General features: G+C 65.2%; 55 protein-coding genes and 1 pseudogene (2 of these 56 only partly in view). 18 read left to right on the top strand and 38 right to left on the bottom strand.

Annotated elements, in window-relative coordinates; translation table 11 throughout:
* The 3 genes from TL10_RS08600 to TL10_RS08590 form a co-directional block, all read right to left on the bottom strand.
* Positions 1 to 546, bottom strand: partial view of a CocE/NonD family hydrolase gene (locus tag TL10_RS08600; protein ID WP_043985309.1) — the beginning only. The gene continues 1,068 nt to the left of window position 1, outside the view; the window shows 546 of its 1,614 coding nt (coding positions 1-546); its start codon is at positions 544 to 546; the stop codon falls past the left edge of the window.
* A gap of 112 nt (positions 547 to 658) precedes the next feature.
* Positions 659 to 2,488, bottom strand: a complete 1,830-nt coding sequence (locus TL10_RS08595) for an acyl-CoA dehydrogenase (RefSeq protein WP_043400200.1) — start codon at positions 2,486 to 2,488, stop codon at positions 659 to 661.
* A gap of 124 nt (positions 2,489 to 2,612) precedes the next feature.
* Complete coding sequence (locus TL10_RS08590; protein ID WP_043985308.1) at positions 2,613 to 4,067, bottom strand: aldehyde dehydrogenase family protein; 1,455 nt, start codon at positions 4,065 to 4,067, stop codon at positions 2,613 to 2,615.
* A 134-nt stretch (positions 4,068 to 4,201) separates the two neighbouring features.
* On the opposite strand from TL10_RS08590, the gene TL10_RS08585 reads away from it, so the two are divergent.
* Entirely contained in the window at positions 4,202 to 4,861 is a 660-nt protein-coding gene (locus TL10_RS08585; protein WP_071286830.1) for a cysteine hydrolase family protein, read from the top strand.
* Positions 4,862 to 4,923: 62 nt separating this feature from the next.
* A complete protein-coding gene (locus tag TL10_RS08580; protein WP_082067894.1) occupies positions 4,924 to 5,658 on the top strand; it encodes a sulfite exporter TauE/SafE family protein in 735 nt (244 codons plus the stop codon).
* A 4-nt stretch (positions 5,659 to 5,662) separates the two neighbouring features.
* Here TL10_RS08580 and TL10_RS08575 read toward each other — a convergent pair whose 3' ends face one another.
* A complete protein-coding gene (locus TL10_RS08575) occupies positions 5,663 to 6,013 on the bottom strand; it encodes a DoxX family protein (RefSeq protein WP_110789009.1) in 351 nt (116 codons plus the stop codon).
* Positions 6,014 to 6,018: 5 nt separating this feature from the next.
* Complete coding sequence (locus TL10_RS08570) at positions 6,019 to 6,636, bottom strand: TetR/AcrR family transcriptional regulator (RefSeq protein WP_043985350.1); 618 nt, start codon at positions 6,634 to 6,636, stop codon at positions 6,019 to 6,021.
* Positions 6,637 to 6,868: 232 nt separating this feature from the next.
* Here TL10_RS08570 and TL10_RS08565 point away from each other — a divergent pair, with 232 nt between their 5' ends.
* A complete protein-coding gene (locus TL10_RS08565; protein ID WP_234711403.1) occupies positions 6,869 to 7,678 on the top strand; it encodes a cutinase family protein in 810 nt (269 codons plus the stop codon).
* A gap of 3 nt (positions 7,679 to 7,681) precedes the next feature.
* Here TL10_RS08565 and TL10_RS08560 read toward each other — a convergent pair whose 3' ends face one another.
* Entirely contained in the window at positions 7,682 to 8,431 is a 750-nt protein-coding gene (locus TL10_RS08560) for a hypothetical protein (RefSeq protein ID WP_052506348.1), read from the bottom strand.
* Positions 8,432 to 8,547: 116 nt separating this feature from the next.
* On the opposite strand from TL10_RS08560, the gene TL10_RS08555 reads away from it, so the two are divergent.
* The 3 genes from TL10_RS08555 (at position 8,548) to TL10_RS08545 (ending at position 12,670) form a co-directional block, all read left to right on the top strand.
* Positions 8,548 to 9,771: a PucR family transcriptional regulator gene (locus TL10_RS08555; RefSeq protein WP_043985304.1), complete on the top strand. Its 1,224-nt coding sequence runs from the start codon at positions 8,548 to 8,550 to the stop codon at positions 9,769 to 9,771.
* A 194-nt stretch (positions 9,772 to 9,965) separates the two neighbouring features.
* The gene (locus TL10_RS08550) at positions 9,966 to 11,792 is read left to right on the top strand and encodes an amino acid permease (RefSeq protein WP_043400270.1); all 1,827 of its coding nucleotides are present in this window, start codon (positions 9,966 to 9,968) and stop codon (positions 11,790 to 11,792) included.
* Positions 11,789 to 12,670: a universal stress protein gene (locus tag TL10_RS08545; protein ID WP_043985303.1), complete on the top strand. Its 882-nt coding sequence runs from the start codon at positions 11,789 to 11,791 to the stop codon at positions 12,668 to 12,670. Before TL10_RS08550 ends, TL10_RS08545 begins: the two co-directional genes overlap by 4 nt.
* Before the next feature lie 98 nt (positions 12,671 to 12,768).
* On the opposite strand, the gene TL10_RS08540 is transcribed toward TL10_RS08545, so the two are convergent.
* Both TL10_RS08540 and TL10_RS08535 read right to left on the bottom strand, forming a co-directional pair.
* Positions 12,769 to 12,999 carry a hypothetical protein gene (locus TL10_RS08540; protein ID WP_043400216.1) on the bottom strand — a complete coding sequence of 77 codons (231 nt, stop codon included), beginning with the start codon at positions 12,997 to 12,999 and terminating at the stop codon, positions 12,769 to 12,771.
* 271 nt (positions 13,000 to 13,270) lie between these two features.
* A complete protein-coding gene (locus TL10_RS08535; RefSeq protein WP_043985302.1) occupies positions 13,271 to 14,470 on the bottom strand; it encodes an ROK family transcriptional regulator in 1,200 nt (399 codons plus the stop codon).
* A 153-nt stretch (positions 14,471 to 14,623) separates the two neighbouring features.
* Here TL10_RS08535 and gap point away from each other — a divergent pair, with 153 nt between their 5' ends.
* On the top strand, positions 14,624 to 15,643 hold the full coding sequence (gene gap / locus TL10_RS08530) for a type I glyceraldehyde-3-phosphate dehydrogenase (protein WP_043985301.1): 1,020 nt from the start codon (positions 14,624 to 14,626) through the stop codon (positions 15,641 to 15,643).
* A 6-nt stretch (positions 15,644 to 15,649) separates the two neighbouring features.
* Here the strand turns inward: gap and TL10_RS08525 are convergent, their stop codons facing one another.
* The 5 genes from TL10_RS08525 to TL10_RS08505 form a co-directional block, all read right to left on the bottom strand.
* Positions 15,650 to 16,678, bottom strand: a complete 1,029-nt coding sequence (locus TL10_RS08525) for a hypothetical protein (protein ID WP_234711402.1) — start codon at positions 16,676 to 16,678, stop codon at positions 15,650 to 15,652.
* 65 nt (positions 16,679 to 16,743) lie between these two features.
* Positions 16,744 to 17,586 (bottom strand): ABC transporter permease, encoded by an 843-nt coding sequence (locus TL10_RS08520; RefSeq protein WP_234711401.1) that lies wholly within the window; start codon positions 17,584 to 17,586, stop codon positions 16,744 to 16,746.
* Positions 17,576 to 18,313, bottom strand: a complete 738-nt coding sequence (locus TL10_RS08515; protein WP_043985349.1) for an ABC transporter ATP-binding protein — start codon at positions 18,311 to 18,313, stop codon at positions 17,576 to 17,578. Before TL10_RS08515 ends, TL10_RS08520 begins: the two co-directional genes overlap by 11 nt.
* Before the next feature lie 68 nt (positions 18,314 to 18,381).
* Complete coding sequence (locus TL10_RS08510) at positions 18,382 to 19,410, bottom strand: ABC transporter substrate-binding protein (protein WP_043392610.1); 1,029 nt, start codon at positions 19,408 to 19,410, stop codon at positions 18,382 to 18,384.
* 40 nt (positions 19,411 to 19,450) lie between these two features.
* A complete protein-coding gene (locus TL10_RS08505; protein WP_043985298.1) occupies positions 19,451 to 21,787 on the bottom strand; it encodes a CehA/McbA family metallohydrolase domain-containing protein in 2,337 nt (778 codons plus the stop codon).
* A gap of 77 nt (positions 21,788 to 21,864) precedes the next feature.
* On the opposite strand from TL10_RS08505, the gene TL10_RS08500 reads away from it, so the two are divergent.
* A complete protein-coding gene (locus TL10_RS08500) occupies positions 21,865 to 22,761 on the top strand; it encodes a LysR family transcriptional regulator (protein WP_043985348.1) in 897 nt (298 codons plus the stop codon).
* On the opposite strand, the gene TL10_RS08495 is transcribed toward TL10_RS08500, so the two are convergent.
* Positions 22,758 to 22,952, bottom strand: a complete 195-nt coding sequence (locus TL10_RS08495) for a hypothetical protein (RefSeq protein ID WP_043985297.1) — start codon at positions 22,950 to 22,952, stop codon at positions 22,758 to 22,760. The two genes, TL10_RS08500 and TL10_RS08495, sit on opposite strands and share 4 nt — an antisense overlap.
* Positions 22,953 to 23,399: 447 nt before the next feature.
* On the opposite strand from TL10_RS08495, the gene TL10_RS08490 reads away from it, so the two are divergent.
* On the top strand, positions 23,400 to 24,560 hold the full coding sequence (locus TL10_RS08490; RefSeq protein ID WP_043985296.1) for a BTAD domain-containing putative transcriptional regulator: 1,161 nt from the start codon (positions 23,400 to 23,402) through the stop codon (positions 24,558 to 24,560).
* A gap of 2 nt (positions 24,561 to 24,562) precedes the next feature.
* Here TL10_RS08490 and TL10_RS08485 read toward each other — a convergent pair whose 3' ends face one another.
* The 12 genes and pseudogenes from TL10_RS08485 to TL10_RS08430 form a co-directional block, all read right to left on the bottom strand.
* A complete protein-coding gene (locus tag TL10_RS08485; RefSeq protein WP_043985295.1) occupies positions 24,563 to 25,369 on the bottom strand; it encodes a hypothetical protein in 807 nt (268 codons plus the stop codon).
* Positions 25,359 to 25,949, bottom strand: coding sequence for an Rv1363c family protein (locus tag TL10_RS08480; protein ID WP_043985294.1), 591 nt, complete (start codon positions 25,947 to 25,949; stop codon positions 25,359 to 25,361). The genes TL10_RS08485 and TL10_RS08480 overlap by 11 nt, the downstream gene beginning before the upstream one ends.
* Positions 25,946 to 26,590: an Rv1363c family protein gene (locus TL10_RS08475; protein WP_043985293.1), complete on the bottom strand. Its 645-nt coding sequence runs from the start codon at positions 26,588 to 26,590 to the stop codon at positions 25,946 to 25,948. Before TL10_RS08475 ends, TL10_RS08480 begins: the two co-directional genes overlap by 4 nt.
* A 25-nt stretch (positions 26,591 to 26,615) precedes the next feature.
* Positions 26,616 to 27,824 carry an MlaD family protein gene (locus tag TL10_RS08470; RefSeq protein ID WP_234711399.1) on the bottom strand — a complete coding sequence of 403 codons (1,209 nt, stop codon included), beginning with the start codon at positions 27,822 to 27,824 and terminating at the stop codon, positions 26,616 to 26,618.
* Positions 27,825 to 27,874: 50 nt separating this feature from the next.
* On the bottom strand, positions 27,875 to 28,990 hold the full coding sequence (locus TL10_RS08465; RefSeq protein WP_043985292.1) for an MlaD family protein: 1,116 nt from the start codon (positions 28,988 to 28,990) through the stop codon (positions 27,875 to 27,877).
* Positions 28,987 to 30,177, bottom strand: coding sequence for an MCE family protein (locus TL10_RS08460; RefSeq protein WP_043985291.1), 1,191 nt, complete (start codon positions 30,175 to 30,177; stop codon positions 28,987 to 28,989). The genes TL10_RS08465 and TL10_RS08460 overlap by 4 nt, the downstream gene beginning before the upstream one ends.
* Positions 30,174 to 31,136, bottom strand: coding sequence for an MCE family protein (locus tag TL10_RS08455; protein WP_267884334.1), 963 nt, complete (start codon positions 31,134 to 31,136; stop codon positions 30,174 to 30,176). Before TL10_RS08455 ends, TL10_RS08460 begins: the two co-directional genes overlap by 4 nt.
* A gap of 98 nt (positions 31,137 to 31,234) precedes the next feature.
* On the bottom strand, positions 31,235 to 32,284 hold the full coding sequence (locus TL10_RS08450; RefSeq protein ID WP_043392567.1) for an MlaD family protein: 1,050 nt from the start codon (positions 32,282 to 32,284) through the stop codon (positions 31,235 to 31,237).
* A pseudogene (locus TL10_RS08445) lies at positions 32,281 to 33,721 on the bottom strand (MlaD family protein). The gene TL10_RS08450 and the pseudogene TL10_RS08445 overlap by 4 nt, the downstream one beginning before the upstream one ends.
* Positions 33,722 to 33,798: 77 nt before the next feature.
* Complete coding sequence (locus TL10_RS08440) at positions 33,799 to 34,656, bottom strand: MlaE family ABC transporter permease (protein ID WP_043985290.1); 858 nt, start codon at positions 34,654 to 34,656, stop codon at positions 33,799 to 33,801.
* A 1-nt stretch (position 34,657) separates the two neighbouring features.
* Entirely contained in the window at positions 34,658 to 35,494 is an 837-nt protein-coding gene (locus TL10_RS08435; RefSeq protein ID WP_043985344.1) for an MlaE family ABC transporter permease, read from the bottom strand.
* A 23-nt stretch (positions 35,495 to 35,517) separates the two neighbouring features.
* A complete protein-coding gene (locus TL10_RS08430) occupies positions 35,518 to 36,165 on the bottom strand; it encodes a TetR/AcrR family transcriptional regulator (RefSeq protein WP_043985343.1) in 648 nt (215 codons plus the stop codon).
* 258 nt (positions 36,166 to 36,423) lie between these two features.
* On the opposite strand from TL10_RS08430, the gene TL10_RS08425 reads away from it, so the two are divergent.
* Positions 36,424 to 37,224, top strand: a complete 801-nt coding sequence (locus TL10_RS08425) for a crotonase/enoyl-CoA hydratase family protein (RefSeq protein ID WP_043392561.1) — start codon at positions 36,424 to 36,426, stop codon at positions 37,222 to 37,224.
* Here the strand turns inward: TL10_RS08425 and TL10_RS29510 are convergent.
* The 5 genes from TL10_RS29510 to TL10_RS08400 are packed head-to-tail and all read right to left on the bottom strand — an operon-like array spanning position 37,158 to position 41,885.
* Positions 37,158 to 38,303, bottom strand: a complete 1,146-nt coding sequence (locus tag TL10_RS29510; protein ID WP_052506347.1) for a hypothetical protein — start codon at positions 38,301 to 38,303, stop codon at positions 37,158 to 37,160. The two genes, TL10_RS08425 and TL10_RS29510, sit on opposite strands and share 67 nt — an antisense overlap.
* A gap of 54 nt (positions 38,304 to 38,357) precedes the next feature.
* The gene (locus TL10_RS08415) at positions 38,358 to 38,822 is read right to left on the bottom strand and encodes an RrF2 family transcriptional regulator (protein WP_043392559.1); all 465 of its coding nucleotides are present in this window, start codon (positions 38,820 to 38,822) and stop codon (positions 38,358 to 38,360) included.
* A 57-nt stretch (positions 38,823 to 38,879) separates the two neighbouring features.
* The gene (locus TL10_RS08410; RefSeq protein ID WP_043985289.1) at positions 38,880 to 40,100 is read right to left on the bottom strand and encodes an acyl-CoA dehydrogenase family protein; all 1,221 of its coding nucleotides are present in this window, start codon (positions 40,098 to 40,100) and stop codon (positions 38,880 to 38,882) included.
* A 1-nt stretch (position 40,101) separates the two neighbouring features.
* Positions 40,102 to 41,130 (bottom strand): phosphotransferase family protein, encoded by a 1,029-nt coding sequence (locus TL10_RS08405; RefSeq protein WP_043985288.1) that lies wholly within the window; start codon positions 41,128 to 41,130, stop codon positions 40,102 to 40,104.
* A complete protein-coding gene (locus tag TL10_RS08400) occupies positions 41,130 to 41,885 on the bottom strand; it encodes an SDR family oxidoreductase (protein ID WP_043985341.1) in 756 nt (251 codons plus the stop codon). The genes TL10_RS08405 and TL10_RS08400 overlap by 1 nt, the downstream gene beginning before the upstream one ends.
* A 104-nt stretch (positions 41,886 to 41,989) precedes the next feature.
* Between TL10_RS08400 and TL10_RS08395 the strand changes: the two genes are divergently transcribed.
* Entirely contained in the window at positions 41,990 to 42,607 is a 618-nt protein-coding gene (locus tag TL10_RS08395; protein ID WP_043985287.1) for a QsdR family transcriptional regulator, read from the top strand.
* A gap of 5 nt (positions 42,608 to 42,612) precedes the next feature.
* Here the strand turns inward: TL10_RS08395 and TL10_RS08390 are convergent, their stop codons facing one another.
* A complete protein-coding gene (locus tag TL10_RS08390) occupies positions 42,613 to 43,752 on the bottom strand; it encodes a 3-ketosteroid-9-alpha-monooxygenase, oxygenase component (protein ID WP_192830202.1) in 1,140 nt (379 codons plus the stop codon).
* 26 nt (positions 43,753 to 43,778) lie between these two features.
* A complete protein-coding gene (locus tag TL10_RS08385; RefSeq protein WP_043985285.1) occupies positions 43,779 to 44,423 on the bottom strand; it encodes a TetR/AcrR family transcriptional regulator in 645 nt (214 codons plus the stop codon).
* Positions 44,424 to 44,542: 119 nt separating this feature from the next.
* Here TL10_RS08385 and TL10_RS08380 point away from each other — a divergent pair, with 119 nt between their 5' ends.
* Genes TL10_RS08380 through ygiD form a run of 3 tightly spaced genes read left to right on the top strand, consistent with a single transcriptional unit; the run spans position 44,543 to position 47,314 of the window.
* Entirely contained in the window at positions 44,543 to 45,043 is a 501-nt protein-coding gene (locus tag TL10_RS08380) for a VOC family protein (protein ID WP_043985284.1), read from the top strand.
* The gene (locus TL10_RS08375) at positions 45,043 to 46,497 is read left to right on the top strand and encodes an FAD-binding protein (RefSeq protein ID WP_043985283.1); all 1,455 of its coding nucleotides are present in this window, start codon (positions 45,043 to 45,045) and stop codon (positions 46,495 to 46,497) included. The genes TL10_RS08380 and TL10_RS08375 overlap by 1 nt, the downstream gene beginning before the upstream one ends.
* A 52-nt stretch (positions 46,498 to 46,549) precedes the next feature.
* Positions 46,550 to 47,314, top strand: coding sequence for a 4,5-DOPA-extradiol-dioxygenase (gene ygiD / locus TL10_RS08370; RefSeq protein WP_043985339.1), 765 nt, complete (start codon positions 46,550 to 46,552; stop codon positions 47,312 to 47,314).
* A 326-nt stretch (positions 47,315 to 47,640) separates the two neighbouring features.
* Here the strand turns inward: ygiD and TL10_RS08365 are convergent, their stop codons facing one another.
* Positions 47,641 to 49,197: a flavin-containing monooxygenase gene (locus TL10_RS08365; RefSeq protein ID WP_043985282.1), complete on the bottom strand. Its 1,557-nt coding sequence runs from the start codon at positions 49,195 to 49,197 to the stop codon at positions 47,641 to 47,643.
* Between the two features lie 92 nt (positions 49,198 to 49,289).
* Here TL10_RS08365 and TL10_RS08360 point away from each other — a divergent pair, with 92 nt between their 5' ends.
* Entirely contained in the window at positions 49,290 to 49,916 is a 627-nt protein-coding gene (locus tag TL10_RS08360) for a TetR/AcrR family transcriptional regulator (protein WP_043392541.1), read from the top strand.
* On the opposite strand, the gene TL10_RS08355 is transcribed toward TL10_RS08360, so the two are convergent.
* A complete protein-coding gene (locus TL10_RS08355; RefSeq protein WP_081936577.1) occupies positions 49,913 to 50,848 on the bottom strand; it encodes a cutinase family protein in 936 nt (311 codons plus the stop codon). The genes TL10_RS08360 and TL10_RS08355 overlap by 4 nt on opposite strands.
* A gap of 353 nt (positions 50,849 to 51,201) precedes the next feature.
* Between TL10_RS08355 and TL10_RS08350 the strand changes: the two genes are divergently transcribed.
* From TL10_RS08350 to TL10_RS29505, 3 genes are read left to right on the top strand one after another with little or no spacing between them, the layout of a single operon-like run.
* Complete coding sequence (locus TL10_RS08350) at positions 51,202 to 52,536, top strand: MFS transporter (protein ID WP_043985280.1); 1,335 nt, start codon at positions 51,202 to 51,204, stop codon at positions 52,534 to 52,536.
* A complete protein-coding gene (locus TL10_RS08345; RefSeq protein WP_043985279.1) occupies positions 52,533 to 53,846 on the top strand; it encodes an ABC transporter substrate-binding protein in 1,314 nt (437 codons plus the stop codon). The genes TL10_RS08350 and TL10_RS08345 overlap by 4 nt, the downstream gene beginning before the upstream one ends.
* 13 nt (positions 53,847 to 53,859) lie before the next feature.
* A complete protein-coding gene (locus tag TL10_RS29505) occupies positions 53,860 to 55,023 on the top strand; it encodes an FAD-dependent oxidoreductase (RefSeq protein ID WP_052506345.1) in 1,164 nt (387 codons plus the stop codon).
* A 15-nt stretch (positions 55,024 to 55,038) separates the two neighbouring features.
* On the opposite strand, the gene TL10_RS08335 is transcribed toward TL10_RS29505, so the two are convergent.
* The 3 genes from TL10_RS08335 to TL10_RS08325 form a co-directional block, all read right to left on the bottom strand.
* Positions 55,039 to 55,755: a TetR/AcrR family transcriptional regulator gene (locus TL10_RS08335; RefSeq protein ID WP_234711397.1), complete on the bottom strand. Its 717-nt coding sequence runs from the start codon at positions 55,753 to 55,755 to the stop codon at positions 55,039 to 55,041.
* Positions 55,703 to 57,502: a fatty acid--CoA ligase FadD11 gene (gene fadD11, locus TL10_RS08330; RefSeq protein ID WP_043985278.1), complete on the bottom strand. Its 1,800-nt coding sequence runs from the start codon at positions 57,500 to 57,502 to the stop codon at positions 55,703 to 55,705. Before fadD11 ends, TL10_RS08335 begins: the two co-directional genes overlap by 53 nt.
* A 73-nt stretch (positions 57,503 to 57,575) precedes the next feature.
* Positions 57,576 to 57,671, bottom strand: the 3' end of a protein-coding gene (locus TL10_RS08325) for an alpha/beta hydrolase (RefSeq protein ID WP_157850362.1). Its footprint extends 735 nt past the window's final position; the window shows 96 of its 831 coding nt (coding positions 736-831); its start codon lies beyond the right edge, outside the window — the gene reads right to left on this strand; its stop codon occupies positions 57,576 to 57,578.

The following is a 57,671-nucleotide window of genomic DNA, read 5'->3' as shown; positions in this document are numbered from 1 at the left end:
ATAGCTCCAACCCAGGAAGTCGCCGAGGGCGAATGATCCTGTGCTCCAAACTGAATGACCGAAATCGTGCGGCGCCATGGTGATCACCGAGGTGGTCAGGTCAGCAGGTTGGTCGACGAGCAGCGCCAGTTGGGTGAAGCCGAGGTAGGACGCACCGACGGTGGCGAATTCTCCTGCATACCAAGGTTGTTCACGCAGCCACTGGACTGTGTCGGCACCGTCGTCGACCTCGTGTCGACCGGGCTCGAACGCACCGTCGGACCCGAAGGTCCCGCGCGTGCTCTGCAGCACGACATGGAAGCCCTGCCCCGCGTACAACCCCGCGAACACCCGGTTGGGCAGCCCGTCACGACCGTACGGACCCCGCATCAGCAACGTGCCGGCCGGCTTGCGGACCCGCGGCGCGTAGTGATCGGCCAACAGGACGGCGCCGTCGCGCATGGGTACCGGAAGCGAGCGCTCCACCCGGAAGCTCTTGGCGCGCGGCAAACCCAAGCGGCGGGTCAGTGCGCGGGCACCGAGCCACGCCAGGGTGTCGCGTCGCACGTCGCACTCTCCTCGTCCTGTCGTGGGTCTGCGACCATTTTCCACGGAAGCGGCCTATCCACAGCAATTCAGGGCCGGAACTGTGATCTGATCGACGGGACAGGAAGCCCGGCTAGAAGGCGGCGTTCTCCACTTCCATGACGTCGGTGTCCAGCGTCTCGATCACCTCACGCACCGAGGACAGCAGCGGCAGCATGTTCTTGGCGAAGAACTTCGCCACCGCCACCTTGCCGGTGTAGAACGCGTGGTCGCGTTCGGTGGCGCCGGCGAGCGCCGCCTGGGCGATCTGCGCGGCGAGGATCAACCGCCAACCGATCATCAGGTCGCCGACCGCGAGCAGGAAACGCACCGAGCCAAGGCCCACCTTGTACAGCTGCTCAGGGTCGCCTTGGGCGGCCATGAGGTAACCGGTCAACGCGGCGGCCATCGCCTGCACATCCGCCAGAGCCGTTGCCAGCCTGTCGGTTTCAGCCTTGAGGTCCGGCCCGGCAGCGTCGATGGTGGCGGTGATCTGGCTCGACACGTGAGCCAGGGCCGAGCCTTGATCCCGGATGATCTTGCGGAAGAAGAAGTCCAGCGACTGGATGGCCGTGGTGCCCTCGTACAGCGCGTCGATGCGTGCGTCGCGGATGTACTGCTCGATCGGATAGTCCTGCAAGAAGCCGGACCCACCGAGGGTCTGCAGTGATTCGGAGAGCATCTCGTAGGCGCGTTCGGAGCCGACGCCTTTCACGATGGGCAGCAGCAGGTCGTTCACCCGGTGCGCCAGATCGGCGTCGGCCCCCGAAACGAGTTGCGCGACATCAGAATTCTGATAGGCGGCGGTGTACAGGTAGACCGAGCGCAGCCCTTCGGCGTACGCCTTCTGTGTCATCAGGCTGCGCCGAACGTCGGGGTGTTCGATGATCGCGACGCGCGGCGCGGTCTTGTCGGCCATGTGGGTGAGGTCGGCGCCCTGAATGCGTTCCTTGGCGTAGGCCAGCGCGTTGAGGTAGCCGGTGGACAACGTGCCGGCAGCCTTGACCCCGACCGTCATTCGCGCGTTCTCGATGACCTTGAACATCTGCGCGATGCCGTTGTGCACCCCGCCCACCAGATACCCGATTGCGGGCTTCCCATGGGCGCCGAACGTCAGCTCACAGGTGGGTGAGGACTTGATGCCCATCTTGTGTTCCAGGCCGGTGACGTACACGCCGTTGCGCTCGCCGAGTTCAAGCGTCTCGGGGTCGAACAGGAAGTTGGGCACGAAGAACAGGCTCAGTCCCTTGGTTCCCGGGCCTGCCCCTTCGGGGCGGGCCAGCACCAGGTGGAAGACGTTCTCGGCGGTGTCACCGACGTCGCCGCCGGAGATGAAGCGCTTGACGCCCTCGATGTGCCAGGTGCCGTCCTCCTGAGCGATCGCCTTCGCCCGTCCCGCGCCGACGTCGGATCCGGCATCCGGCTCGGTCAGCACCATGGTGCCCGCCCAGCCCTTGTCCATCGCCAACTGCGCCCAGTGCTGCTGCTCTTCGGTACCGACCTCGGCCAGCGTGTGGGCCATCGCCGGCCCGAGTCCGTACAGAAAGGTCGCCGACGGGTTGGCCGAGATGAGCATCTCCTGGATCGCCCACACCAGCGCCGCCGGCGCAGCCGTACCGCCGGCTCGCTCGTCGAGGCCGAGGCGCCACCACTCCGCCTCCTTGACCACCCGGACGGTCTTGGCAAGCTCGTCTGACACCGTGATCCGGTGCTCGTCGGGCAGGAACACCGGCGGGTTGCGGTCGGCGTCGACAAACGACTCTGCGACAACGCCTTCCGCGAGTCGCGAGACCTCGTCGAGCATCGAACGGGCGGTGTCCGCATCGAGGTCGCCGTAGCCGCCCGCGTCCAGGGCCGCACCGAGCGGCAGCACTTCGAACAGATTGAATTCGATATCGCGCAGGTTGGCGATGTAGTGGCTCACATACAAAGGATTGGCGGCGACGGAAAGGTACGCAACCGTAGGTTCTGTGAACCTACGGTTGCGTAGCCGAAGGGTGCGAGGTCACACCGAGACGTGACCTCCGTCACATGATGCCCGCGGGTGATTAGAGCTGGACGATGATGCTCTTGTTCTTCAGGTAGGCATCGAGCCCTTCGCGACCGAACTCCTGGCCCCAGCCGGACTGCTTGTATCCACCGAAGGGCAGGTCGTGGTCAAAGACCAACTGGCAGTTGACCTGAACGCTGCCGGCCTGCAGCCGCTTGACGATGCGGTGCGCCCGGCTGACGTTGGTGGTCCACGCGGTGGCCGCGAGGCCGTAGCTGGTGTCGTTGGCCATCGCGACGGCCTCGTCTTCGGTGTCGAACGGCAGGATGCTCACCACCGGCCCGAAGATCTCCTGCTGGTACAGGCGCATTCCGGGATCGACGTTGGTCAGCACCGTCGGGTGCACGAAGTAGCCCTTGCGATCCAGTCGGTAGCCACCGGCGACGATCTCGACACCGTCGCTGCGGCCTTCGTCGATGAAGCTCAAGACCCGGCCCAATTGCTTGGCACTGATCAGCGGGCCGCTCATCACACCCTCTTCCTCCGGCCCGCCGTACTTCATGAAGTTGGCGACACCCGCGATGCCCTCGACCACCTGCTCGTAGACGCCGCGCTGCACGAAAATCCTTGAGCCGCAGACACATCCCTGCCCGGAGTGAATGAAAATTCCCATGGCCGCACCGAAGATGGCCTTGTCCAGGTCGGCGTCGTCGAAGATCAGCACCGGCGACTTGCCGCCGAGTTCCAGCATGACCTTCTTCAGGTTGCCCGCCGACGCCTTGACGATCTCCTTGCCGACTTCGGTCGACCCCGTGAAGGCGACCTTCTCGACGTCGGGATGCGCGGTGATGGCGGCGCCCGCGGTGTGGCCGTACCCGGTGATCAGGTTGATGACGCCCTCGGGAACGCCGGCTTCGTGGATCAGCCGGTCCAGCAGCAGGGCCGAAAGAGGCGTCTCCTCAGCGGGTTTCACCAGGCTGCTGCAGCCTGCGGCCAGGGCAGGGGCGATCTTGGCGCAGGCGTTGAAGATCGGGCCGTTCCACGGGAAGATCAGGCCGACGACGCCGTAGGGCTCGCGCAGCGTGTAGCCGTGCTGGTCGACATAGGCGTCGGAGGCGATGCCGCTGGTGCGGATGTCATAGGCGGTGCCGTTGATCTTGGAACACCAGCCGGCGTAATAGCGGAAGAACTCGGCGCAGGTCGGGACCACCAGCTCGGACTGCCTCTTCATCATGCCTGTGTTGGCCGAGTCGATCGCCGCGAAGTCGGCGGCGTGCTCGTCGATCAGGTCGGCGATGCGCCACAGGATCTTGGCCCGCTCGCGGCCGGGCATGCCGGACCAGACGCCGGCCTCGAAGGACGACTTGGCGCGGGCGACCGCCTCGTCGACGAACTCAGGGCCGCAATCGGTGAATTCGCCGATCTGCTCTTCGCTCACCGGATCGATGATCGGGATGAGATCACCCGTGCCTGGGCGCTTCTGGATGTCCTCCAAGACCGACTGCAGCGTCATCGCGTGCCTCTCATCGTCAGCGACGCGCGCCCCGGGGTGAGCGCGCAACAAATGCTGTGCAGTTGCTTAGCATTGCCGTCGGCGGGTCGTCAAGAGTGGCTCACGACGGCGGTTTGTCTGGAAAGATCGGGAACGTGTCTGCCGGCCACGACTACACCTCCCCTGACCTGGCACGCAGCGCCCTGGTGCTGATCGACGTGCAGAACGATTTCGTCTCGGGGCCGTCGCAGGTCGACGGCACCGCCGAACACCTGCCCGCGATGGCGCGACTGCTCGAGGCGTTCCGCGCGGCGCGCCGACCGATCGTGCACATCGTGCGGCTGTACGTCCCCGGCGGCAGCGACGCCGACCCGCCGCGTCGGGCAATGATCGAGTCCGGCCGGCAGATCGCCGCACCGCACACCGACGGCGCTGCCGTGCCCACCGAACTGCTGGCCCACCCGTTGGACTACGACTCGCTGCTGGCCGGCGGTATCCAATACGTCGCGGCGGGCGAGGTCGTCATGTTCAAACCGCGGTGGTCGGCCTTCTACCGCACCTCACTCGATGAGCATCTCCGCGACCTCGGGGTGAACACCATCGTGGTGGCGGGCTGCAATCTGCCGAACTGTCCGCGCGCCACCCTGTTCGACGCCTCCGAGCGCGACTACCGCGCGGCGCTGGTCACCGACGCCACCTCCCAGGTGACGCCCGAGCGACTGGCCGACCTGGCGCTGATCGGCGTCGCGAGGCTGAGCACCGCCGATATCGAGCAGTTCTTCCAGGCCGGTGCGACGGCCGCGCCGGCCCAGTGAAGAATTCAGTGCGTGAGACCGCACAGTAAGACGCACCCCTGACCGCCCTCGCGATCACCGCGGTGCTGCTGGCCGGCGTCGCCGCGGGAGTGATCAACGCGGTCGTCGGATCCGGCAGCCTCATCACCTTCCCCGTGCTGATGGCCGTCGGCTACCCGCCGCTGGTGGCCAACATGTCCAACTCCGTCGGGCTGGTACCCGGCAACTTCACCGGCGCCTACGGCTACCGGCATGAGCTCGGCGGCCAGGGCGCCCGCATCGTCCGGCTCGGTGCGGTATCGCTGGTCGGAGCGATTGTCGGCGCGGTGCTGCTGCTCAAACTTCCACCGGGCGCGTTCACCGCGGTGGTGCCGTGGCTGATCCTGTTGGCCGGCGTGCTCGTGCTGGTGCAGCCCCTGTTGCGCCGCGCGCTCGACGCGCGACGCGGCACCGAACGGACTACCGACCATGCTGTGCCGCTGTACCTGGGCATCTTCGGGTGCGCGGTGTACGGCGGCTATTTCGGTGCGGCGCAAGGCATCATCATGATGGCCCTGTTCGGACTGTTCGTGTCGGAAGACCTGCAGCGGCTCAACGGCGTCAAGAACATCTCTGTGGGACTGGTCAATTCGGTCGCGGCCATCATCTTCATCGTCGTCGGCCAGGTGGCCTGGCTACCGGCGCTGCTGCTGGCCGTCGGCTCCACGATCGGTGGCTACATCGGGGCAAAGATCGGACGGCGCCTGCCGCCCAATGCCTTACGCGCCTGCATCGTGGTGGTCAGCGTCGTGGCGTTCACGGTCATGATGCTGAGGTAGCGAGTCACACCACGTACGACAGGACGAAGACACCGACCGACAGCCCCAGCATGCCAAGGCAATTGAGCCAGAATTCCTGCTTGAGGAAATCGGCACGGTAGTGCGCGTAGGCCGCGCACACGAAGTAGACGATCACCCCGACGTTGGCCGCCACCCCGATGCCGGGATACTTCAGCCCGGCCACCAGGCCAGCTACGGCCAGCAGCTTGACGACGATCAACACCCACCACCAGTCCTGCGGAAGTTTCACTCCCTCAAGACATCCGCGGATGAACTGCGGCGGACGGATCGACATCAACGCGTCACCGAAGAGCACCGCCGCCAACAATGCGGTGGGCCACCAATAGTGCGGAATACCAGTCACTGCTCATCTCCTTGTGTTGAATCGTGAATGACGCAACGGACGACGTCGCGTAGTTGGTCAGGTACCGACGCACCGCCGGACACTTGATTCCCGCCGGTCATGACGATGCCGAGATAGGCGAAGTAGACGACCCGGGCGGCGCGCGGCGCGGCGGCCTTTGAGAGCCCGGCGCGCGCCAGGACCGACTCCAGTTCGGTGACCAAGGCGACGGCGAGGTCGCGGAAGATCGCCGATTCATGGCTGCCGCGAACGATGATCGAGGAGTACTGCCGGGACAACGCGGGGTCCTCGGCGAAGTACCGCAGAAACGGTGCGAGCAGCCCGATTACGGCATCGACCGTCGCGTCCGGGGTCAACGGGTCTGGCGATTCATCGCCGGCCTGACGGTCGCGGTGGACGGCGGCGATCCACTCGTCGAAGACCTCGATGAGCAAACCGTCCTTGTCTCCGACGCCCATCACGGTGCCTGTGCTGACACCCGCGTCGGTCGCGATCTGGCGAACCGTCGTCGCAGCGAAACCCTGTCCACGGAACAGCCGTTCGGCGGACGCCAACACCTTCGCCCGGGTCTCGTCTCTCGCCGCAGCACGCGACTGAACGTGTTCAGTGAACATGTTCAACAGCATGGCGTACCGGTGCCGCATCGTCAAGCCGCGGCCCGGCAATCCAGCCCTACCAGCAAATAATCAATCCCGACACGGCCCGCGTAGGCGCGCAGAAGACCCGCCGACGTGTCAGCATGGACCCGTGAGGCCAAGCAAAAGCAGAAGCCGAATCAGAAGCCTGACGACCGCTGCGACAGCCGCAATCCTGGTGGTACCGCCAGGATTGCTGTCCGCCGCACCATTGCCGACAGCACACGCGGCAGACTGTCCAGACGCCCAGGTCATCTTCGCCCGAGGAACCGATGAAGCGCCCGGACCGGGCGGGGTCGGGACGGCATTCATCAATGGGCTTCGCACCGCAATCAGCCCGAAAACCCTTGACGTGTATGCGGTCGACTATCCCGCTACCACCGACTTCCCCACCGCCGTCGACGGAATTCGCGACGCCCGCAGGCAGCTGGTGACCACCGCTGCGGCCTGCCCGCGGACCAAGATGGTCCTCGGCGGGTTCTCGCAGGGCGCCGCCGTTGCGGGCTTCGTCACCGCGGGCACCATCCCCGAGGGGATCGCCGCCACCGATGTGCCGGCCCCCATGCCGCCGGACGTCGCGGATCACGTTGCGGCCGTTGCCCTGTTCGGTAAGCCGTCCCCACGTTTCATGCGAGCCATCGGCTCCCCCACGGTCACGGTCGGCCCGGTGTATCAGCCCAAGACCACCGATCTGTGTGTTTCCAACGACCTGGTGTGTGACGCGCACGGGTCGAGCTTCGATGCCCACAACAGTTACATCGACAGCGGATTGGTCACACAGGGCGTCAACTTCGCGATGAGCCAGCTGCAGGCCGGGTGGGCGGCCGACGCGCTGGCCGGACCCGCGCCGTGGTCATCAACGACGGTGCAGGCCGCCGACCAGGCGGGTCGCGGTCAGCCCGCACCGGCCTCGACTCCGCAGACCGCCGCGGCGCCGGCCCACATGCCGGCGAGCGCGCCATGGCTCCCGGGGCCGGAGCAGGCCGCACCGTCGCCGGCACCGGACGCTCCACCCCAGTAGCCGCTACCGGAACTGCACACCCCGGCGCCGCACCCACCAATCGGCAAACAGCGTTCCGGCCATCCAGACCATGATCGCAACACCAAGGTGCACAGCACTTTTGGTGTCACGGCCGAGCACGGGACCGACGATGTGGGCGACGGCGGTCGGCAGCGCCCGCCACAGCTCGCGGTGCTCGACCCCGCCGATCGGGTCGGCGACGAAGTACAGCGCGTAGGGCAACGCCAACGAGGACAGCCACAGCACGATGCGCCGCCGGTCATGGCGCTGACCCCACCGCTGCGCCAGCGGGACTTCGGCCACCGGCAGCAACACCGAGACCACATTGCCGATCCCCAGCCAGGACAGGATCGGCACCGCGACGTTCGGAATCGTCACGCCGAGCCGTGCCGGCGTCTCCAACCAGAGGGTCAGCACCGCGGCCACCGCAAGCACCGGCAGGCCGACGAGTACCAGCAAGGCCAGGTTCTTGTGCAGCAGCATTCGCCACGGCGGTATCGACTCCGCCAGGGCCCGCTGGACCCGATCATGGTCAGCGCCAAGCACATTGGTCGTCGTGGTGTCGGCCAGCACGAACGATGAGAAGTATGTGCCGACCAGGATCACCCAGTCCTGGTGATGACGTCCACCGGAGGCCAACGGCTGCACAGAGAGCCACACCAGGGCGAGCACGACGTTGGCCACCACGCCCAGCAGCCAGCTGCGCGGCGGGGTGAACGCCCACCGCACTTCCGACCACACCGCGGGCCACATGATCAATCTCCCCGGTCAACGCCCCGCCCGGCCGCGGAGTGCGTGCGACGATACCCGGCAACAACCTTGCGGTACCTGTGAGCGCGGTGCCGCCGACACAGATCTGAAGGGAGCGCATGGCGGAACCGCACAGCACCGATCCCAGTGCCCACCTTCAGCTGATCGTCGACCTGCTCGCCCGGTCCCTGAATCGCGCGGTGCTGCTGGACGACACTGCGATGACGCCCATGACCTTCAGCCGTCAGCACGGCACCGTCGACGACGTGCGGATGCACAGCCTCATCGAGCGCGCCACGAAACCCGAAGTCATGGCAGGGCTCCAGGCCTTCGGACTCGACGACGCCGACCCCGGTGTCGCGATCCCGCCACTGCCGCAGCACGGCATGGTGGCACGGTACTGCGTGCCGGTGCGCTCGGCCGATGACCGCTTCGGCTACTTGTGGGTGATCGACCCGCAGCAGTCACTGAGCGCGGCCGAACGCACCTTGGCTCACCAAGCGGGGGCGGACCTGGTGGCGATCCTGGACCGGCGCCGGACCACAGAGCGCGCCGTGGAGTCCGCGCATCAAGCCCTGCTGACCCGGCTGGTGTCGGACGAGCCCCTCGAACCGGTGCTGCGTGAACTCACCACCCACGACATGGCCCGGCCGGACAGCCTGCTCAGCGTCTTCGCGTTCGCGCCATCCGGGGATTCCTCCGAAACCGAGCAGCGTCGCATCGCATTGCGATTGCGGCTGTCCACCGTCGAGCGGACGCACAACTGGTTCGTCCTGCCGGGCAATCCCGTCGGCGTCTTCGCCTTCTGCCCCGCACACGTGCGGGTCCCGCCACAGCGGTTGGTGGACACCGTGACCTCATCGATCCAGGCCATCTTCGATGACGATCCGGCCATCGGCTGGTCGGGCACCCGGCTGCCGTTGGCGCAAGCCGCGCGGGCATTTCGAGATGCGCGGCTCGCGTGTGCCATCGCCGCGATCGGCGCAGGTCCGGCCGGGTCCCCGACGGACTGGACCGGGGCCGGCTCGTGGCGGGCGGTGGCCCTGCTCGCCGACAGCTTCGCAGACTCCCCCGACGAACTCGACGGGCTGATCCACCCGGGCGTCGCCGCCTTGTTGGCCGACGGACGCGACGACCTGATCCAGACCCTCGAGGCCTATCTGTCCTCCGGCGGCGACGCGAGGCGCGCGGCCGACACCATGCACCTGCATCGCTCGACGCTGTACTACCGCCTGGAGAAGATCACCCAGGCGCTCGGTGATGACGTCAACGACCTCACCGATGGAGAGGCGCGCTTCGATCTGATGCTGAGCATCCGGCTGGCCCGGCTGCGTCGTCGCTGACCGCGCGTGGTCTTCCGACTGCTGTCGGAAAAACTGCTGGATGTTCCGACCAGCTGCGCCTCGTTAGTCCCCCGCACGCAGCATCGATCGGCTTAGTATTCGCACACGCCAAAATGTGGTGCAGCTCACATCGTCGCTGGGCGTGGGCTGAAGACGCTCCGACAATGCCGTCGGGGCAGCGCGAAGGAGACGACGTGAGTGGGACATCGACCCTGCAAAAGGGCCTGAGCCAGCGCCAACTATCGATGATCGCGATCGGCGGGGTGATCGGCGCCGGGCTGTTCGTCGGCTCAGGGGTCGTCATCAAAAACACCGGGCCTGGAACGTTCATCACCTATGCACTCGCCGGGGCGCTGATCATCATGATCATGCGGATGCTCGCCGAGATGGCGGTGGCCAACCCGTCGACCGGCTCGTTCGCCGACTACGCCCGCAACGCACTGGGCAACTGGGCCGGCTTCTCGATCGGCTGGCTGTATTGGTACTTCTGGGTGATCGTGGTCGGTTTCGAGGCCATCGCCGGAGCCAAGATCGTCAAGTACTGGCTGCCTTCGGCGCCGATATGGCTCACGGCCCTGCTGCTGTTGATCGCGATGACGGCGACGAACCTGTTCTCGGTGTCGTCGTTCGGTGAGTTCGAGTTCTGGTTCGCAAGCATCAAGGTCGCGGCGATCATCGTGTTCCTGGGTGCGGGCTCGTGCTACGTGCTCGGCCTGTGGCCGAACAAGTCCATGGACTTCTCCAATCTGACGGCCCACGGCGGATTCTTCCCCCTGGGCTCGGCCGCGGTCACCGTCGGTGTGGTGACTGTCATCTTCTCGATGGTGGGCGCCGAGATCGCGACCATCGCCGCCGCTGAATCGACCGACCCTGAGCGTGCCGTCGCCAAGGCCGCCAACTCGGTCATCATGCGCATCGCGGTCTTCTTCGTCGGCTCGGCGTTCCTGCTGGTGACCATCCTGCCGTGGAACGGCAATCAACTCGCCGCGTCGCCGTTTGTCTCGGCCTTCACCGCGATGGGCGTTCCATACGCCGACCACATCATGAACGCGGTCGTGCTGACAGCTGTCCTGAGCTGCCTGAACTCCGGCATGTACACCGCTTCACGCATGCTGTTCGTGCTCGCCGCCCGTCGCGAGGCACCTGCCCAGCTCGTCTCCGTGACCCGCCGCGGAGTTCCGGCCGCCGCGATTCTCACGTCGTCGGTCATCGGGTTCCTGGGTGTCATCGCCTCGGCATTCTCGCCGGAATTCATCTTCAAGTTCCTGCTCGATTCCAGCGGTGCGGTGATCCTCTTCGTCTATCTGCTGATCGCGATATCCCAGATCGTGCTGCGGTACCGCAACGGCGACGGCCATCTCAAAGTCAAGATGTGGCTGTTCCCTGTGCTGTCGATCGTCTCAGCGATAGCGATGGCCGCGATCCTGGCGCAGATGTTCATCCAAGGTGGAGACAACAGACGAGCCTTGTTGCTGAGCCTCCTGTCCTGGGCTGTGGTGATCGGATTGTTCTTCGCCAACCGCTGGTTCGTCTCGCGCCGGCCCGTTCCGGAGGTCATCGCCCCGACCGAGCGACCGCACCGAGTCCTGGTGCTGGCCAACGAAACCGTCGGCTCCGAAGAGCTGCTCGACGAACTACGCGCCATCGGCGCCGACAACGCCACCACCTATCACGTCGTCGTGCCCGTCAGCCCGATCGAGACCGGCGCCGCCGCCTCCCACGGTCCTCTCGATGTCTGGGAAGCCACCAAAATCCTTGCGCAGCAACGCCTCGATCAGACACTCGCCGCGCTGCACTCGGCGAATCTGGAAGCCGACGGCAAACTCGGCGACTACCGCCCGCTGCGCGCTTTGGCAGCCGCCGTCGCCGAGTTCGAGCCCGACCAGATCGTCATCGCGACGGAGCCGCCGGAACAGTCGATCTGGCACCGCTTCGATGTCGTCGACCGCGCCCGGGCCGACTACCACGTGCCGGTGACCAACGTGATCGCGATGGCGCCCGCCGAGGAGCCCGTCGCGTGACGATCATCGCCGGGTTCAGCGCATCCCGGCACGGCAGCGCCCCGATCAACCTCGCCGTGCAGATCGCGAAGACCACCGGCGAAAAGGTGATCGCGGCGGCGGTACTGGAGCGCTCGTGGCCACCGCGCAACGACCCGGTCGAAGACGAGTACCTGCGCCACGTGAAGGCGCAGACGGCCCAGTCCTTGCAGGCCGTCGTCGACGGCCTGCCCGGGCGACCGGACGTCCCGACACTGGTGCACGAATCCGGTTCCATCCCAACAGGTTTGCTCGAGTTGGCGCAGGAGTTTCAGGCCAGGGCCGTGGTGCTCGGCTCGTCGTCGTCGGGGCTATTGGGACGCGTGGCGCTCGGCAGCGTCACCGAACGTCTGGTGCACACCGCGCAGGTGCCGGTGGCGATCGCGCCGCGCGGATATGGCTTCAGCCACGAGCCGATCCGCCGACTCACCGCGGCCTACGGCGGTGAGGCCGACACCAACGGGTTGATCCGGGCGGCCGCGGAGCTGTCGAAGGACTGGAATGCCCGGCTGCGCATCGTGGCGTTCACCGTGCGGCCCGTGTGGGCGTTCGGTGGGCCCTCACTCGAGGCGGGTGCTGAGGACATGGTGGTCGCGCAATGGTCGAAGCGCACCGCCGACGATGTCACCAAGCAGCTCAACAAAGTTCGTGAGCAACTGGCCGTGCCCGACGTGGACATGATCGTCAGCAGCGGGCGCGATTGGCAGCAGGCCGTGGAGAACACGGGATGGGCATCAGGTGATGTGCTGCTGCTCGGATCTGGCGCAGCCGGGCAATCGGCGCGGGTCTTCCTCGGGTCGGCGGCGGCAAAGATTCTGCGTCATTCTCCGGTGCCGGTGATGATCATGCCGCGCGCCTGATTCCTGCCGCCGAGCGCCTGGGGGCACCTCCCGCTTGCGGGGGATTACGGCACGCAACTCACGAAAAAGCCTGCCATAACTGGCCTTTCGGTGTCGGTCTAGCCCTTGCCGGAGAACGTCGCCTTGACCACGGGGCTGGCCGAAGGGGTCAGGGGTGCGGTCGGCGGGGCCGTGGACGTCGTGGTGGCGCCGCCATCGATACGCGGCGCCAACGGCGCTGGTTGGGCGACCGCCACGGTGGCGGCTCCCATGGCCACCAGGGCACTGGCTCCGATTGCGGCCGCGATGCGACGGACGTTGGCGGCGTTGGTCAGACGTGAACGGGACATCAAATTCCTTGTATTCATTGCGAGATGGATTGGTGCCGTTGGCCAGTGGCCACTCACACCGCCGACCGCTCACGTCCCGCAGATATGCACTGCGCCAACCAATGAGCAGTCGGTGCAGCGAAATCTGCCTCAGCGCCTGACCTGCGTCAATAGCCAGCGCAGATGTTGAACAGACTGCGCAATTGTGACGTGGAACACTGTGATCCACGCATCATTTTGCTCGGTTACTCGTAGGTTGGCATCCGCGTCGACCTTCGCCACCGGAACCGCGTCAGGCACCCGACAGCTGAAGCCGCGCGTCCAACGACGCATCAATCATGTTGGGGCTCAAGATGTGATCGAGCACCGTGGTTGCGCAGCCGACGATGCCGACGCGCTCCTGCAACACCGACGGGACGACCTGCAGCGTCCGGGTGGCCAGGGTGCTGGCGTTGCCGTACAACGTTTCTCGTAGACCAGCGACGAATACGTCGTAGGCACCGACCATGTCACCGGCGACGACCAGCACCGCCGGGTTGATCAGGTTCACCGCGGCGGCGAGCACTTCGCCGATGTGGCGCCCGCTGTCACGAATCATGCTGCGAGCCTTCGCATCCCCACTAAGAGCGAGAGCCACCACGTCACGCAGGTGGTTGACGGCGTACCCGTCGGCTTGCAGGTCCCGCACGATCGCCCAGCCGCCGGCGACCGCCTCCACACAACCCGTGTCGCCGCAGCGACACGGAACACCTGCGGCCGCCGAGATCTTGCTGTGCCCGAAATCCCCGGCAGCCGCCGCGGCCCCGCGCCGGAGCTGACCGGCCATCACGATGCCGGCACCCAGTCCGGTGGACGCCTTCACAACCAGCATGTCTTGCACGTCAGCGAATCCGAACCGCCGTTCCGCCAGGGCGATGACGTTGGCATCGTTGTCCATGACCAACGGAGCGTCGGTGAGATGCTGGAAGTACGGGGCCAACGGCACACCATCCCAGCCGCTCATGTTCGGGGAGTCCAGACTGGCTCCCCGCTGTTGATCGACAGTGCCGGGCAGGCTGAGCCCGATCCCGAAGACGCGGTCGCCGCGGCGTCCGGAGTCGTCCAACAGCGCCTCGATGCGCCTGACCAGGCCGGGCATCAGATCGTCTGGACGCATACCGGGCTCTTGATCGATGTCGGCGGTGGCGAGGATGTCGCCGGCGAGATTGCACAATGCCAACTGGGTGCGGCTGCGCCCGATCGCCGCGGCGAAGACGATGCCGGCATCGATGTTGAACATGAGTTGGGTCGCCGGACGGCCGCCCGTCGACGCTGCGTACTCGGGCTCGATCACCAGATTGTCGGCCTCCAGAGCCGAGAGCCGAGCCGTCACGGCGGTGCGGGACAGGCCCGTGATCCGGCCGATCTCACTGCGGGTGATGGCTCCGCGCCCCCGGATCAAGGCGAACACATCGCCGGGTGTGGGTGCCACCAACGTGCCACTGAGCGCCATGCGCCCCATTGAAGCAAGGTGACACACACCCATGCAAGCGTAAGAACCCGATAGTTAGGTATTTGAAGTACTAAAGATGTGTTGCGGAAAATCCTAATCGGTGTAGGGTTCGTCCTGAACCGATCAAGCTCTAGGTATCCAAGGAGATCAGCAGTGACTATTCGGATCGGCGTCAATGGCTTCGGACGCATCGGGCGTAACTTCTTCCGCGCTCTGGACGCGCAAAAAGCGGCGGGCATCAACACCGATCTGGAGATCGTGGCGGTCAATGACCTGACCTCGACCGACGCGCTGGCTCATCTGTTGAAGTTCGATTCGATCCTGGGCCGCCTGCCCTACGAGGTCCGCGCGGATGGCGACACCCTGGTGATCGGTGACACCAAGATCAAGGCCCTGGCGGTCAAGGAGGGTCCGGCGGCGTTGCCGTGGGGCGAGTTGGGTGTGGACATTGTGGTGGAGTCGACCGGGATTTTCACCGACGCCGCCAAAGCCAAGGGGCATTTGGAGGCCGGGGCCAAGAAGGTGATCATCTCCGCGCCGGCGACCGGTGAGGACATCACCATCGTGATGGGTGTCAACGATGACAAGTACGACGGCAGCCAGAACATCATCTCCAACGCCTCGTGCACCACGAACTGTCTGGGCCCGATCGCCAAGGTGCTCAATGACGAGTTCGGCATCGTCAAAGGCTTGATGACCACCATCCACGCCTACACCCAGGACCAGAATCTGCAGGACGGCCCGCACAAGGACCTGCGCCGGGCCCGGGCCGCGGCGATCAACATCGTGCCCACCTCCACCGGGGCGGCCAAGGCCATCGGTCTGGTGCTCCCGGAGCTCAAGGGCAAGTTGGATGGGTATGCGTTGCGGGTGCCGGTGCCCACCGGTTCGGTCACCGACCTGACCGTCGAACTCGGCACCGCAGCCGCTGCCGCGGAGATCAACGCGGCGATGCAGGCCGCTGCCGAGGGCCCGTTGAAGGGGATCCTCAAGTACTACGACGCGCCGATCGTGTCGTCCGATATCGTCACCGACCCGCACAGTTCACTGTTCGACTCCGGACTGACCAAGGTCATCGACAACCAAGCCAAGGTCGTCTCGTGGTACGACAACGAATGGGGCTACTCCAACCGCATCGCCGACCTGACCGCACTGGTCGGCAAATCGCTGTAGCTGTCGCTACACCGAAGCGGGCGTCCAGCGAAACGGCGTCCTGAGCCCAATGGTCTTCTCTGCCTTGTCGTACCAGCCCTGCGGCGCGTACTGATCAGAGTGCAGATAGCACTGCACGCGCACTGCTGAACTGCCGGGAGTGAATGTCAGCAGTCTGCTCAGCGGCAGCGTCGTGATCGGCATGTGATGCCGACTCAGTGACGCGACGTTGAGAAACCATGTCCCCCAACGCTGTTCGATATGACTCTTGCCGCCGAAATTGTCGTCGGGGTGGGTATGGGTGTGACCGGCGATCCACAGTTGCACCCGGCCCGGATGCTCGGCCAAGAACTGTTCGAACGCACCGGAATCAGGCTGACTGTCCACCCAGTACAGATACGACGCCGCTTGCGGCGTGCCCTGCGGGAACGGCCGGTGGTAATGCTCCGCCAGTTGGCCGTCAGCATCGCGACGGACGCCCTCCCACTCTCCCGATGCCACCGTGGTGTCCTTGAGCACGTAGTGGTGCACCGTCACGATGATCGCGTCAGGATTGGTCAGCACCATGTGCTTCCACCAGCGGAACGTTTCGCCGCTGACCACACCCCCTGGATTGCCACCCAATGTGCCACGACCGACGGCCTGCGTCGGCTCGTTACGGTCGCTCAGCATGAGGAACAACAGATTCCCCACCCGAAACGAGTAGTGCTGCCAGGTCCCGGCTACCGGATAGCGTCGAAGTGCGGCATCGACACCGGAAAACTCCGTGTGCTGCCCCAGCGGGTCGATCCACTTCTGCCACCACCATGCCTCGGGTTCGTCCAAGCCACTGCGGTCGTGGTTCCCGCACACGCTGTAGACGTCCTCGCGGCGGTGGCGACGCAAACTCCCGAACTGCCGTCGGAGCTCACGCCCTTCCTCGTCGTCCGGTAGATGGTGGTGGGCACCGGACATGTCGCCGACGTCGACGGCGATGTCCCAGTCAAACGCCGCGCCACCGTCAGGCCCACCGAACTCGGACTGCGAAATCGCCTCGGCCAGACTGTCTCTGCCCAATCTACGATCAGTACCCACATGAGCGTCGCCAAAGGCCCAGAGGCGGAACGGGTGTACTCCACTGGTCATTCGCGGTCACCGTCGACCAGGCCCCAATAGCGCCGGATCTGGCTGTCCGCCACGCCGAAGATCGAGTCGACGACGATGCCGATCAACAGAACGACAATCATGACCGAGATCGCCAGCGGCATGTCACTCATGTTCTGTGCGTTCTCCAGCAGAACCCCGATCGATGCGGTTCCAGCGACCATCACTACGAGCTCACCCGCCATGAGGCTGCGCCACGCGAACGCCCAACCCTGTCGCAATCCACTGATGAATGTCGGCAGCGACGCCGGCAGGATGACGTGGCGGTGCAGCGCGAAGTTCCTCAGTCCCATGGTTTTTGCCGCACGCAACTGGAGCGGCGGAATGAGATCGGCGCCCGAGATCACGCCGAGCGCCACCGACGGAGCGGCGCCGATGACGATCACGAACAGGATTGCCGACGTGTTCAGACCGAAGAAGATGATCGCGAAGGGAAACCATGCGATGGCCGGCATGGTCTGCAGACCGGTGATGAGCGGACCGAAGGTATTGCGCAGCAGTTTGTTTCGGGACAGGATGCCGCCGATGACAGCGCCGAGGAGCAGGGACAGCCCAAAGCCGACGAGCGCCCGCCCCATCGTCGTCGAAACTGCCTCCCACAGCGCAGCGTCGTGCAGCTGCCGCCACAGCGTGACACCGACTGTCGCGGGGCTGGGCAAGACCACCGAAGACTTCCAACCGCTCAGATAGACGAGCTGCCACGCACCCAACACGACCAGCAGCGCCAACGCTTTCGCCCACACCGATGCCACCAACGGCCGCAACCGAACCGAGTTGCGGCGTGATGACCGAGGCGTCGTGGTCACTGTGCTACTGACCACGACGACCGTTTCCTTCCTCATGCAGCCGGGCGGTGATGTGCGCGGCCAACTCCGCGACGTCCGCGGTATTGATCTGACGAGGGCGGGGTACCGGGACGGGGAATTCTTCGACGATGCGACCTGGACGGGAACCCAGCAGAATCACCCGGTCCGCCAGGCGAACGGCCTCCCGCACGTTGTGAGTCACGAAAACGACGGTCAATCCGCGTGATTCGACGATCCGCTCAAGTTCCTCGTGCAGCAGGTCACGGGTCAGCGCATCCAGCGCACCGAAGGGCTCGTCCATCAGCAGCACGTCGGCGTCCTGAGCGAGCGCGCGGGCCAGGGCAACCCGCTGCCGCATCCCGCCGGACAACTGATGTGGACGCTTGTCCGCGAAATCACTCAATCCGACTGTGGCCAGCAGTCGTGCCACGCGTTCACGACGCACACCCCGCGGTACCGCGCGTGCCTTCAGGGCCAGATCGACGTTGGCTGCGGCAGTCAGCCACGGGAACAACGCCGGCTCCTGGAACATCAACGCGACCCGGCGGCCATAGTTCTCGACCGCTCCGCTCGAGGGTGCATCCAGACCGGCGATGATCGACAGCAGCGTGCTCTTGCCGCAACCGGAACTACCCACCAGACAGACGAATTCGCCCTCGGCGACGGTCAGACTGATGGTGTCCAAGGCCGCTACCGCCGTGCGGCCCTTTCCGTAGCGCTTGGTCACCTCGGCAAGTTCCAACGCCACCCGCGGTGCCGGAGGCGGCGGAGGAACTGTCACGAGGAACTCACCGGGCTGCGCGCAGCGGGTCACGCCGCTACCGCCGGCTTGCCCGCCGCGGAGAGCACCGCGTTGAGCGGAGCCGGATCGAACAGGCCGTTGATGTCGAGCGGCTGCAACAGACCGATTGCGACGGCCTTGCTCACCTGGTCACGCAACGACGCGATCCCGGGATCGTTGGAGAACGTCGTCTCCTTGAACGACTCCGTCAAGACGCCCGGATCCAGGCCCTTGCCAAGGACTTTCGCAAGCGCGGCGTTGGCGGACTGGGCCGCTGATGCGGAATCCGCGGCAATCTTGTCGTTGGCCTGGACCTGGCCGCGCAACAGCCCCGCCACGGCGTCTGGATGTGCCGCGAGAAAGTCCTGGCGCACGACGAGCACGGTGATGGTGTTCGGGTCCGACCACAGCCGCACGCCGCCGGCCTTGATCATCTGAATATCGAACGGCGCGGAATCCAGCGCGCCGGCGATCTGCTTGCTGACGAACTGCTGGACGATGGCCGATTCGGGGTTGGTCGGCTTGACCGATACATCACCCCCGCCTTGCGTGTTGGTCTGCAATCCGTTCTTCGCAAGCCAGTCTCGGAGACTGACGTCCTGGGTGCCGCCGAGCGCCGGGTCGGCGACCGTCTTGCCCCTGAGATCCTGGGCTGAGGTGATGCCCGGTTGTACGACCATCGAGGTACCTCCACTCGCGGCTCCCGAAATGAGCTTGATGGCTTGGCCCTTCGATTTCTGCCAGGCGTTGAAGGCGGGATTGGGCCCCACATAGGCCGCGTCGAGATGGCCGGACAACAGCGCCGTGATCTCCTCGGTCCCGGCGCTGAACGGTTGCGCGGTGAAGGTGATTCCGGGCCCGAGTTCCCGGGCGAACAATCCGTCATTGATGCCGACGAGCGCCGGCGCGTGCGTGATGCGAGTCAGGTAGCCCAGTCGCAGGGGCACGGGCGCAGACGACGCCGACTGGGTCGATGGCGAGCATCCGGTCACCGCCGCGATGGCGCCTACCGCAGCACCCAGCGCAATCAGCTTGGTGAGATATCGATGAGAGAACACAGTTTTCCTTGGTTTCGGACGAGCAGGGTGGGGTGCAATGTCAGGCCGTCGCCGGACATCGCGGCTGGCCGCTCGAACGAGTGACGAACAGCGGACTGGTCCAAACCTGATGGCCGTCCGACTGCGTGGCGCGCACGTACGTCGCGCTGGTGCCCTGCGGCAGATCGAAGACGAGGTCGCCGGTCACCGTGGTGGGGAGCGCTGAGAACTCAGCCACGCGTTCAGCACGTACCCGTAAGTTGAGGCCTCCCACGGCGGTTTCAACATGACCATCGCGGATCAGCTCAGCGCCCGAGAATTCGCGGTCGACGTCGAGGTCGTCCTCATGCGCCGAAGCCTGGAGGTGGAAGCGGGCCGCAGCGAGATCGGCCAACCGGACGACGATGCCGATATCCGAGCCGTACGTCGTGGTCCGCCAGTTCACCGTGTCACCGGAAAACTCGAATGATTGCTCAGGATGTGTTGCTGCCCATGGTGTTACGTTCGATACCTCGGTTCCTGCGACCCGCAGCTGACCCGACCAGGTCGCCCACCGGTAGCGATCGCGGTGACGCGCTCCACCCCACCGGATCCGAACGAGCTCGTTCGACAACCCGGTCTCGGCATGCAGATCGCGCTGCCAGACTCGCCCGGCGCTGTCATAGATTGCGATCTCGTCCCAGCCCGCAGTTCCATAGAGCGCGTAGTTGACGCTCAATTCGTCTGCTTCCGTGTCGATCTCGTCGCCCATCCAGGCATCCCCGCTGCGCAACAGCGCCACCGCGCGCGCTCCGGTGGTGGCCCAGGTCCGGCGCGCACGCAAACCGCGGCCCACCTCCGCGTTGGTCAGCGCCGGCGCAAGAACCCCGGTGAGACCGCCGAATCCGCCGAAGATGTTCGCTCCTGGTGCGCCGCCGCCGGGTCGGCCACGGTGTTCGTCACTGGCCGCACTGGCACCCAGGCGAAGTCCGCGGGCCAGTGCATCCTCCAGGAACCACGGGCTGCTGCCCCAGGTCGAGTGCACCTCGATCAGCCGTTCCAGCTCGGGGTGGTGCCAGTCCAGGATCGCGCGCCGGCCACCCACGTGCGGAATCAGCAGATAGGAATCCGGGTCCTTTTCGTACGCGGCGTAAAGCTCGGTGATGGGCCAGGTTTGGGGCGTCGGCACGGTGCTCGCCATCCCCTGGTGCCACTCCAGCGAACGCGCGAGCGTGGTGTCCTCGCCGAGAAAGACGACGTTGTGATCGCCGCCGACACCTGCGGTGCCGCACCATTCGACGCCCGGGAAGCAGACGAGACTGCCCTCGTTCGAGATGGCCCGGCAGGCGGCGACCACGTCGATCCAGGCATCGTCAGTGATCTGAAAATCGTTGGCGGTGTAGCCCACAACGTCGAGTGCCCCGATATCGCGGGCATAGCGCAGGTTCCAGTCGGTGTCCTGGGTGCCGACGGTGTCGTTGGAATGCACGTGCAGGTCGCAGAAGAAGCCACGGGGTCCGGGCAAGTCGTCGACAACGTCGAGCCTGGTCTCCCCTGGCGACACATCCGCCTCGGTGTCAGCGAGGACCCGGATGTGCGCAGCGTGCGCGGGCATCGCGAGAGACGCGCTCACCCAACCGGTGTGCGGCGTGCTCGCCCGGGCCACGGTGGTGCCGTCAACCTGGGCCCACAGTTCGGTGGCGATACCCGCGCAGGTATTTCCCCAGCGGTCCTGCAAGTGTGCGCGCAGGGTCACCGCCTCGCTGTCGCTGCGCACGACGCGCGGGCCGTGGACGACCACGCGCTCCGGTGCACCGGGCACCACGGCGAGCCGATTGACGCCGGCGCGGGCCATTCGCGAGGTCCCCAACGGATCGACGAACAGATGGACCTCGAACTCGTCCTCGACGAAGGTTTGCGTGCGGGTACCGGGACCTCCGAATCGCCGGTCCCCCAGCCGGATCTCGATCACATCACCGGGACGCAGGTAGCCGTCGACGGCGTGGATCAGCAGCGACTTCTGGAACGGCCGCTCACCGCCCTTGACGTCGTAGCGAACGGCCAACTGCTGCACCGTGGCGGCGCCTGCCTCGGACGCACGTCCTACCAGTGACCGGCTGACCAGCTCCGCGCTCGCATAGTCGCGGGCGGCAGGATCGGTGGTCTGCAGGTCCCAGTCGGAGTAATAGCGGAAGCACAGTTTGAGCCAGCCGCTGTCGGCGATACCCGACCGCCCGACGGTGTAGGTGAAGACGATTTCTTCCAGTGCGCCGGCGACCACCGTGGCGTGTGAGCACTGCAGTTCGCCGAGGAAAGGCAGCTCGTCGAATTCGGCGGTGATGGCGTCCCGCACTGCTGCCACCGAGCAGTCATTGCTAGCCAACGGACCTTGAGGACGAAGCGGAATCGCACGCGACATCGACCCATCCTCTCGGCTACTCACCTAGGAGTCCAACGAATAGATATGATGCGATTGATCACCGAAAGTGAAGAATGATGAATCTGCAGCAGTTGCACTATGTGGTTGCCCTGGCCGAGGCCAAGAGCTTCACGAAGGCCGCCGAAAGTTCCTTCGTCGTGCAATCGGCGCTCAGCCAGCAGGTCCGGAAGTTCGAGGAAGAGCTCGGCGTGACACTCTTCGAACGCACGACGCGGTCGGTCTCGCTGACCCCGGCGGGCGAGGCACTCCTGCCGCTGATGCACCAGGTGGTCGCCGGACTCGACCAGATCAAAGTCGATGCCCAAGCACTCAGCGGCATCGTCACCGGACGCCTCACGGTCGGCATGATGGAGGTCCCCTCCGAAAGCCTTGACGTCGCAACGCTGATGGCGACATTCCACTCCCGCTACCCCGATGTCAGCGTGACGCTGCGCAGTGGTGGCAGCGACGTGCTGCTGACCGCCACCCGCGACCGCAAGCTGGACGCGGCCATCGTCGGCTCCAACGTCTCCAGGGCAGCCGATCAGCTGAGTTTCACGCACCTGTTCACCGAGTCGTTGATCGCGGTCATCCCCTGCGATCACCCGTTGGCCAAACACCGAACGGTATCGGTCACCGAGCTCGCGGCATTGCCGTTCATCGACTTTCCGCCCGGATACGGCCTGCGCCACGAAACCGACCGAGGTTTCGCCGAGGTACCGCGACGCGTGGCCTTCGAAGTCACCCGCGTCGATGAAGTTGTCCACTTCGTTCGTCAGAACCTCGGCGTGGCGCTGCTGCCCGAGTCGGTGGCACGCACCCGCGCCGACACCGATGCCAGCCTGGCGCTGCGTCCCGTCACCGGCGTCGAGATGCAGCGCCGGGTGCATCTCGTCGCACCGCAATCGCACCTGCGTTCGGCGGCGTGCCAGGCGTTCATTGCCTGCGTCCACGAACACCTGGCGTCGCACTAAGCGAGGCCGGCGACCGAAAAGTACTCCCGCACAGCAGCTTCGAGCACCTGTACCGCAGTGACCATGGTGTCGATGCCGATACTCTCGTCATAGACCGCCCATCCGTCGTCGCCGGGGCCGAAGGTGACCGCGGGTATGACGACGTGGCGAAAGCGGATCGTGTCGTTGAACGCCGCACCGCGGCCTCCCAACCGACCACCACGGCGATCAGGCTCAGGACGGGCAATGCCGCCAGCAGCGTGGCGCGGGCCACCTCACGGCGATCGCGTCGGTGGCGTTCAGCACTGACCGCGTCGCGCGGACGAACTACTGTGGGCGCGCTGCTCGAGCGGAGCGCGCCAGAACCGCGTGCGGGTGCCGATACCATCCATCTTCCCTTGCAGGCCTGCGTAACGGCCCGCAACGTAACACTCACGATCGGCCAAATCGGGTGTGTCCCAGACGTCGCGACATCGTCCACGCTGCGGCAGCGCCACCGACGGGACCCGTTCCGACCTGCAGGAAGTCAGCGGTCCAGGCACTTCCATGCGATGTTTCGAATCGTTCTGATCCGATGGCGTCAGCAGGCTCCGTACGGTGCCGCGGTTGTGTGCCTGAATCGCCCGGCCTGAGTCAGCTGGGTATGGAACGCTTTACCCGTGCGACACGAAATCCAGTTCGGTGTGCTGGGTCCACTGCAGGTGAGCGTCGGGTCCACACCGATTCAGGTTGGCACGCCAAAACAGCGCGCGGTGCTCGCCATGTTGATCGCGAACGCCAACCGCGCGGTCAGCGCCGCTGATCTGATCACAGCCATTTGGGCAGACGAACCGCCGGCTGCCGCACGGATCTCGGTGAGTGCGTACGTGTCGAATCTGCGCCGCATCATCACCCAGGCCGGCGTCGACGCGCACGCCGTCGTGTCCACCGCACCCAATGGCTACCGACTCGAAATCACCACCGAACAAAGTGATCTGGCGCGGTTCGCCGCTGAGCAACAAGCCGGGATCAACGCCGTGGCCGCCGGACACTTCGAATCGGCCAGCACTCACCTCACCGCCGCACTGCGTCAATGGCGTGGCCCCGTCCTCGACGACCTCCGCGACTTTGCGTTCACCGATGTGTTGCGCAGTGAGTTGGCCGAGGACAAGATCCTGGCGCACACCGCGCGCGCCCAAGCCGAAATCGCCTGCGGCCGCGCTCATACCATCGTTCGGGAGCTCGAAACCCTGGTCGGCGAGCATCCCTACCGCGAACCGCTGTGGGCTCAGCTGGTCACGGCCTACTACCTCACCGACCGCCAATCCGATGCGCTGGACACCTACCACCGGCTCAAGACCGCGTTGTCCGATGACCTCGGCATCGACCCCGCGCCAGCACTGCGCACCTTGTATGAACAAATCCTGCGACAGGAACCGCTCGACGTACAACGAAATGCGCAGGCCGCCGCCCAGACAATCATCGCCTTCGAACCCGACGCGACCACCCTGATAAGCCGCGTCACCGCTGTCCTACGCGACGTGCGTGATCACGTTCATCAACTCAAGGGGTCGGCCACCCGCATCGGACGGCATCCCGACAATGACCTCGTCGTGCCCGACGACAAGGTGAGCCGGCACCATGCCGTCATCAACAACGCCGACACCACTCACATCATCACCGACCTCGGGTCCGCCAACGGAGTCCATGTCAACGGCGAACGGATCCGCGCCACGGCTGAACTCCACGACGGCGACACCATTCGAATCGGTGGTCAGCTGTTCGTCTTTGAGACCTGCCCGCCCGCCACGGCGGAGGCCGGCGACCGGTCTGAGACCTGACCTCAGCCGCCGTACTGCGGCTTCAGCTGACCGGCCAATGCGGCCAGCGGAATGTTGGCGACGACGGTGCCGCCATCCATTGACCAGACGCGTTGTCCCGGAGGAGTGGGCTCTTCGCGCATCATCGGTTGATCGGGCATGTAGAGCCGCAATGAATCGCCGGTGAGTGCGAAGGCGCGGTAATTGCCTGAGTAGCCGGGGCCAGCACTATCCGGCTGGAACTCGGGCACCGTGAAGGGGTAGGTGCCCGGCGTATGCGGCGGCGGTACCGCGTCGAGGATCGGCGGCAAGATCGGCGCCGCGGCCGCTGAAACCGCTTGATTGGCATTGACTCCCGGCCGGAACAGGTCCGGAAGATACAGCCGCTGTCCGGTATTCATGTTGAAGACGAACGATCGGTAGGCGTTGTTGGCCTGTATCCCGAACGGCTCGAAAATCTCGTGGACAACCACAGACTGCAGGCCACCGGGCCCGGGAATGATCTCGTAGTCGGCACGGGCACTGCTGTCGCGCGGCGTGGTATTGCCGGTGTTGCGCCAGCCGTTGAACAGCCGCGTGTAGTAGTCACGCAGCACCGGCCCGGCGGTCGGGTTGTCGATCAACTCGACCGGAACCCGCAGTGACAGCAGCATTTCCGCTTCGCGCTGGGACTTCACCACCGCGGTGCAGGCGCCGCCGTCCCAGACCGCGCCCAGTTGGGCGCAGAAGCTGTCTACCGCTGCGTGTGCGGTCGGGAGACCTGTGAAACACGTCGTAGCGACGACTGTTGCACCTAATGCGGCGAGCGCCGCCCGGACCCTAGTTGCCACGCTTACCGCCCGCCCCAGCGAGCATCACGTCGGCTGCGAGCCATCGATCCCCCACCTTTCGCATCGTCATGGACACACTGACGTAGTCGGTCTTCTTGTCTTTCACCGCGGCGCTGGTGACGTCCTGCTTCACGGTCAGCAGCACGTCGACATCGTCACCGCGGACGGCCTTGACTGCCGCGTCGTCAACGACACCCGTTGTGCTGACCTTGTTGTCGATCAACATCTTTCGCATGGTCGCGGCGGCCTTGCTGTAGGTGTCTTTGAACTTGCCCGTGGCACCGCCGAGAACATCGGCGAAGTTCTTGTCGATGGCGTTCTGATCGGTGGTGGTCAGGAGAACGGCATAGCTGCGTGCCGCATCCAGCGCCCCCGCGGCTTCGGCGTCGCGCTGGTGCTGGGCGAAAACCAGCCACCCCGTGGTGCCGGCGGCCGCGGTCAGTACGATCACCACGGCCACGACAGCCCAACAGATCGAGCGACGAATGGTGTAGGTCTTGGGTCCGGCGGGCTCGGGTTGCGCCTCTTCCGAATCCACGCGTTCGACGCCTTCGGGCACGTCAGCTTCCTTGGTAGTCACAGGATTTCAACCTTGCTGGCCAGCCATCGGTCGCCGTTGCGCTCCATGGTCATATCGATGCGGTTGCGGTCGATACGCGGGCTCGGGTTGTTCGCGTTGGTGATCGACTGGTCGACGAACAGCAGCACCTCGACCTTGTCGGGGGTCGCCGACTTCACCGCCGCAGCGACGACGATGCCCGTCCCCGATGCCCTGTTGTCGATCAGCACCTGCCGCAACTGGTTGGCGCCCTGGCTGTACGCATCCTTGAACTCGCCGGTGGCACCGTCGAGCGACTTGCGGTAGTTCTCGTCAATGTTCTTGGCGTCCAACGTCGTCAGCACCACGGCATAGTCCTTGGCCGCCTGCAACCCAGCCTCGCTCGCTTCGGTGAGCCGGTACTGCTCGTACTGCCGCCAACCCAGAAATCCCAGCGCCGCTACCAACACCGTGAACAGCAACGCGCACACCAGCGCGGCCAGACCGACCCTCCGCTTCGATGTCGCCGCGGCCGATTCCGTGGCCTCGGCGGCCGCATCTGCCTCCGTCACCTCGGCGGCCTCGGCATCAGGCTCGACCGACAAATCGGTCGCCTCGGCGGCTTCGGTCTCCGTGTCCTGCACCTGCTCGAAGACGTCCGCACTGGCAGTTCGTTTACTCATCACTTCTCGCGTATCTCGTGGCCCATCAATTCGGCAGAGGCACCGGCATGACTGGACCGCCGTATGGGGTGTCAATGGTGTAACCCGGGTAGTGCGGGGTCTTGTCGGTCACCGCGTGAGGGTCGTATCCCGGCGGCGGACCGGCAGTGTCGTCACCCGGTGGCCGCGGCGCATTACGGGCGCCGCGAACCAACAGCGATGGATCCTTGTCCTCACAGTAGGTGTACTTGTACGGCTCTGGGAAACTCGCATCCGATGGGGAGTGACGCGGCAGGTCGTAGTCGCACCGGTACTTCGGATAGATGTCACCCAGCGCCCAAATCCCGCCGTCGTGGACCATGGCGGAGAACCGGTCGATGAACGGATCGCGGTCCGGCCGCCAGATGTACTCCAGCGCCGGGATTCGTTGGTAGATGATCTGCGACACCGTGGTCAGGTTCCCGAGGATCTGCACCACATTCTGGCGGTTGTCAGCGATGAGGTTGTCCAGCGTGGCCAACTGCGGCTCACCCCGCTCCACCAACGTGCGGAAGCCGCCGTCCATCTTGTTCACGCCGCCCAGCACCGCTTCCAAGCTCTTGGTCGTCGCCTGCAGGCCCGGACGGACGGCGGCGACAGTGCCGAACACCACCCGGGTGCTGCGGATCATGCTCGTGGTCTCCGGCAGCACTGAGTCGACGGTGTTCGCGAGCAAGCTGGCGCCGTCGAGGATCGCGGCGAGCTTGCGCGGGCCGTCCTTGGTCACATGCAGCTCGTTGAACATCTTGCCGAGCTTGTCTGCGTCCAACTGCGCCAGCGCGCCGCGGCTGTGGTCGATGATGTGCGGCAGCGTCACCGGAATGCTGGCTTGCTTGCCCGAAATAACCGCGCCGTCAGCCAAATACGGTCCATTGCCACTGTCGGGACGGAAGTCCAGGTACTGCTCACCCGCCGCGGACAGACCCGACACCCGCACCGGAGAGTCTTTCGGGATGCGGGCAGACGCGTCAATGGACGCGACCGCCTCGACACCGTTGTTGGTGAGATTGACCGCTGATACCCGGCCGATCGGGATGCCACGCAGCGTGACGTCTTGATTGGTCAGCAGCCCACCGGATTCGGGCAGCAAGATCCGCACCGCGATGGTCCGGTGCAACGGGTTGAACCGCAGGCCATCGATCGCGATGTAGGCGAAGGCCACCACCGCGGTCAGTGCCAGTCCGACCAGCGCCAGCAAGATCTTGCGACTGGCCACTGCCTTGACAAAGCGAATAACCACTGCCAGAACGGAATTGAGAAGGGTGATCATGGGCGATCGGCCCCGTTGACTCGACCGACAATCATGTTCCACTCGTACCGCAGGCTCCCGATCATCAGGTGCCAGTCGGTGCCGTCAGGTCCGTGGATGCCGGGGTCACCCGCGTAGTTCTTGTCCGGCAGGGCTCCGATCGCGATCTTCTCGACTGACGCAAGTCCATGCAGCGCAGCCGAATTCGTGGACTTGACGACGACGCCGATCAGTCGGTTGAACGCGGTCAGCGTGAGGTTCGGGTCCAACACGATGTCGTTGGAGACCTGTGACAGCTTGTTGATGTCGGCGATGAGGCTGCGGGTGTCGGTGCCCTGCATCGACGGGAATTTGGCCAGCTGCCGGGTGATCCGGCCGACGTTGTCGACCACATCCATGATCGCAGTGGTGTTGTCGGAGATGACGGCCATCGCCGGGCCGCCGGCCGACAACGCCGTGTCGATGGTCTGTTGGTGATTGGCCACTTCGGCAGCCATGTTGGACGTACTGCGCAATGTCGAATCCAGTTGCGCCGAGCGCGCCGACATCTTCGACAAGAACTGATTTGTTTCCGAGATCAACCCGGCCAGTTTCTCCCCGCGGCCCCCAACGACCCGGCCGGCACCGTTGACGTCGGTCGTCAAGGCACGGACGGCACCACCATTGACCAGCATCGCCAGCGAATTGAGCAGTTCCTCGACCGTCGGCGCGGACGCCGTGTCCGCCAGCGGGATGGTGTCGCCACTGTGCAGCAGCGCCCCACCGTCGGTGCGCGAGGGCGGACGAATTTGCAGGAACACGTCGCCCAATGGCGTGGCAGCACGCAATTCGGCGGTGCTGCCCACCGGCAGCGGCACATCCTTGCGGATTTTCATGGCCACTTTGGCGGTGAAATCCTGCGCATCGATAGAGGTGACTTCACCGATGTCGGCGCCGTACAGGCGGACTTTCGCCTTGGCCGGCAGATTCAGCGCATCGGTGAATACCGCATTCAACGAGTACGTCGGCCCACTCGAACCTGGGGAGGGCAAGGGCACACTGTCGAGGCCTGCGGCACAGCCGGTCATCAGCAGGACGCCGCCGAGCACAACGGTCCAGCGCGCGCCGCGAAGTACAGAAGTGGGACTGATCATCGTGTCGGCCCTGTCGGTGTAGCGGGTGCGGCCGGTGCCGGCTTCGCGCCGGGTTTGGGCGGTTCGCCCTGACCCGACGGACCGATACCGTTGCCCATCAAGTCCAGCATCGAACCCAGGCCGAAATCTGGCCCGTAGTCCTGCAATGTGCCTGTCGCACAACCGAGTTGCTTCAGGCCCATCAAGTTGCAGAGTTCCTTGTTCAGGTTGTTGTTGAGAATCACCTTGTCGGTCAACAGGTGGACGCGGATGCTACCGCCGACCGGGTCCAGGACGTTGTACAAGTTGTCGAGCGTCAGTGGCAGCACGTCAATGGTCTCCGTCAGCTCACGCTTGTTGTCGGCCAGCGATTTGGTCATCGTGTCCAGGTCACCGAATGCGCCCTTCAGCTGATCCCGGTGCCGATCCAGCAGACCGCTCACCTGCTGGAGGATCTCGTTGGCCTTGGCGCCGGTGCGCCCTGATCCCAGGTTCTGGTCCGCGAGGATGTCGCTGAGTTGGTGCACGTTGCTGCCGAAGGTGCGGATGGCGGCATCGTTGTCGGCCGCCGACTGGGTCAAATCCGAGACACTGCGGATGATCTGCTGCAGGTTCTGCTGGGTCTTGGCACCACCGTCAGGCCCGACCTTGAGCGCCTCGGACAATTTGGTCAGCGTCGACTTGATCTGGTCGCTGTTGCCCGCCGAGATCTGGGAGCCCAGATTCACCAGATCACCCAGCGGTCCACCGCCTTTGGCATCACCGCGCAGGGCGGTACCGAGCTTGTCCATCATGGCCAGGGTCCGGTCGAATTCGACCGGGGTCCTGGTGCTTCCAATTCCGATCAGGTCGCCGTCGCGGAGCTTGGGGCCACCACGGTACGGCGGGGTCAGCTCGATATGCCGGTCGGTGAGGATCGAGGCGGAAACGGTTGCGGCCACGACGTCGCTCGGGACGGGGACCTTCCGATCGATGTCCATGACGACCTCGACATAGCCACCCTTGTTCTCCACCGTGTCGACCCTGCCGACCTGCATACCCAGCACCGACACCGCGTTGCCGGGATACAGCCCGACGGCGTCCTCGAAGTGCGCAGTCACTCTGATGTCACGGTGCCAGAATCGCGGCACCACCAGGACCGCGGCCACGACCGTGCCGACAACGGCAACAACCGCAATCACGCCGATTATCAAGGCACGCTTACTCATTTGCAGTCCTTGAAGTACTCGACGATGTTGAACTGCCGGGCCCGGCCGCTGATGGCGCACATCCAGGAATCCACCATGAGACCACCGGACAGCGTCACATCCGCAGCATTGCCACTACCCAAGATGTTGGCGAAGTCGCGCGCCGCGATCGGTGCGTTCTGCAGGATGCTGCGCACGAGCGCATCATGGTCGGCCAGCATCTTGGCGAAATCGTGCAGGCTGTTGATCAGCGCGTCGAGTTGCGGCTCATCGCCCAGAATCGTATTCGCCCGGTCGGCCAGCAATGTCACCCCGTCGAACAGGCGCTGCACCGCCGCCCGCCGCGTGGTGATTTCGCCGAGAATGTGGTTGCCCTGCAACACCAATGCGCCCAGATCGGCCTTCTGCCGATGCAGAAGTGCCGCGATCGTGTCCGCGTTGGAAATCAGCGTGCCCAGCTGATCACGACGAGACTGGATCACGCCGGCAAGGGAATTGAGGTTGGTCAGCGCCTGCGGCAGAGCGTCGGGCAGGCCCTGCAGGCTGGCGCTCATCACTCGCACCGACTCGGCGATCCGGTCAGCATCCAGCGGAGCCAGGGTGCTGGTCGCGCCCTCCAGCGTCTTCTGCAGGTCATACGGCACTTCAGTGTGACTCAATTTGATTGTGTTGCTTCGCAATTCACCGGAGCCCGCGGGGGCGAGCTCCAGATAGCGCGAACCGAGAATGGTAGTGAGCTTGATCGCCGCGCGGGTCTCCGACCCCAGTCGCACGTTTTTGTCGGCCTTGAACGTGACCACCACGTGGTCGCCGGCCAGGGCGACGTCCTGCACCTCACCAACGTGGATGCCTGCGATCGTCACCCCATTGCCCGACTTGATGGCGGCGGCCTGGGCGAACTCGGCGGTGTACTGCTTCCTGCCGAAGTCCAGCACGCTGATCAGCACCACCGTGGCAACCATCACGACGATCACCGTCAAACCGATGACGCCGAGCCAGAACTTGTTGTAGTCCTCGAGAACTCGCTGGCGCCCACCCGGGATGTTCGCCGGGCGCAGTGGGCCACCGAACAGGCCGCTCATCGGCACACCGCCGTGTGCCACACTTCGTTGCCGTTACCCGGGGTGGCGGCGATGACGAAGTTCTGGAACCACTGCTTCAGGCCGCGCCACAAGGCGAAGTCGACGTCGCACGGATACGCGTTCAGGTAACTGCCGTCCTGCGTCATCCGGCTCAGACCCTTCAAGAGCAGGGGCACGTTGGCCATCATGTAGCCGAACCGGGCCTTTCCATCGGTGGTGCTGTACTTCAAGAAGCCGGGATCGCGGGCGATGAACTGCTGCATGTTCGGGGTGATCGCGTTGACGATCTGCGACAGCCGATTCACATTCGCAGTGATCGACCCCACCGAAGCGAGCAGTTCCTCACGCCGACCATTGAACGCCGCCAGCGACGCCGACGTCTGGCTCAGCATCGTCTCCAGGTTCTGGCTCTGCTTGGCCAGCGTCGTCATCAGCTTGTCCAGGTTGGCGATCAGATCGCCCAGCGCCGCATCCGGACCCGCCAGCGTCTGCGTCAACACGGAGGCCTGAGTGGTCAACGTCAACAGCGAGCCCTGGTTGCCCTGGAACGCCTGGATGATGGCGCCCGTCAGGTTGTCCACCTGCTTCGGGTCGAGCTCGGTGAACAGCGGCTCAAAACCGTTGAGCATGTACGAGATATCGAATGACGGATTGGTCCGATTCTCCGGAATCTGCGCGCCGGCAGGCAGTTTCCGCTTTTCACCCTCGCCCTGGCTGAGTCCGACGTACCGCTGCCCGATGATGTTCTGGTACGTCACCGAGGCCAGCGTGTTGGTGTAGAGGGTCTGGTTGCTGTGCACCTGGAAGGTGACCTTGGCCCGATAGTCGGAGGTCAGGTCGATCTTGTCGACACGGCCCACCCGAACGCCGGCCACCCGGACGTCATCGCCCTCGGCCAGGCCCGATACATCTGTGAACATGGCCGAGTAGCTCGTGGTCGGCCCGGCGATGTTGCGCTGCAAGGTGGCGAACACCATCCACGTGACCGCGACCGAAAAGACCAGAAACAGGGTCAAGAACAGGACGGTGGTGCGTTTCAGTTTCATCGCTGCCCCTCCGGAATCGGAGTGACCTGTACGTCTTGCCCGCGGGTAACGGGACCCAGCAACAGTTGGGTCGCGGATGTGGCTGGGCCACCGACGATCTTGCTCAACTGATCCTTCTCAACGTCGCTACCGACCGGCCCGACTGTTCCGCCGTAGAGCGGCGCGGACTGTTGCTGAATCTGGGCGGGTGCGCCGGCTTCCGCGGGCAGCGGTGGCCCTGCGGGGGCCGGCACGGCCTGGGGCCCCGGAGCGGGCGCCGCCTGAGGTGCCGGGGGCGCATCAGGGTCCGGCGGCCCGGGGAAATCGGGCACGATCGGCACCGAGAACCGCGGCGGAGCGGTGTTGGGGTAATTCTCGGGAACCCATGCGGGCGGGGCCATGCCCATGGAGGCCAACCCCGGGATGAGGTCAGGCGCCGTCGGGGTTTCCGGCGCGGTGTGGCAACTCGGCCCCTCCATTGCCCCATACCGCGGGCAGTCGGCCCGGGTGTACTGCCGTGACGGATTCATCGAGATGACCGCCTTGACGGTCAACAGGTTGGTCTCCGGGTTCCAGGCTTCGTCGTATGCCTTGTTCGCGAGGGCCTGCAGCCGTGTCGAAATACCGTGGAACTCGCCGGCATGGTCCGCGATCACACCCAGCCCCGGTGTCAGGCCGGTGCTGACCTGGATCATCCGGTCGATCTGGTGGTCGAACGCATCACGGAGTGTTCCCGTGGTCTGCAGCCCACCGGTGAGGAAATTGGTCAACTGCGAACGCTTTTCGGCAAGCGTCCGCATCGGCTTGACCGAACTGTCCAATGCGGCGAACAGATCCGGTGACACCGTGCGCAGGCTCTCGGATGCCGCTTTGAGTGCCGACAGCGTCGTCGGCCCGGTGTCGTCAGAGGCCACCACCGAATTCAGTTGCTGCATAACCCTGTTGAGACCACCGCCGGCATCGGTGAGCTTCTGCCCACGGCCGTGAGTGGCCTCGGAGATGGCCGCGAAGACACCGACGTTGTTCGCGTCGGGTGACTGACCGACCGCCTTGAGCAGCTGGCGCAGCTTGGCCAGCACATTCTGGAACAGCACCGTGGGCAAGGTCTGGTCTTCCATGACCACATCGCCCGAACGGATGGGCCGCGCGCCGCTGCCGTTCTGCACCAGCTGCACAGCCGACACCGCGAACAGGTTCGCCGGCACCACGCGAGCGGTCACATTGTCGGGAATCTGCGGCGCGAACTGCGGCTGGATGTTGACGTGCACCACGTTCGGCTGGCCGTGCTTGCGAGGGTGTCACGCTCGACACCATGCCGACGATGACGCCGCGGAACTTCACATCCGAACGCTCCGGCAGACCGTCACCGATGTTGATGAGCTTGAGGTCGACCCGGATGAAATCATCGAGCTTGCCTTGGGACTTGACCACCATCAGCACCGCGGCGATCGCGGCGATGACTGCGAAAATCGTGCCGATGACGCCCAGCTTGCGGTCGGTCGAGCCGCGCGGGTCGTGATCGAAAGAGTTACCCATCAGCCACCGAACCTTGCGCCGCTGATGACGCCCCACAGCGCCATCGTGAGCAGCATGTTGACGATCATCACCACGGTGACACTGCCGCGCATCGCCCGACCGGCCGCCACCCCGACACCTGCCGGACCACCTGAGGCGAAGTAGCCGTAGTAGCACTGCATGGTCGACGAAATGAACACGAAGACCACCGCTTTGATCGTCGCGAACAGCACATCCCGGCCCTCCAGGAACAGACCGAAGTAATGCAGATAGGTGCCCGTGGACTGGCCGGCGATCACACTGACCAGCTGGCACGACAGGTAAGCCAGGGCCAACGACGCCAGGAACAGCGGCACCACCGCGACGATCGAGGCCATCACCCGCGTGGCCACCAGATACGCCACCGAATTGATCCCGAGGGTGTCGAGCGCGTCGATCTCGTCATTGATCCGCATGGCGCCCAGCTGCGCGGTGAATCGGCAGCCGGCCTGCGCGATGAAGGCCATGGCGATCATCGCCGGCGCAAGTTCTCGCGTCGTGGCGAACGACGAGACCAGACCGGTGGCCGGCCCCAAACCCAACAGGTTCAGCGCGTTGTAGCCCTCGATCGCCACCAGCGCCCCGGCCGTGATGCCCAGCACCCCAGCCACATTCAGCGTGCCGCCGCCGACCACGATCGAGCCGTTACCCCACGTGATGTCCGACAGCAGCCGCAGGAATTCCTTGCGGTAGCGCACCCACATCGTCGGCATGGCCAGCACCACCCTGCCGAAGAACTCGACCATGTGACCGGTACGCCCGGCCGCCTTCAGCAGCCCGTTGCCGACCGCGGCGACCGGCCGCAGCAGACCCGGGGTGAATGTTGAGGGAGCTGCCATGTCAGATCGACGTCTTCGGGAAGATGATGACGTACAGCTGACTCATCACGACGTTGACGATCATCATCAGCAGCACCGACTCGACCACCGCGGCGTTGACCGAGTTGGCCACACCGGCCGGACCACCACGGGTATCGAGCCCCTTATGGCAACTGATCACCGCCACGATCACGCCGAAGACGATCGCCTTGACCATGGCCAACGCCAGGTCACCGACCGTCGAGAACGACGAGAACGTGGCGATGAACGAACCCGGGGTGCCGTTCTGCAGGTACACGTTGAACATGTAGCTCGCCAGATACCCGACGAAGCTGGTGACGCCGGTGAGCAGCACACCGATGAGCACCAGTGCGACCAGCCGCGGCACCACCATCCGCTGGATCGGGGAAACGCCCATGACCTCCATCGCGGCGATCTCCTCACGCATGGTGCGCGATCCGAGGTCGGCGCAGACGGCCGAACCCACGGCCGTCGCCAGCAACAGCGACGCGACCAGCGGGGCGCCCTGCCGGATGACCACCAGACCGGTGGCCGCACCCGACAACGACGACGCACCGACCTGGCCGGCCAGCAGGGCGAACTGGATCGACAACGTCACGCTGATCGGGATGGTCACCAGAACCGTTGGCGTGAAGGCGGTTCCGGCCATGAACGCGGCCTGATCCAGGAACTCGCGCCACTGGAAAGTCCGCTTGACGATGTCGCGGAACAGATACTCCAAGGCCCGCAACCCGAGCACGATCTGACCGCCCGCGGTACTCAGCGACGCGATCGGATGGTTCTGCAGGTAACGGCGCACCCACTCGATGGCCTCGTTGATCGCCGGCCACTTCGCCAGCCCTCCGGTTTGTGCTTGGTCGGTCACAGCGCGGCTGCTTCCCGGCCGGATTCCGGCCACTCGGTGGCGATGCCACGACACACCAGTTCGTTGCTTGCGAAGGTCTGCGCGAGCAGTTCCTCACGACTCGGCTTCTGCCCATAACGCAGGGCGATGCCGAACGGGATGGCGCAGATCGTCTGGGCGGTGGCCCGGACATCGACATCGGCCCGGATGTAGCCCTGCTTGATGCCGTCGCGCAGCATCGCGACGAGGACACGGGTGCCGTCATCGAAGAGGCGCTGAAACTCCTCGGTCATCTGCTGATCGACGCCCGCCGCCTGCACCACGATCAACTGCATCAGGCGCGGCTCGTCGGCCAGCAGTTCGCTGTAGGCCATGCCGATACCCAGCAGGTGGTCGCGGAACTCGGTGATGGATGCCAACCGTCCCGGCGTCGGGTCGCCGATCGCGGCGAGCACACGGGCGTTGACCTGGCGCACCGCGTGATCGACGATGTCGCGCTTGTTCTCGAAGTACCGGTAGAACATCGAGTGACCGGACCCGAGCCGCTTGGCGATGTGACTGATCGAGGTCTGGTGATACCCGCGCTCGGCGAACTCCGCCAAGGCAGCTTCGATGACCTCTTCGCGCACCAGCTCAGCGCGTTTCGCGCGCTGGCGTTCCGCCATGGTCGCCCGCGCCTCGCCTGTCACGCGGATCACAGTAGCGTATCGATTCCGGTTTGGGACACACTCTTCGCGAAACGGAATGAATTGTCTCGCCAGTAAACGCCGCGCGGTACGGGGTTTGCTGAAAATCGCAGGGAGGCACTGCCGCAGGACAGTAGGGCGACCCTCGCAGCCATGTGGCCGTTTCTGCATTTTCACCAAAAACGCACAGCCCCGGCGGATGCCGTGGTACTGCCCGGGCCGCACTATCCTGCGTCCATGACAACGGACCGGATCACTGTCGACATTCGCGATGGCATCGCCTACGCGACGCTGAACAGGGCGGACAAGATGAACAGCCTGGATCTGCCCATGCTGGAAGCTCTCGCCTCCGTCCCCGGCCAGCTGGCCCGCGACCGTTCGGTGCGGGTCGTGATCCTGCGCGGCGACGGACGCGCGTTCTGCACCGGACTGGACTTCGCCGGCGCCAAACTGCAGGGGTTGAGCGCCGTGCGCAACTTCGGCAAGTTCCCCGGGCAGAAGACCAACCTGTTCCAGCAGGCCTGCTGGGCGTGGCGCGAGCTGCCGGTTCCGGTGATCGCGGCAGTACACGGCCATTGCTACGGCGGTGGCCTGCAGGTTGCCCTGGCCGCGGACTTCCGGATCGCGACCCCGGATTGCAAGCTGTCGGTCATGGAGGCCCGGTGGGGACTGATCCCCGACATGACCGGGTCGGTGACGCTGCGCGAACTCCTGCCGATGGATGTGGCCAAACGGCTGACCATGACCGCAGAGGTGTTTTCCGGGACCGAGGCACTGGGCTATGGACTCGTCACATCGGTCGCCGAAGACCCGTTGGCAGCAGCCGAGGAGTTGGCCGCACAGCTGGTCGAGCGCTCCCCCGACGCGTTGGCCGCCACCAAGAAACTGTTCGACTCGACGTGGACGTCGACGCCGCGGTCAGCGTTCTGGACCGAGTCGCTGTTGCAGCTACGACTGCTTCGAGGGCGTAATCACCGATTGGCGCGCAAGGCCGGGCGGGACGGCAGTCCGGATTGGGCGCCGCGGTCGTTGGACTGAACCACGGACTTGCCGTCTGACTCGGTCTTGGACTTCGGCTTCGGCTTGGGCGTCAGTGCTTTCGTCAGCCCTTTCGCCAGACCGGCCAGCGGGTTGAGGACCTGACCACGCGGCTTCGGCGGCGTCGACTTGTTCACGTCGTCGATCGGTGTCGACAGCTCCGTCTTCTTGGATTTGGGCAGTGACGTCGGCAGCGTCGGAGCCACAGCCGAGGTGCTGACGACCTTGGGCGCTGCCGCCGGCACAGCAGCGGCGGATTGCATGGCCGCGGCGCGCACCTTGTTGACCTCGGTGACGATGGTGTTCGCGATGACGGTGCCGGCCGCGGTCACCACTCCGACGGCAGTTTGGACTCCCGCCATCACGGCGCGCACCGGGTTACCGCTTTTCGCCAGTTCCTGAGCGACGGCGTCGGGCACGTGGAATGCACCCGCGAGGAAGTCGTTGAAGGCCGGGAAGATCACGGCCGCAACGACATTGATGACGCCGATCACCGCGACCTGGAACACGCCGCGCGGCTGGACGGTTGGCTCGGGATTCCGGACGACGGGCGCGTTGAGCGCGTCGAACGTCTGCTGCCGGAACTGTTGGAACGCGTTCAAGACGGCCCCTGGACCGCCCGTGATCGCGGGCGGGATGTTGAGCAGACCCACCACTGCGACCTCGAACGCGTTCAGCGCCCGCTTTGCGGGAATGGCCGCATCCGCATCGATCGCGCGATCCATGGCTGCCGCGGTGGGCCCCGTCATCGACGCGCCGGCGATGCCGAGCGCCTTGAGCGGACCGTTCGCCGGCAGCGCCGCGAGGAACACGCCGGGCTCCAGCAGCGTCGTCGTGATGCCCGTTGTGACGGTCTGCGCCAGTAGCGGACAGATGATCGAGCAGTAGATCCCCTGGTTCTGCACGAAACTGGTGATCAACCCGCCTGGCGGAACCGTTGCGGCCAAACGGATTTCCCGCGTCACGGTCGGCGGCGCGGAATGCTCGACGGTCGGGGCGACCGGTATCAGTGGTGCGACGACCGCCAGGGCAACGGCGGTTGCCGCGAGGTCAGCGGGCAGGCGTGCGGAAAGTTGCATCGTGGTCCCCTTGCACAGCGGTTATGGGCACCACGAATTGGCGAGCCATTCGGTTCAATCGGAACGGGAATCGATCTGCGCGGCCAGCGCACCGAGGCTGATGAGCAGATTCCTGGTCGGCGGCTGCGCGAGGTCGGCGACCGTCATGGTGTTCAGCGACGCATAGAACGCCGCTTTCGCCTGCGCCAACGCCGAGCGGAGCCGGCACGCCGATTGCAGCGGGCAATCGAGTCCGCTGCAATCGACCAGCTCGGTGTCGCCGTCGTCTTCCAGCGACTGCACGACGTCGCCAAGCCGCGCCACGCGGCCGGCTGCCGTGAGGGCCAGTCCACCGCCCCGGCCGCGGTCGGCGTCGAGCCACCCGGAAGCGGCCAGGTGCGCGCATGCCTTCGTCGCATGCGTGTACGAGATCTGCATCTCCTCGGCGATCTGGCGCGTCGAAATCCGCTGCTGACCGTCTTCGGCGGCGAGCCGGATCAAGATCCGCAACCCGACGTCACTGAAACCGGTTAGCCGCACCCGACCAGGCTATTTGAATCGTCATTTCTGATGCAAATAAACCGGCCGCGAGCCAGATCAGCTCGCCAGGTGCTTCTTCAACTCCGTACGCGCGAGGGCGTTCTTGTGCACCTCGTCGGGTCCATCGGCGAAGCGCAGGGTGCGGATGCCCGCGTACATCGCGGCGAGCGGGAAGTCCTGCGATACGCCGCCGGCGCCGTGCACTTGAATGGCCTTGTCCAGAATCCACTGCACCGTCAGCGGCGTGGCGATCTTGATGGACTGAATCTCGGTGTGCGCACCGCGATTTCCCACGGTGTCCATCAGCCAGGCGGTCTTGAGGACCAGCAGTCGCAATTGCTCGACCCGCACGCGGGATTCGGCGATCCAGTCGCGGATCACGCCCTGCTCGGCCAGCGGCTTGCCGAACGCGACGCGACTGGCGGCCCGCCGGCACATCATTTCGATGGCACGCTCCGCAACACCGATGGCCCGCATGCAGTGATGGATGCGCCCCGGCCCGAGGCGAGCCTGGGCGATGGCGAATCCGCCGCCCTCTTCACCGATCAGGTTCGACACCGGCACCCGGACATCGGTGAACCGCAGCTCGGCATGGCCGCCATGGTCGTTGTCGTCGTAGCCGAACACCTCCATGCCACGCAGCACCTCGAGCCCCGGGGTGTCCCTGGGAACGAGGATCTGCGACTGCTGGCGATGGCGCTCCGAACCGGGGTCCGTCTTGCCCATGACGATGAAGACGGCACAGTTGGGATTCATCGCTCCAGTGATCCACCACTTGCGTCCGTTGATCACGTAGTCGTCGCCGTCACGCACGATGGACAGCTCGACATTGGTGGCATCGGAGCTGGCCACGTCTGGCTCGGTCATCGCGAAGGCGGACCGAATCTCTCCGGCCAGCAATGGCTCCAGCCATTGGCGCTGCTGCGCTTCGGTGCCGAATTCATTGAGCACCTCCATGTTTCCGGTGTCCGGTGCGGCACAGTTGAAGACGGCGGGCGCCAATTGGATACTCCGGCCGGTGATTTCGGCGAGCGGCGCGTACTGCAGGTTGGTCAAACCGGCACCCTTGGAGCCGGGCAGGAACAGATTCCACAAACCGCGACGGCGGGCCTCGGCGCGCAGCTCGGTGAGTACCGGGACGCTGTCCCAGGCCCACCGGTTGTCCAGAACCGCCAGCTGCTCATGGAACGTCTTCTCGGCGGGATAGACGTGGCTGTCCATGAACGCCGTCAGTTCGGCGACCATTTCGTTGGTCTTTGCGTCGTACGCGAATTCCATGTCAGTTCTCCTTCAATGCGTTGCGTCCGGCGTCCAGCAGGGAGTGCACCGCGTCCCCGGCGAACGCGAACCCGTCGCCCACGGTCTGCCCGTTGACGTATCGGTAGTGGATACCTTCGAAAATGCCCGCCATCTTGAAGAAGGCCAGGGCCAGATAGAACCCGAAATCGCCCAGGCCGCGGCCGATTCCGGTGCTGTAGCGGTCGATGATCTCCTGCTCCGAGAGGAAGCCGGGCGCTTCGCTGACGTCGGAGACCTCTCCGATGCCCGACGCCGCCAACCGTCCGTAAGCCACCATCAACGCCAGATCGGTGAGCGAGTCACCGATGGTCGACAGCTCCCAGTCCAGCACCGCCGCCGGCTGGTCGGCCGCGTCCATCAGCACGTTGTCAAGGCGATAGTCGCCATGCACGATGCCCGGCGTCGAGTCGGCCGGAACCCGGCCCGACAGCGCCTGATAGAGCTCTTCCATGGCGGGCAGATCCCGGGTGCGGGCAGCGGCGAACTGCTTGTGCCAGCGCCCGACCTGACGGCCCAGAAACGCTTGCGGCCGGCCGAAATCCGCCAGACCCACCGACGCTGGATCGACCGAATGCACTGCGATCAGGGTATCGACCAGCCGCTCGGAGATGCCCCTGGTGCGCTCGGCACCCAGCGCCCGCAGTTCGGCCGCCTGCCGGTACGGGGATCCGTCGACCTCGGCCATCACATAGAACGGGGCACCGACCACCGACACGTCGTCGCAGAAGCCGTACATGGCAGGCACCGGTACCGCGGTGGGCGCGAGCGCCGACATCATCCGGAATTCGCGGCCCATGTCGTGCGCCGTGGCAAGAAGCTCACCCACTGGCGGACGGCGAACGATCCACGACGAATCACCATCTGTGACACGGTAAGTCAGATTCGACTTGCCGCCGGCGATCAGCGTCGCCGACAGTGTCGCACCGGCACCGGGCACCACGGAAGGCAGCCACTCTCCGAGCTTGTCCAAATCGAGCCCGGGCAATTCGAGATGCGTGTCGGCAGCCATCAGACCCCGCCGCCCAGGAGCACGCCACCATCGATGGTCAATGTCTGCCCGGTCATCCAGCCGGCATCATCCGACAACAGGAATGCCACCACCGAACCGATATCTTCGGGTACGCCAAGACGTTTGAGCGGGTAGTTCGCACTGACCTCGTCCTCACGGCCCTCGTACAGCGCGGTCGCGAAGCGCGTCTTCACGACGGCGGGCGCGACGGCGTTGACCCGAATGTTCGGCCCCAGCTCGACCGCCAGTTCCTCGGTGAGGTGGATGACCGCGGCCTTTGAGACGCCATAGAACGCGATACCCGGAGCAGGCCGCAGGCCGGCGATGGACGCGACGTTGACGATCGCTCCGCCGTGTTCGGCCTGCCAGGCCCGGTTCACCTTCTGCACCCACGACAGCGCCGACAGCACGTTGACTTCCAGAATCTTGCGCGCGGCGTCCATGTCGATATCCATGAGCGGCCCGTACACCGGGTTGATGCCGGTGTTGTTCACGAACAGATCGGCGCCACCGAACGTCGCAATCGCCTTGGCCACCACAGCATCCTGGTGCTCGGCGTCATCACCACGGCCGGCGACGGCGAGCGCGACGTCCGGCCCACCGAGAGCCTCAACGGCGGCATCGAGCGCGTCCTGCTTGCGGGCAGTGATAACGACCTTGGCGCCTTCGGTGACCAGTCGCTGGGCGATGGCGAATCCGATGCCACGACTGGCACCCGTGACGATCGCGGTTTTTCCTTCGAATCGCGTGCTCATGTCAACTTCCTCGTCGAGTTGCAGTACATGGCCCCACCCGATGGGACACATAGTCGAAGTGTGCCACACTGGCACACAGCGTTGCAATGTCCCATAATGGGTGAATGTCCGGAGCAGAATCGACGACGCATCCCCCGCGACTGGGGACGGCACTGAGCCGCCAGGCCGCAGTCGATGCCGCAACCCGGCTCTATCTGGCCGGCGACCCGGTCGACATGTCGGCGCTGGCCACCGAACTCGGGATCGGCCGTTCCACCCTCTATCGACTGGTCGGCAATCGCGAAGACCTGCTCAGCACCGTGCTTGCCGAGGCCACCGAACGCACCTTCCGCCGTTCGGTCGCCAAGATCAGTGCCGGCAACGGCGATACCGTCGGCGTCGACAGGCTCCTGGCAGTCATGGAGCATTTCCTGAACGCGGTGGCCGACGCCAAGCCACTGCAGGCGGTATCGCAACGCGAGCCATTGCTGATCGTCCGGCTCATGCTGCTGCCCGGACTCGTGGAGCAGACTGCCGGTCGTCTGATCGGCGAGGTACTGGAGGCCGAGGTGGCCGCAGGTCGGCTGGAATTACCGCTGCCGCCAAGCACTTTCGGGCTGGCACTCATCCGGATGTGCGATGCCCACCTCTACGCCCCACTCCTCGGCGGCGGACCGCCCGAGATCGACACCGCGCTCGATCTGGTGGCCGCGTTCCTCGGCCGCAGCCGAACCACTGACTGAGCGCGCTAGGCAGAGCTCGAAGCCGCCAGATTCTCTGCCACTTCGGCTTCCCAGTTCTCGATGGCCTGCGTGGTGTCGATCTCGAACTCGAAGCGGTCCGTCATATCCGGCGTCACGTCTTCGACATCGACATAGAACTGTTCGTACCAACGGCGCTGCTGATACACCGGGCCGTCTTCTTCGGTGAGCAGTGGGTTGTCGATGCGGGCCTTGTGCTTCCAGATTTCGACGTCCTGCTCGAAGCCCGTCTGCACCCCATCGATGAAAGTCCTTGCCAGTTCCGCATTCTGCTCTTCGGTCATGCTCGGGAGCTTCTTGACGATGGCCCCGTACTGCAGCACGAACGAGTTCGGGCTGACCGGATAGTGGGAGTTGATCAGGATGGTCTCGACAGTCATGCCGTTGGCCACGCTGCGCAGCCGATCGATCATGTACGACGGCCCGAAATACGAAGCCTCCGAATAGAGAATGGAGGTCGGGTCGTGGAAGGTGCTGACGACCATGTCGTCGCGGGGCGTCGAATCCATCACCTGGGTGGCGACGTGACCTTCGAAGATGTTCTTGAAGTTCCGGGGAAATGCGTAGTGCACGTAGAAGAAATGCGCCATGTCGACGTTGTTGTCGACGATCTCGCGGCAGTGCGAACCTTCGATCAACTGGATGTTCCAGGTCCAGTCGGTCCAGGCGTCCGTGCCGTACCCCTCGATCTCGGGGATGTCGACCTCCGGCGGCGGAGTGTTGCCCTGCGGGTCATTCCAGACGAACAGTTGCCCGTTGCGCTCCAGCGTGAGCCATGAGCGGGTGCGCGCCAGCCGCGGGGTTCGCTTGGCGTAGGGCACCAACGTGCACTTGCCGTCGCCGCCCCAGCGCCAGTCGTGGAACGGGCACGCGATCGAGTCACCTTTGACGCTGCCGTGCGCCAGGTTGCCACCCATGTGGCGGCAGTAGGCGTCGAGCACGTTGAGCCGGCCCTGACTGTCGGCGAAGACCACCAATGACGTTCCGAAGGCGTTGATCTGGTGTGGTGCAACGTCATTGAAATCGCGGATCAGGCCGAGGCAGTGCCAGCCGCGGGCGAACCTGGTCGGGTCCTCCCCCGCCTCGATCTGACGGATTTCAGCCGACTCCTGCTCGGCGACCGACATTCGCTCCTCCATCGTTGTGCCTGAATTCATTGGGGCCCAACCAGTGCGGGCATTGGCGCCGTGAGCAGGCCGACGACCATCGCGACGATGTTGTCCCGCGCCTCGGCTTCACTCAGTGCGCCACGGGGTGGATCGCGCTGCTCATCAACCTGACGTTCATGGTCGGCGAGCAGCGTGAACATCACCGACGCCATCGCGGCCATGCGTTGGTGGCGAAGCGCTTCGGGGAGGTGCTCCAGTGCGCGCAGCATGCGGGAGGTCAGGATTCGGGTCGCCGGCCACTGCTCGGCGGTCAGCGTGAGCTCGGCCATGACGGGGTGACTGCGGACGCGTTCGAGGAACCGCGCGTAATGGCTCGACCCGTCGGAGTACGGGGTATCGAACAGGGGCTCGACCAGGATCGTCACCAGGACGGCGATGTTGTCATCGGGCTTCCCGTTACTTTCATGCTCCGCGAGCAGCGCCAGTCGTGCCTGTTCCAACGGTGCTTGCCGGTAGCCGATGATGGCTCTGATCAAGCCATCTCGCGATCCGAAGTGATAGTGAACGGCCGAATTGTTCCGCTGACCGGCAGCCACCGCGACATCGCGCAACGACACTTCCGGACCCGATTCGGCGATCAATCGTTCACCGGCGAGAAGCAGCTGCGTGCGCGCGTCAGGCCGACTCATGGGCGCCAGTTTATCCCGAACACTTGAAAATGCAATCACCAACGCTTGACGAGTTAAGCCTTTGCGCTTACTTTGAGTCGTGCGCCCCTCGGCGCCGCTCGCCCCTCGGAAGGAACACCATGACCGTCGCGTACGGACCGATCTGCCAAATCGCCTGGGTCACGGACGATATCGAGGCAACCGAGCAGTTGCTGAGCAAGCAGTTCGGGGTGGGCACATGGGTCCGGATGCCCAACATCGAGTTCGGGCCGGAGACCTGTCGCCTGCACGGCGAGCCCGCGGATTTCACCGCCCACATTTCGATGTCGTACTCGGGCGCCATGCAGTTGGAGCTGATCCAGCCGGTGCGGGGCACCAGCATCTACACCGAATTCCTCGAGCGCAGCGGTCCGGGACTGCACCATGTGTGTTTCGAGCCGGGTGATTTCGACGCGGCCGTGGCGTCGGCGCAGGAACAGGGCCTGGCCATCGTCCAACAGGGCGAGATGTCGGGCGGTCTGATGCGTTTCGCCTATGTCGACGGCGCGTCTGCCGGGGTGCCGTACATCGAACTCGGCGCGTTCAGCCCCGAGATTCGTGCGATGTTCGAGCACATCAAGAAAGCTGCGGCGGGCGCCTGATGATTCCGGAAACAGTATCGGCAGAGGGTGTTTCGTCGTTCTCCGACGAGGTCGACGTGCTGGTTGTCGGACTCGGCATGGCAGGCGGATGCGCGGCTGTCGAAGCAGCCGCGTCGGGTGCGCGCGTATTGGTGCTCGAACGTGCCGCGGTCGCCGGCGGCACCACAGCCATGGCGGGCGGCCACTTCTACTTGGGCGGCGGCACCGCGGTCCAGGAAGCCACCGGCCAGACCGACTCCGCCGCCGAGATGGCCGCCTATCTGACCGCGGTCTCGAAAGAGCCTGTGCCGGAGCTGATCAGCGCCTACTGCGAGGGCAGCGCGGAGCATCTCGGATGGCTCGAAGCGCTGGGGTTCGAATTCGAGCGCAGCTATTACCCGCACAAGGCCGTTATCCAGCCGGAGACGCAGGGGCTGATGTACACCGGAAACGAGCAGGTGTGGCCGTTCCGCGACCGTGCGGTGCCGGCCCCCCGGGGCCACAAGGTTCCGGTGCCCGGCGATACCGGTGGCGCGGGAATGGTGGTCAAGCTACTGGTCGAGCGGCTGGCAAGACTGGGTGCGGAGATCCGTTACGAGACAGGCGTCTGCGCGCTCGTCGTCGACGATGACCGGGTCGTCGGAGCAACCTGGAAGAGCTTCGGTGAGACCGGGGCCGTGCGGGCGAAATCCGTCGTTCTGACCACTGGTGGCTTCGTGATGAACCGGGAGATGCTGGCGCAGCATCTCCCACAACTGGCCGACGAGCGTGTCTTCGCCTTGGGCAGCAGCTACGACGATGGCATCGGCATCCGGTTGGGGCAATCCGTCGGAGCGGCAACCAAATACCTGGACCAGGCGTTCATGACCGCGCCCGCGTATCCGCCTGCCAAGCTGCTCACCGGCCTCATCGTGAACCGCAACGGGGACCGGTTTGTCGCCGAAGATTCATATCACGCGAGAACTTCCGCCTTCGCCCTTGAGCAGCCCGGCAGTGTCGCCTATCTCGTTGTCGACTCCCGGCACGTCGAGATGCCGGCGATGCCGTTGGTTCCGTTGATCGACGGTTGGGAGAACGTCGCCGAAATGGAAACGGCACTCGGCATCCCAGCCGGCAGGCTGCAGGCCTCCCTCGATAGGTACAACGCGAGCGCGGCCGTTGGCGAGGACCCCGACTTCCACAAGGCCGCAACGTATCTGGAGCCTCAGGACGTCGGTCCATGGGCGGCATTCGATCTGAGTCTGGGCAAGGCGTTCTACAGCGGGTTCACCCTTGGGGGCCTGGCGATCTCGGTCGACGGTGAAGTGCTTCGCGACGACGGCACTGCCGTCTCCGGGCTCTACGCCGCCGGCGCCTGCGCCTCCACCATTGCGCAGGACGCCAAGGGGTATTCCAGCGGCACGCAACTGGGTGCCGGTTCGTTCTTCGGGCGGCGGGCGGGACGCGCCGCTGCCGCAGCGGCATCCGGAACGTAATCCCGGTAGCGTTGACCGCACGATGACCCGATCAGCGGACCTGCACGCCCTCATGCCGGCGGCGTTCATCGGACACGGCAGTCCGATGAACGCCGTGGAACGCAACCGATATACGGCCGCCTGGACGGAGTTCGGCCAGTCCGTGCCCCGCCCCCGGGCGATCCTGGTGATCAGCGCGCACTGGTACATCAACGCCACCGCGGTCACGGCCATGGCGCGGCCTCGCACCATCCACGACTTCTACGGCTTCCCACAGGAGCTGTTCGATGTGCAGTACCCGGCGCCGGGACTGCCCGAACTCGCCGACGAGATCGCCGAGACCGTCAAACCGACCTGGGTCGGAGCTGACCAGGACAGCTGGGGCATCGACCACGGCACGTGGTCGGTGTTGGTACACGCCTTTCCCGACGCCTCGATCCCGGTGGTGCAGTTGTCGATCGACGCTGAGAAACCCCTGGAGGAACACGTCGCACTCGGCGCGCAATTGGCCGAGCTGCGCAGCCGGGGTGTCCTGATCGTCGGCAGCGGCAACATCGTGCACAACCTACGGGCCATGAACACGCGGCTCGCCAACAGCGGATTCGATTGGGCCACCAGGTTCGACGATGCCGCAGCCGATCTACTGACCCGTGCCCCCGACCAAATCGTACGGCTGCGGGAACATGCCGACTTCGCCGCCGCCGCGCCGACACCGGATCATTTCATTCCGATGCTCTACTTCGCCGGATTGTGTTCGGCGGCCGACACTCCCGCGAATGTACTCGTCGACGGCTATACGTACGGGTCGCTGTCGATGACGTCCTACACCCTGACCTGAAATCCACTCAGCACGCGCTACTGGCGTCAACCTCCGTCGCCCCAGCAGGTTTCAGCGCCTCGGCGGGCGTCACGTAGGCATGGCGGTGGTTGAGCAGCTGGCGGCGCGCCGGCGCATCGAGCACCGACGATGACGCCGTCAAATCCCTGGGCCAACATGGTTGCTCCCGAAGTTCGCACTGCGCCGAGGCAGGCCGCACCCGGCGCAGCTCAGAAAAGCGTACGCCGCACGAAGCGCGGCGTACAGCAATTCTTCAGGAATTAGCCATGCTCACGCAGTGCGGGCTTCCGGCGGTTTTATCACGACCGCGTAAATGCCATTGCGCGCTAGACCCCTTGTTCCACAGCAACTCTGGTGCGCCCGCGCTTGCGCGCGCCGGTCGTGTAGTCATAGCTGTCTAGATCAAATGTCTTGCTGGCCAACCAAAGAGACACCCCGGATACCGGCCGCACGAACGGCGCGTCGCCATGACGGTCGAAGTAGTAGCTGTTCGCCTGGGCGCAGCTGGGTTGCACGAAAACCGTGTGGGCAGCCTTCTTTCGCATGCTGCGCATGTACTCGTCGTGGGGTTCCTGCTTGACGGCCACACGAGTGGCTCCGCGGCGACGGGCCTCTTGAAGACAGCGCACGATGTGGCGGCACCCCGCTTCGATGATCGAGAACCACGAGGCGCCCGTCACCGACCACGGCCCGTTCATCAACCAGAAGTTCGGTGCGATCGGCGTCGAGACGCCCTCGTAGTTCTGATAGCGATTCTCGTCCCAGAACGCACCCAGCTCCACGCCGCCGAGCCCGACGACCGGGAACGCCGGCATGGCACCGAGCTGCAGAATATTGAAACCTGTTGCCAGCACCAGGGTATCGACAGCATGCTCGATTTCGCGCCGTGCGCCGGTCTGCGAATCCATCGTCTCGGTGATGATCCCGCGTTCGGTGATCCTGGCGATGGGATCGGTGACCAGATCGACGTCGTCCCGGTTGAACGTACTGAGGTAGGTGTTGGAGAACGACGGCCGCTTGCAACCGAATGCATATGCTGGAGTGAGCTTTTCGCGGAGCTCGCGATCCTCGACCTGATTTGCGAGGTGCCGGCGGCAGACCTGCTCGATGCCGCGGACCAGGAACGGCAGCCGCGTGTGGTAGACCACACCGGCAGTGAAGATGAAGTCGGAGAGCACCGTCGTGACCATGCTGACCGCGTCCTGCGTGAACGGCACGGCCTCGAACATCCCCTGCACCCATTCCGGGATGGCGCCGTCGAACTTCGGCACCACCCAGATGGGTGTGCGCTGGTAGACGTCCAGGTGCGCGGACCGCTCGGCCAGCTGCGGCACGAGTTGTAGTGCGGTGGCGCCGGTTCCGATGACCGCAACCCGCTTGCCGTCGATTTCGACCGCATCATCCCACCGCGCGGTGTGCACCAACTCTCCGCGAAAATCGTCGATGCCCTTGATGTCCGGATTCTTCGGCTGGTCGAGCGGGCCGACCGCACCGATCAGAAACCGGGCAATGATCAGGCCGCGGTCGGTGTGGACGTGCCAGACGTTCTCGCGCTCGTCGAACACCGCGCGGTCGACCTTGGTGCGCAACTGAATATGCGGTCGCAGCCCGTACTTGTCCACGCAACTCTCGGCGTACTGCCGCAGTTCGGCGCCGGGTGCGAAGAGCCGCGACCAGGAGGGGTTGCTCTCGAACGAGTACGAGTACGTGGTCGACGGGATATCAACGGCGACACCGGGGTACCGGTTGTGGTGCCATACTCCCCCGATACCGTCGGCGGCATCCAGGATCCTGAAATCCTCAAAGCCGGCCTTCTTGAGCTGAATCCCCAGTCCGATACCGGAGAATCCGGCGCCGACAACGACGATCTCGTGATCCACCATGATGGTCCTTCTCCCCTTGAGGCGACGGCAAATGTGGTACATATTCGTACCAGGTGGTGCGGTACACGAACGTACCACGACCGTGGGGAAAGATGTCAAGGGTGCAAGAACGTCCGTCGCTGACTGCCGAGCCCGATAGCAAGGGGCACCGGCAGCGCCTGCTCGATGCGATGGCCGACTGCATCGTCGAGACCGGCTTCGCCCGCGTCACCGTCGCCGACGTGGTGCGGGTGGCCGCCACCTCACGGCGCACCTTCTATCAGCACTTCACCGACATCGAAGACTGCCTGAAGGCGCTCTACTCGGAGAGCGTCCGGATCATCATCGACGCCATTCGGCAGGCCATCGACCCGGCGGCCTCGAACGAAGACCAGGTCCGTGCCGCCGTCGAGGCCTGGATCGGCGTATGCGACCAGCGGCCCGCGCTGACCAGTGCGCTCACCCGAGATTTCGCCGCGCTCGGCCCCAAGAGCTGGGCCTTGCATTTTCAGTACGCCGAGGCCTACCGCGCACTCATCCAGAACCTCACGGAGACCGAGCAATTGCGCGAAACTGGCGCTGCCCCGGTGTCGTTGCTTCGGGTCGTCATGCTGCTGGGCGCGTTGAACGAGCTGTTGACCTTTGCTGTTCATCAGGGAATTCCGTTGCAGGACATGGTCGATGAAGCCGTCGATGTCGCGCTCATGATGCTGGGGACACCGCCGCAGGGGTCGCGCTAGACCAACCCCGGTACGGGAGACGACGATGTCGGCGCAGACACCGGCGGAACCGAACCGGGAGGCTGCAATCCGTAGCCCGCCTGCGGGCCGGGCGGCGTGCCGTAGGTCTGCGGAGGTCCGGGCGGCGTGCCGTAGGCCGGCGGCGGCCCCGGCAACGCACCATAACCAGCCTGCGGACCAGGCCCGGGCTGCGGGCCATACGCCGGGGCCTGCGAGCCGTAGCCGGGCAGGGTCCGAGCCGTCCCGGCAAGAAGCGCAGATGCAACGAAAGACGCCGCCTGGTCGGTGTACTCGGGGACGTAGCCCTGCGTATGCCCGCTCCAGGAGTTGCCCGCACCCGCGTGACAAATCGGGTCTGCAGGGTTGCACAGATCGATCGCCTTGGCGCTGAGCGGTGATTTCTGGGTCGGTGGCGCACCGTCGGTACGGTCAGCCTGATTGCCGAAAGTAGCCACCGCCGCAATGTTTTTCACGTACTCGGACGGCAGCGGATCACCCCAGTTGATACCGGAGAAGCCGGCCACAATGTTGACCACACTCGCGCCTTGCGAGTAGCCACCCAGCACGATCTTGGTGTTGGGGCACTCGGCCACGGTGGACTTGACGCGAGCAATCGCGTCCTTGGCGCCCTCGCCACTGTGCCGCTGCGTGATCGTGGCCTTGTAGTTCACCGCGTAGGACCTGATGACCAAGCCGCCGGTCTTGCTACGGAGCGAATCGACGAGAGCATCACCGACACGGCCCATGCCCACCGGCTCGTCGGTGCCGCGCGCGAAGATGACTTCGGCGTCGGGGCAGTCGTCGGCAGCCGCCACGCTCGGGATGACGAGCGGGGCCGCGACGGTGAGCAGAACCGAGGCACCCAGGCCGGCCCAGCGAAGCGCAGCAGACGCGCCAGCAACGCCTGAGCTACGTACGTGGCGAAACAGCATCCTTGCATCCTACCCGCACACAGGAAAGGAAGACAAACCCCTGACCAGCAAATATATGCCATGCAGCAATCAAGACACCGGCGGCGCATCGCTGCGCGGCGCGTCTCCGGCAAATCTCGCGGGAGGGATTGTGCCCTCAGGCACCGAGGGCGCGCGAGGGGCTGACCGGTATAGTCGCCCGCGTGGGTGCTCGTTCTGACCAGGTTCCCGCACCCATGGTGCGGGCGTACTCGTCGTGCACCCCGTCTTTTCTCTCCTCGATCTGGAACCGCGCCCGCCTGGCGCCGTTGAACAAATTCGCGCGCTGATTCTCGCTGCCCGAACGTTCGCCCTTCCAGTTCCTGTGATGAAAAATGAAGCCATCTCTCTACGCCGTTGCGGCGTCGCTGTACCTCGCTGAGTACACCCTCTATTCGAATTCCTCGGCGACCGTTCTGCTGAACGCGTCGATCTCGGACTACTTCCACCTGCCCTACGGCGTGGCCGCCAACGTCGGCGTCGCCTTCCTCGCCGGGTTCTGTGCGACCCTGCTGCCGGCCGGCCTGCTGCTGCACCGCTGCCGGCCCGTCACGACCTTCTACGTCAGTTCGGCAGCGCTCGCCGTACTCGGCATCGCCGCGAGCCTCAGCCCGGCGTTCTGGATGCTCATCGTCATCCGGTTCCTGCAGGGCGCGACATCGGCATTGTTGGCGCCGCAGCTGTTCCGGATCGCGCGGCAACAGTTCTACCCGGATCACCACACGGCATTCCTCGGAACGTGGGGGCTCGTGGTGTCGGCGTCGGCACTGTGTTCACCGTTGATCACCGCGGTGCTCAACGACGCGTGGGGGTGGCGGGCCTTCCCGTACGAGACGGTGCTGACCACCGCCGCGTCGATCCCGCTGTTGGCGTGGGGCGCACGCGCGCAGGCACCCGAGCCCGACGCTGAGCCCGAGAGGTCGCGCCGGGGTGCGACGTTGATCGTCGGCTTCGGGCTGGTGCAGGTCGTCATCTTCCTCGCGGCCGGGACGACGACCGAGCTGACGACCAAGGTGCTCTTGGGCGCGCTGGCGACGGTGGTGGGCGTCGTGGTGATCGGCGCGTGCCGGTGGTCGGGCGGCGACGGAACCCGGCGGCCGATTCTGTACCGCAGCTTTCTGATCGTCTTCGTCGCGGGCATCGCGACCAACGGCTTCACGTTGGTGGTGATCTACGTCCTGCAACGGGTGCAGTTGTTCAGTTCCTACCGCGCGGCGCTGGTACTGCTGCCGATGGCGGTCGTCGCGGGCCTCTTGCCGATCACCCAGTTCGGTCGCCCCGGCGAGGACGCGAAGAACACCCGGTTGGTGAGTTACGGGGCGGCTTGCCTGACGCTGGCCGGCTTCGGTGTCGCGGTGGCAGCCGATCACGTCGGCTCGCTGCTGATCTGCGCCACCGTGATGGGCGGCGCCATGGGCTTTCTGTGGAGCTCACTGGCCACGAACGTGCTGACCAATTCCGGCCGGGTCACGTTCGATTCCGCTGTCTACCACTATCTGCGCGCGTTGGGTGCGGCGATCGGGGTATCGGTCGGCGCGACGGCGATCGGCGGCTTCGATAGCCCGCACCGCCTGTTCGTTTTCTCCGGAGTACTGATTGCCGTCGTCGGCCTCGTCGCGTCCGCCGCGGCGCGACCGGCGGTCTCCACTCGAGCCGGAGTCGCCCAGTGACGCACGACATCAGCTTCGCCTGGCCGCCCGGGCAACTCACCGTCGACCCTCGCCTGGCCTACAACGGCATCTCGAAAACCTATGCACGACAGGTATTCGAGAGCCTCGTCGACATCGACCCCGTGACCGCGCAGGTGCGGCCGTGGCTGGCGTCGTCGTGGTCTCGTCCTGATCCACTGACGGTGGAGCTGACGATCCCGGCCGGTCGGCACTTCTCCGACGGTGTGCCGCTCACTGCCGATCTGGTCCGAAACAGCTTCTGCGACATCGTCAATGACCTTTCAGGGGTTACTCCCCTACCATCGGCGATTGCCGGCCTGGCCGGATTGTCCGGTGTGGAATCGCGCGGCGAGACGGTCGCGTTCCGGTTCAATCGGCACAACGCCGCGTTCCTGCACAGCCTGGCCGGCGTGAACTTGGCGGTGAACAAGCCGTCGGTGGGTGGAATGCGTTTGGGCACCGGGTCGTGGGCGCCCGCCGGCGCGGGGTGCCTCACTGATGGCAGGCGCCGCCTCTTGTTCACCGCGGGCGACGACGGACTCGCCGATGTGCACGCGGGGCCCGCAGCCGGCTTCCGGACCGCACAACTCCACAATCCGGGGATCAGTTATGGACTGTGCCCCAACGTCTCTCGCGGGCCGCTGACCGATCCCCGAATCCGGCGCGCGCTGTCGCTGCTGATCGATCGCGAGCGACTGCGGCCGATTCTGGATTCGTGCGGCTACACCGTGGCCGGCTCGGTGCTCACGCCGACCGCGCTGCACTACCGCGATTGCTCAGCGCAGCTGGCGCACGATCCGGCAGCGGCGCGGCGACTACTCGATGCGGCCGGAGCCGACGGGTTGCGGTTCGAAATGGTGTTCAACAGCTCGTTCTCCCCCATCGACGCCGAACTGCTGTCCGCGGTGGCCGACCAGTGGGCCGGGCATGGCATCGAGCTGGTGCTGCACAACGTCGACTTCGGCGAACTCCGGTCGCGGCAGCAGTCCGGAGCCTACGATTTCCGGTTCTTCTATTACACCGCAATAGATCCCGACGCGCTGCGGTATCAGTTCGCGGTCGACCAGCGCAACGCGATGTGTCGCGCGGAACGCGATCGGCTCGACGACCTTTTCGACGATCAACTGCACTGCCCGGACCCCACTGGGCGCCGAAAGCTGGTGCACGACATACAGCAGTTGATCATCCACGACGGACTGTGGCTGCCGATCTGCAACGTGCGCACCGTCGTCGGCCACCGACCGGAAGCGGTGCCCCGACTTGCCCTCGATGCCGAGGGCCTGGCGCGCTTCACTCATCCCGGAATCTGAAAGGCACTCAGTCGTGTCCGATCACCACACCACCACACCCATCGTCGTCGGCGCAGGCCTCGGCGGCCTCGCCGCAGCGATTGCGTTGCGCCGGGGCGGCCACCACGCCATCGTGGTGGACAAGACCCGTGAGCTCGGCGAGGTCGGCGGCCCGCTCGGGATCTCGCCGCCGACGCTTCGGCTGTTCGAAGAATGGGGAATGCTCGACGAGTTCAACCAGATATCTTCGGCAACAAGATATTTCGAGACCCACGATCAGGCCGGTCACGTGGAATCTGTGGCCGACTACGCCGCCGCCCCGGACATCGGTTCCGAGCACGGACGGTTTGGGTACGCCGACGCCGAGCTGTCGCCGCGCACCGTCCACCGGGCTGATCTGCACGCCCTCATGGTGGCCCATCTGGGCCGGGACCAGGTACGCCTACGGCACCGACTGACCGGGCTCGTCGAGCACGACGATCACGTCGCGCTCACGTTCGCCGATGGCGCCGTACTGCGGACGCCGCTGGTAATCGGCGCCGACGGGCTGCGCTCCACCGTGCGAACGCTGTTCAGCGATGACGAAATCAATTACTGCGGTTCGGTGATCTTCCGCGCGGTCAGCCCGGTGAACTGCCTGGACGGTCGGCCGAATGACCGTCTGCGCTCGTGGCATTCGGCCAACTACGCCAAACACGTCATCGCGGTGCCGGTGCGCGCGGGCCACCAGGTGGCCGTCGACGCGACCCTCGGCGTCGACGAGCCACCGCTGCACCTGTGGTCGGCGCGTGCGGATCTGGCGGCGCTGGCCCGGCAGTTCGACGATTTCGAGCCCGTGGTCGGCCGGCTGATCCGCGGCGCAACCGGGCCGGTGTACATGCACCCGGTCTACGACCGAGATCCCATCGCGCGTTGGACCACCGCCCGCATCGCGCTGCTCGGCGATGCCGCGCACCCGATGACGCCCTTCGGCGGACAGGGTGCCAATCAGGCGATCCAGGATGGTGCGGAACTCGCTCGCCAACTCGCCGATGCTGAGGACTGTGACGTCGCCGCGGCACTCCTGCGGTATCAGGCTGTCCGGACCGAACAAACCGCGGAAATCCAGCGCTCGGCGCGACAGCTCGCGTCGCGGAGAGCGACCATCGCGCTGCGGCTCACCGACGTGCTGACCGGTGACTCCGACTTCCGCCCGTAGACCCACCGGTCTGCATCAGCGATAGCCCCAGAAGGCGTGCAGCCACAGCTGCTCGATGGCGTGCAATGCCCTCGGGATATCGTCGGCCGATCGGACGAACGCCGTGTCGCCGCTGACGGCAAACCACGTCGTGGCCGACAGGATGCGCACCAGTGCGGCAGTGTCGTCGGCGATCGGCGCGGCGGTGCCGGCCGCGACTTCGGCCGCGATGTTCTTCTGCACCGCCGCGATCACTGAGTCACTGAATGCGTCGGTAATCGAGCGAATCTCGGCATCGGTGTGCCGAGCGGCCTGACAAGCGGCCATCACCGGGTCATTGCGCGAGGTCACGGTGGCCAAGGTGCCGACCATTCTCGACACGAACATCTCGGGCGACTCCTGCTGACCCCTGGGCGCGAAGTGGTTTGTCATTTCGTCGAGTTCCGTGACAACGGCTCGCAGCAGGGTCGCCAATACGGCGTGTTTGGATTCGAAGTAGAAGTAGAAGCCCGATCGGGTAATGCCGGCGCGAGCGGTGATCGCGCTAACGGAGATGCTCTCGAAACTGTTGGTGCTCAGTAGTTCCCGGGTGGCGCCGAGGATCGCATCCCGCTGCAGGTCTCCGCGCCGAACGGAGGAAGCGGCAGCACGGTGGGCACCGCGGCGTCCCTGACCGTTCCGGGCTGCATCAGCAGCGGGTTCAGCCAGGTTCATGAACGTCGCGAATGGGTTCTGGACGGTAGAGGTCGTCAATGTCGTCAGCGTACTTCTCCGCAACGACTTTGCGCTTGAGCTTCATGGTGAGAGTGAGCTCCTCTCCGCCAGGCTCCCAGAACGTTGGCAGGATGCGGAACCGTTTCACCTGCTCGACGCGGGCCAGCCGTCCATTCCCGGCGGTGACTCCGGCGCAGATTTGTTTGATCACAACCGGATCAGCGACGAGCGCAGCAGCCGACGCATCAGGCAGGTTGCGCTGCGCAGCATAGGTTGATGCACTCTCGGCATCGAGCACAATGAGCGCAGTGTTGTAGGGGCGGCCATCGCCGATGACGGCCATCGCTCCGATCAGTGGGCTGGCCGCTTTGATGGCGTTCTCGATATTGGTGGGGGACATGTTCTTGCCCGCCGAATTGATGATGAGTTCTTTCTTGCGGTCCACGATCCGGAGGAAGCCGTCGTCGTCGATGGTGACGACGTCGCCGGTATGCAACCAACCATCGGCGTCGATAGCCTCGGCGGTCTTGTCGGGCTCGTTGCGGTAGCCCTTCATGACCAGCGGCCCTCGGACCAGCAATTCACCGTCCGCGGCGATGCGCCCCTGCATGCCCGGAACCAGCTTTCCGACGGTGCCCAGTTTGGCCTCCCGTGGGTGGGTGACACTGCAGATGCAGGAAAGCTCGGACATGCCCCAGATCTCGGCGATCGGAACACCGAGGCCGGCAAAGAAACCGAGCGTCTCAGGCGGGATCGGCGCCGCTCCCGACAATGCCCAACGAACCCGGTCCAGTCCCAGTTTCGCGCGGATTTTCGACAGCACCAACTCATCGGCACGTGCCCATTCGGCAGCGACGTCCACAGGGACCGGCTGACCGGCCAATTCGTATCGGCTCCGGTTTGCGGCCACCTCGAGTCCCCACCGCAACCCTTGCCTACGCGTTTCGTCCGACTCGCTGTCAACGCTGAGTTCGATTGCCGCCTTGAGCTTTTCCCATACTCGCGGCACCGCACCCCAAACCGTCGGGTGCAACTCGGCCAGAGCCGGTGCGATCAGTTTGGCATCCGCAACAACAGTCACTTGGGTGCCCAGGACCTCCTGGACGTACAGCGCGGTCAACCGGTCCGCGATGTGCGCGGTCGGCATGAACGAGGTGATGGTGTCGCCGAATCGGAGTTCCAGGACCTCGTCGATTGCCTGGACCTGAAACAACAGATTCGCGTGAGTGGTCTCCACACCTTTGGGGCTGCCGGTGGTTCCCGAGGTGTAGATCAGTGTCGCCACATCGTCTGGTTGGACGGTGCGCCACGTCGCGTCGAAGTCGAAATCGTCGGCGCCACCGGCAAGCAACGCCGACATCGAGATTGTTCCGGCCGGCGCCTCGTCGACACAAACGACGTGCTCGGGCGCTGCCCCACTGGCCCGGATCCGTTCCACGTACTGGGGTTCACAAACGACCACCCGCGCACCGGCGTTGCCCAACACATGGCCGAGTTGCTCGGCGGACAACGTGTTGTACACGGAAAACGATGTGGCGCCGAGATGCTGCGCGCCAACCTCCAACGGGTAGAACTCGATTCGGTTGGCCATCATCAGGGCCACGGTGTCACCTCGCCTGACTCCCAGCGCGGCCAGTCCGGCAGCGGCTCGGCGCACGAGTTCGGCATACTGCCGCCACGTCACGGTGTGGGTGTTTCCTGGCGTCCGCAGCGCCACCGCATCAGGGGCGACGGACGCGGTGTGCTGAAATGCGGCCGGCAGTGTGGTGATAGCTGTTTCAGACATGACTTCCTCAACTGTCGCGATGTCGAATCATGGTGGAATTTCAGGGAAGCGGGCGTTACCGGAACCCGGGTGGTCACATCGCAGGTCGCTGCGAGGCCCCGGTGATCGCCGCCACGAATTGAGCGGCCGCGCGATAGGCCATACGCGATTCAGGCACCACGACGGGCAG

The organism is Mycolicibacterium llatzerense (genome assembly GCF_000878195.1).
GTDB lineage: Bacteria > Actinomycetota > Actinomycetes > Mycobacteriales > Mycobacteriaceae > Mycobacterium > Mycobacterium llatzerense.
The sequence above is the reverse complement of the archived record's forward strand: the minus strand, read 5'-3'. Positions and strand labels throughout refer to the sequence as shown.

Coding starts and splice junctions, on each gene's coding strand:
- TL10_RS08375 (WP_043985283.1), top strand. CDS start 45,043: ATGATTCCGGAAACAGTATCGGCAGAGGGTGTTTCGTCGTTCTCCGAC.
- TL10_RS08500 (WP_043985348.1), top strand. CDS start 21,865: ATGAATCTGCAGCAGTTGCACTATGTGGTTGCCCTGGCCGAGGCCAAG.
- TL10_RS29510 (WP_052506347.1), bottom strand. CDS start 38,303: ATGCAACTTTCCGCACGCCTGCCCGCTGACCTCGCGGCAACCGCCGTT.
- TL10_RS08365 (WP_043985282.1), bottom strand. CDS start 49,197: ATGGTGGATCACGAGATCGTCGTTGTCGGCGCCGGATTCTCCGGTATC.
- TL10_RS08350 (WP_043985280.1), top strand. CDS start 51,202: ATGAAGCCATCTCTCTACGCCGTTGCGGCGTCGCTGTACCTCGCTGAG.
- TL10_RS08380 (WP_043985284.1), top strand. CDS start 44,543: ATGACCGTCGCGTACGGACCGATCTGCCAAATCGCCTGGGTCACGGAC.
- TL10_RS08460 (WP_043985291.1), bottom strand. CDS start 30,177: ATGAGTAAGCGTGCCTTGATAATCGGCGTGATTGCGGTTGTTGCCGTT.
- fadD11 (WP_043985278.1), bottom strand. CDS start 57,502: ATGTCTGAAACAGCTATCACCACACTGCCGGCCGCATTTCAGCACACC.
- TL10_RS08590 (WP_043985308.1), bottom strand. CDS start 4,067: ATGACGCTGCAGTCGGTCTTGGAGGACATCCAGAAGCGCCCAGGCACG.
- TL10_RS08385 (WP_043985285.1), bottom strand. CDS start 44,423: ATGAGTCGGCCTGACGCGCGCACGCAGCTGCTTCTCGCCGGTGAACGA.
- TL10_RS08440 (WP_043985290.1), bottom strand. CDS start 34,656: ATGGCAGCTCCCTCAACATTCACCCCGGGTCTGCTGCGGCCGGTCGCC.
- TL10_RS08395 (WP_043985287.1), top strand. CDS start 41,990: ATGTCCGGAGCAGAATCGACGACGCATCCCCCGCGACTGGGGACGGCA.
- TL10_RS08390 (WP_192830202.1), bottom strand. CDS start 43,752: ATGTCGGTCGCCGAGCAGGAGTCGGCTGAAATCCGTCAGATCGAGGCG.
- ygiD (WP_043985339.1), top strand. CDS start 46,550: ATGCCGGCGGCGTTCATCGGACACGGCAGTCCGATGAACGCCGTGGAA.
- TL10_RS08555 (WP_043985304.1), top strand. CDS start 8,548: ATGGCGGAACCGCACAGCACCGATCCCAGTGCCCACCTTCAGCTGATC.
- TL10_RS08355 (WP_081936577.1), bottom strand. CDS start 50,848: ATGCTGTTTCGCCACGTACGTAGCTCAGGCGTTGCTGGCGCGTCTGCT.
- TL10_RS08400 (WP_043985341.1), bottom strand. CDS start 41,885: ATGAGCACGCGATTCGAAGGAAAAACCGCGATCGTCACGGGTGCCAGT.
- TL10_RS08450 (WP_043392567.1), bottom strand. CDS start 32,284: ATGAAACTGAAACGCACCACCGTCCTGTTCTTGACCCTGTTTCTGGTC.
- TL10_RS08410 (WP_043985289.1), bottom strand. CDS start 40,100: ATGGAATTCGCGTACGACGCAAAGACCAACGAAATGGTCGCCGAACTG.
- TL10_RS08535 (WP_043985302.1), bottom strand. CDS start 14,470: ATGGCGCTCAGTGGCACGTTGGTGGCACCCACACCCGGCGATGTGTTC.
- TL10_RS08430 (WP_043985343.1), bottom strand. CDS start 36,165: ATGGCGGAACGCCAGCGCGCGAAACGCGCTGAGCTGGTGCGCGAAGAG.
- TL10_RS08360 (WP_043392541.1), top strand. CDS start 49,290: ATGTCAAGGGTGCAAGAACGTCCGTCGCTGACTGCCGAGCCCGATAGC.
- TL10_RS08475 (WP_043985293.1), bottom strand. CDS start 26,590: ATGAGTAAACGAACTGCCAGTGCGGACGTCTTCGAGCAGGTGCAGGAC.
- TL10_RS08465 (WP_043985292.1), bottom strand. CDS start 28,990: ATGATCAGTCCCACTTCTGTACTTCGCGGCGCGCGCTGGACCGTTGTG.
- TL10_RS08570 (WP_043985350.1), bottom strand. CDS start 6,636: ATGTTCACTGAACACGTTCAGTCGCGTGCTGCGGCGAGAGACGAGACC.
- TL10_RS08405 (WP_043985288.1), bottom strand. CDS start 41,130: ATGGCTGCCGACACGCATCTCGAATTGCCCGGGCTCGATTTGGACAAG.
- TL10_RS08425 (WP_043392561.1), top strand. CDS start 36,424: ATGACAACGGACCGGATCACTGTCGACATTCGCGATGGCATCGCCTAC.
- TL10_RS08560 (WP_052506348.1), bottom strand. CDS start 8,431: ATGTGGCCCGCGGTGTGGTCGGAAGTGCGGTGGGCGTTCACCCCGCCG.
- TL10_RS08540 (WP_043400216.1), bottom strand. CDS start 12,999: ATGTCCCGTTCACGTCTGACCAACGCCGCCAACGTCCGTCGCATCGCG.
- TL10_RS08505 (WP_043985298.1), bottom strand. CDS start 21,787: ATGTCGCGTGCGATTCCGCTTCGTCCTCAAGGTCCGTTGGCTAGCAAT.